Here is a 50,702-nt window from a genome sequence, read left to right as displayed (position 1 = left end):
GGCGATCATCATCGCGCCGCGACACTGACTCGCCATCCTGATCGCCGCGCTCTTCCGACCCAGATCGTCGCGCTATAATCATTCCCGTTGCGAGCGCGTGAGCAGCTTGGGGTTTTCCTTGTAACCCGACGAACTCCAGGTTTTCGATGCCAAAGTCGGTGAACGCCTGAACGCCATCTTCGCCGACGCCATAGACCCAGATCAAGCCGTCCTCGATCTGCATTTCGATGGCAATGTCGCTAACCCAGTCTTCGTCTTCACCAAGAGGCCTTCGCCGGTGAGATATACTTCGTCAAACGATAGGCAGCTTCACCGGCACCCACAATACAGTTTCACACCCATTCGTGAGGACCGGCACACGGCTCATCAAGCTGCTTGAGGCCAAAAGAAGAGGCCGTCAAGCGGCCTGCGTTGGTTCTACATGAATAGGGCAATAGCCATGATTGCGATGGGGCTCAGCCCGAGCGCCACGATGAGCGCACTAAAAGGTATATCACTGCCCATGACACAACCCTCGCGATTAAGGTTGAAATCCTATGCCCGGATGCTGGGTGGCCGCTAGTGCAATTTGTGCCACGGCAATTTCAAGACACGAAGCTTCTCCGGAGCGATAAGTGCTCGATGCAGCCGTGAGGCGCCGGAACTAAGTCGAAGTCTCGACTTGCGTCAGCGCCGAACCCCCTGGAGAGCGGCCAGCCTTTACCTTCGATATCGGGATTGAGCGAAATCCCTCGCCGGGATCAAAACGCCCGTCAGTGCCCCAAGGATCGCTCGGCGGATAGCAGTTGCCGATCCGCCTTGGCTAGATCCCTTGCTCCGATTGGCGAAAACGAACGCAAAAGGGCGGTACCGGTCGGAAGCAGATTGAGCGTCGGCTCGGAGCAGCAATGAAGAGGTCGCTAGGAATGATGCTCGCGCGTTGAGCGTTGGTCGTCGCTCATAAGAAGAGCGGCATCGGCGGATGAACGTGCCCCGGCTCTTGCTCCCAAAAGGGCTGGGGCGCATTCTGGCTCGTTGACAAGCGCTTTTCCATTACGTGGGCTAGAGCGCCCTGTTGATCTATCGAAAGATGGGTTAAAGGGTTTGTGAAGCTTTCGTCCTCGATGCTGCGGGCGTTTTTCGGGCTACTATGGGTTCACTAGCCAAGGTGATGACGAGGCAAAAAGGCGGGCTAATATCTGAATGTCCACGAGTTCATCGAGCGTTGGACTGACCATCGGCCAGTCGTTCGTATGAAACGCGGGTCCGAGTGAGCTAGCCAGCCGGAGGCCTGATTGGACTGGCCTTCCGTCCTTGGCGACGGCAATCCCATTTCCTGAGTTCACTTTCATGCGTAGCCGTTCGCTCGAACTCGTGCGCGCGCTGGATACTCGGCAACCATTTTCATCGGATGGCTCCGCAAACACCAAGTCCAGCGGGTGCTGTCTCTTACCTGTCGCCCTGGCTCTGCAAGATTTGCTTCATGAACTCAGCGCGCTCCTTTGTAAGTTTCTCAGCTCGATCACCATTCTGTAGCAGTGCTGGACCCTTGCGTTCTCGATCGTAGACCATCCAGCCCGTCCTTCCCATTCGAACAAGGAATCTGGATTGCGTAGGGTGTTCGGCGTAATTCACTGGCGCCCCCAATAGGCAGGTGCAATCCCACAATTGGGCTTTCCGCCAGCTAAGCGGTCATTGAACTATGTGAATTTTGGCAATCGACTTTAGACGAATAGGTTTACCAGGCACATTTCCATTAGGACCGTTGCTGTGGACGGGAAGAGCAGCAATTTTTCCGCCAAGGTTAGACTGAGAAACTTGGCTCCGAGCCGTACCGCGGCTTCGCTGCGGTTCATCTCAGCGGCACGGTCGACAGCGTAGCGGCCGATGATCTTTTGCAGAGCGCCGTAGCCCTCGACAAGAATGGCCCACGCAAAGCCAGCCCAAAGTACAAATGCCGTTTGCGCTAGCCCTAAACCGACACGGAATCTAGGCGGCTTCGAACGCTGGCGCGAGGGTATCTCGCTCAACCTATCACCCTACAACGGCTGCAACAACACCGCGAGCTGCTGGTTCGTGGCGAGCGGCTCTCCTCGAACGGCCCGCTCACATTGGGCTTCTCCACGCCTTGGTCAATATCGTCGGAACGGTTGCACACCTCGTTGCTGCACTACACTGCAAGTCGCGCGGGTCTCGTCAGATGCGAATGGTTTTCACGGAGCCAGCCCAGCCGCCGCAGAACGGACAATTGGAGTTGATCATGCCGCAAGCAGACGCTTGTAGCGGCGATAAGCGTCGATCGCATTGTTCGCAAGCATGAGCTGCCGATGCTCTCCAGCCCGCACCATGTCATCGATATTTCTGAGAAGAAAGCGGCTCACATCGCCAGGATCTGTGATCTCGCCGGAGCGTTCGAGCAAGTCCCAGGCGATCTGGATCGACCTCTCCACGAGGACTGGCAACGATTCACTCATACGAGACAAAACAGACGTCGATATCGATGGTTCCTGTTGTAAATGCCGGCGGATCGCGGCTCCAGCCGGACAACATAGCTTACCGTCGGGCAAGACGCCGCGAGGGGCGCCTCAGGACTATTGGCCCGCCGATGTCTGGACTGCCTATTCCCGCCTCTGCTGAACGTGCAATATTGGATCATGAAAGCACGAAATCGAAGTCTGCTCATCTTTCTTGTTGCCGTCGTGGGTATTGGTTGGCTAATTGGCGCAACCAACTTGCCTGGTGCATGGTATGCCGCACTGCAGAAGCCGACATTCAATCCTCCGAATTGGGTGTTCGCGCCAACTTGGACAATTCTGTATGTGATGATCGCAATCGCGGGCTGGCGCACCTACCTGCAGGAGGTCAATGGCCTGGCCTTGCAGGTTTGGCTCGGACAGATGGCGCTTAATTTTCTTTGGTCTCCTATTGTTTTCCGCTTGCACAACTTGGCCATGGGGCTCTCGGTCATCATTCTGCTGCTGGGCCTGATTCTGTTATTTATAGGCCTGCAATGGCGGGCCAATCGGCTTGCTGCGCTCTTATTTATCCCGTATGCGGGCTGGGTAGCGTTTGCATCGCTTTTAAACTTTGCTTTGTACCGCCTTAATTGAATTCCTGATGGACCTGCTAAACGCGAGTTAAGAGCCGCCGGCGGGCGGGCTCGGCGCTTTGAGCGATCCAGCCCGGCACCCGGCACGCCCGGTTGGGGGCGACGGCTTCGAAATTTTTCGGGTCCCTCTTGAAACCAAAATCCGCTTTGCTTTTTTGTCGCCTTCAAAGGATGGCGTCGAGGCTTGGTCAGGTGAGACGGGCACCGGTCCTGCCCGCTGCCGCTCGTAACCATCGTGCTCTTTGGAGGATTTGGCTTGCGCAGTCACAACTTTTCGTCTCTCCGGCGCTCGACCATCGGTTTCGATCTTGACCTCGCGGAAATGGCCAGCGGGCGGGCGAGGACAATTACCCGCCTTACAACATCGAGCGGATGACGACCGTTACCAGATTTCGCTGGCCGTGGCGGGCTTCGCGCCTGAGAACATCTCGATCACGCCGATCAGTCACCATCGAGGGCAGTAAGCCTGAAAAAGGCGAGCGCCAGTTCCTCCATCGCAGCATTTCAACCCGCAATTTCAAGCGCCAATTCAGCCTTGCGGACTATGTGCAGAAGCTCGAAGCCAAGGCGGCTTCTCGCATGTTGAGAGTCGGATGCATCAGCGATTGAATTCCCCAACTTCGGGTAGGCGTTCGTGATCAGCTTTCGATGACGACCACGACTTCCACCTCGCAGCCTTGCGCCATCGGCGCCCTGGTCATGCCTCCCTGCATCTGGGCCACCATCAGATTGATCAGGCGGGTTCCCAAACCGCTCTTCGCCTCGGTGGGGCATCCGATTCCATCGTCCCTCACCGTGATCACGACCTTTTCGTTTCTCTTCCGGACGTCGACTTCCACGACGCCCGGGCGCCCCTCCGGAAACGCGTACTTGAACGCGTTTGTCACCAGCTCGTTGACGATCAAACCGACGGATGCGGCCTGCGAGCTCTTGACGGCGATTTCGTCGCAGGACACCCGTATCGCGATCGGGCGCACTCCCCGGTGCAGATCCGAAAGGCTCCCGCACAACGCCTCAAGATAAGCGGGGAGGTCGACCGAGCTGTTGACCGGCGTGTCGCGCAGGCGATCATGAACCTTCGCGACAACCTCAATCCGCGCCAGCGCGGAGGTGATTGCCGCCTGCACGGCGGGATTAGGGTCCGATCGCGCCTGCAGACGGAGGATCGACATGATCGTCGCGAGGTCGTTCCTGGTCCGGTGCGCCAACTCCATCATGAGAACGTCCGCGTAGGCCTTTGCCTCCGAGTGCTTCTGGAGTGCCGTGCGCAGGGCTTCCGTTACCCCTGCAAGACATAGCCCGCTAGCGAGAAAGATCAGGAGGGGCGCGATAGCGGCGCTCGGAGGCGGAGGGATAAAGTATCGCGCCGCCAGCGCCGCGCTCGCGCCGGTGGCGAGAAAGCCTGAGCCGCGATCGAAGATGACTGAGGCCAGGAAAATGGCCGGGATGAACAGCATCAGCGGATCGGGTCTCAACTGATCGTCCAGCAGGAGCTTGGCGACAAATGCCAACCCGACAAGCCCGAGGCTCAAGAGGTACCGCACCCACAGGGGATATCTGGGCGTGACGGACATGAAGCGAAGGAGCCGGTCCATGGAAAGCAACGAACCGGCTTGTCGGCGTGTTCCTGTCGCTTGCCTCAAGCGCTTCGGCCGGCGCGCGGACTGCTGAGCCTAAACCAAAGTGGGGTGCTCTGGGCCTGTCTCTCTTCTGGTCCTGAGGAACGATTCAACAAAGCGTGAGTTCGTCCCGAAAGAACCGAACAAAAATCCAAGAGGGTAATTCCATGACGCGATCAGTGGAGGAGCTGAGGGGGGAGTGCGAGCGAAGCCGTGCCGAGTTCGCGGCGACGGTCGATAGGTTGAGGGAGCGGATATCGGATACCGCTGACGACCTCCGTCACAAGGTCTCGCCCCAACACATCAAGTCGGAAGTCTCCGATTACATCAGCAACAAGACCCAGAGTTGGGTCGAGGCGCTGAAGCAACAAGCCATGGACAATCCGATGCAGGCGGTCGCTGCGGGCACCGCGGTCGCAATCCCGCTGCTGCGCCTGGCGCGCGGTTTTCCACTACCACTTCTGATGATCGGGGCTGGCCTTGCCCTGACCTCGAAGACGGTGCGCGAGCAGGCCGCGGAAGCGGCCGCACCGGTGATGGAGAAGGCGGGAGAGATGCTGGATCAGCCCGCCGACCGAGTGGACGCGCCGAGCAGCGACATGAGAGATCGGCTGAATTTGGCTCAGAGTCAGGCCAGCGACATGGCCAGCGATGCGCAAGATGCCGCTGCGGGCCTGGCCGACGATCTTGGCAAGCGGGCGGCGCAGGCCGCCGGCACTGTCGGCGATACGCTCAAGAGCGGCATGGATGCCGTCAAGGGGAGAGCTGGCGCGGTCAAGGACGCGGCGGCCACGGCGCCTGCAAAGGCCCGGCAGGTCATCGGCGACAATGCCGCCTTGATCGCCGGCCTTGGGATCGCGATCGGCGCCATCCTTGCCGCGGCTCTTCCCGAAACAACCGCCGAAGCCAAGGCGATGGGCCCGGCGAGCGACAGCATGAAACGGGCGGCGGGGGAGGCTGCACAATCCGGTTTCGAAGCAGCCAAGGATGCGACGATGTCGGCGGCCGACGCGGCGGCAAGAAGCGTCGGCGAGGCCGATCTCGGTGGGCATGCCAGCCGCATGACCGAAAACGTGGCGGACAGACTCAAAGAGGCTGCCGACGACGTCGTCAGGGCGGCCTTCAGTCCTTCCCCAAACCCAAACACTTGAAAGAACGATCATGAGCGATGTGGACCTGACTAAAGAGACGAATTCCACGCAGAACCAGAATACCGGCCCTTCGCAGACCCTGAAGGAGCAGATGGCCGATGCCGGCGCAGAGGTGAAGCAGCGCGCCGGCGACGCCCTCCGAGCGTCGACCGATGTCGCCAGCGACAAGTTCAAGGAAGCGGCTGACGCCGCCAAAGACGTGGCTTCCGGGACAGTGGACCAGATCGAGGACCAGGCGCGCGACAAGCAGCGGTCGGGCGCGGACTTCATGGCGCGCCTTGCCGATAACATTCGTGAAGCGGCCCGCGCCTTCGAGAGCGATGCGCCGTTTGCTGCTCGTGGCATGACTTCTGCCGCCGAATATGTCGATGACGCGGCCGATAAAGTCCGCCACGGAAGTTTTCGCGACCTGGTCGACGGCGCCACCGATTTTGCGAAGCGGCAGCCGGCCGCGTTTCTAGGGATTTCGGTCCTTGCCGGGTTCGCGGCAGTCCGTTTTCTGAGGGCGTCGGGCGGGCGTTCCTCACCTTCGAAACACCGCGAACAATCGTCATCCTCGCAGCAAAGCAACGTGTCATGAGCATCCAAAACGATATCAGGACAAGTCAGAACGATCTTAGAACCATCTCGACGCTGCTCGGCGACGCGTTGTCGCAGTTCGCCAAGCTGTTCCAGAACGAGGTGGATCTCGCCAAAGCCGAGTTAGGCGAAAAGGTTCAGAAGGTCGGCAGCGCGCTGGTCTTCATCGCCGGCGGTGCCCTCCTGGTGATCCCAGCCTTGGTGATGGCGCTGTTCGCCCTATCGGCGGCGATGATCGGCGCAGGATGGTCACAGCCGCTCTCCTATTTGACGTCGGCGATCGTGGCCGCGGTGATCGCGGGTATACTGTTCGCGATCGGCATCAACCGGCTAGATGCCCGCGGTCTGGTGCCGCGGGAAACCATGCGGCAGCTCGATAACGACAAGGATACCGTGAAAGGGATGGTGCAATGAGCAGCACGCAGACGAGTTTCTTCGATAGTCTCGTAACGGCGGTGCGGGAAAACCCGCTCGCCGCAGCACTGATCGGAGGCGGTGTGTTCTGGCTGTTGGCAGGCGACGAGAAGCTCAAGAGCGCGACGCGATCGGCGACAGCGGCGGCTTCGCCGATCGTTGATCTCGGCGCGCGCAATGTTCGCGCGGCCGCGTCCGGACTCCAAAGGACCGCGGCGCCGCCGACCGCGCCAGAAATGGATCATGATGACGCCACGGAAACCACACGCGAGGCCGGTAGCGCGGCTTCGGACGCCATGTCGGAAGCGGCGGACAAGATCAAGGACCGGTTTGACGAAGGCCTCGCCTATGCGCGCGAGAACCTCAGCATGCCCGGAAAGGAGGCTTTCACGAAAGCGCAGTCATCGTTGGCCGGCATGTTTGACCGGCAGCCGCTCGTCCTCGGCGCCGTGGGCTTGACAATCGGAGCGGCAATCGCGGGTGCGTTCCGGGCTTCCGATCTCGAGAACGAATGGGTGGGCGAGCTCAGCGACGATGTCAAAGCCGACTTGAACACGCGCGCCGGCGCGGTATCGCAAAGCCTGCGCGAAGCCACCGATACGCTGAGCGCCGAAGTCGGCGACGTCGGCGCCGAAACCATCGATCGGGTGAAGCAGGCTGGCATCGATGCGGCGGATGCGGCACGGAAAAAGGTGAGGTCGCCATAAGCCTGAACCGAACCGGACAAGCTGCAATGTGGCGGACGGTCGGGAAAGAGGCGGCGACCAGTTGGTCGAGCCACAAGGATGCGCGGCAGAGCGCCGACCTTGCACACTACTCGGTGTTCTCCTTGGGTCCTATTATCGTGATGGCGATTGCGAGCGCGGGGCTGTTCTTCGGCTACGACGCCGTCACCTCACAAGTCACCTCCTCCTTGAAGGACATGCTCGGGGACACCGGAGCCAACGCAATCGATGCGATGCTGGCGGGAGCCAGCCGCCCCGCCGAGGGCATTCTGGCGACGGTTCTCGGCGTCGGCGCGCTGTTGTTCGCCGCGATCGAGTTTTACCTGCATGGCAGCGCTGTCGCGGTTCTGCGAATTCTGGATCAGGAAAACCATAAGGAAGGTGACAGGAAGTTCTCGTCGGATTGACACGTTCGACGACCTCGCCTCGCGACCGGCCGGATTAAGTGCCGGTGTGGTTCCTTCGCTCAGGGCGCGCTCTTGGAACGCCGTGCTTGCTCGCCTCTCTGACGCGCAGGCTGCGAGAGCGCTCGCACGTTCGTGCGATTGCTTTGCTCTCGACGATCGAGGCAGCCGCACCGTATGGATCGCCTGCTAGAACGCCTGTCGGAGCGGCGTCGGCCAGACTAAGAGGTCGCGCTTGACATCAGTCAGGCGTCTTCCTCTTCTTTCTCGGCTTCAACGTTGACAACCGACTTGGCGATGCCCGTCAGAGTCTTGTCAGTGTTCTTTTCTTCGGTCAGGGTCTCTTCAAGCAGCTGGACCGCTTCATCATAGCCGAGCTCTTCAGCCCATGTGGACAGCGTGCCATAGCGCGAAATCTCATAGTGCTCGACGGCCTGGGCGGCTGCGAGAAGACCCGCATCGAGCGCGGGCATTCCCTTGAAGTCCTTCATGATCTCGGAGCCTTCTTCGGCGATGCCGTTGATGGCCGCGCAGGTTTTGCCGCGCGCGGGCTTGCCGATGATCCTGAATACGCGGTCGAGTCGCTTAACCTGGGCCCTCGTCTCGCGCTCATGCTGCGTGAACGCCGCCTTGAGGTCGGGCGACTGCGCCGCCTTGGCCATCTTCGGGAGGGTTTTGAGGATCTTGTTTTCAGCGAAATAGATGTCCTTTAACGTCTCGTGGAAAAGGTCTTCCAGCTTCTTCGGCTTCCTAGCCATGCGCTGCTCCTCTTAAGTGGCGCACAACAACAATTGGCGGGAAACCCGGTTCCAATTAGGACAATGGCGGACCCTCGGCTGAGCGCGCGTCATGCGTTAGGGAGTCAGGAGCAAGAAGCTCTGGAAGGGGCTTCTCAGCATTCGGCGGCACTGACTGTGGCTGACTTGGTTGTCCGGCTGCACGAACAACGATTTCGAGGTCGGGTTTTTACCCGGGCGCCATTCACAAACGTGAGGCGGAAATTGTGGGTTTCGGAAAAGGGGCGCTTCTCTGGTTCATCGCATACCGCTTCCGATCATCATTATTCCTGCAATGCACCACTGAGGTGCGAATGTCTGGCCTAACTCAGAAGTTCTAGCCGGACCGCGTAGGATAAACATGCGTGACCCGGACGTACGGCATTGTCCGGTCAAGCATTGCAGGCAAGTCCAGAAGAGTTGCGGAAAGCGATAGAAGGAAAGCGATAGAAAAGGTCGGCAATTCAGCTGCCGCTGTTGGTAAGGAATTGTCGGCGTAGCCGAAGGCGCGCGGTATTCCGGCGATCTCAGGAGCGGGGCCCACGCGCTTTTTTTGGGTGCGATGCTTCTCCAGTGCAAGAACTACGTCTTCCGCGCGCTTATCTTCTCGCATCCCAAGATATAGACGAATTGCACATTTCGCGGGAGCCCGTCGATTCGGTGAACGTCGTCATGCCCACCCGGATCGGTTGCCTTGCTGGCGTCCTCAAGTATGGTCGCGACCGCTCCGATAGCCCGGACCACGTCGATATCTTTGCTAAGATCTGTCACGCAACGTCCACTTGCTACCGGGCCCGGCGAGTCGCTGGCTACAACCCTCGAGCACGCAGGAACTAACCGGGTCTCGCTCCGTTGGGGCTCGCTTTCCGGGATTTTGAGACAATGGCGAAGGACGATGAAGTTTGGTACGGGCCGCCCGGTGAGAGCGCGGTTCATATCTGCGTTGATATGCAGTAATGTTCGCTGAAGCCACCGACTGGAAGATGCCCTGGCTCCCGCGCGTCCTCCCGAATATCCTCGCCGCAACAGCTGCTCGTCCCGAGAAAACCTTGTTCACTCGCTTTATTCCTGCCCGCAAGCCGGGCCAGGGCGCGTGTACGTGGCGGCACTACTACGAACGCTGGGGATCGATGACAATCGACATCATCGGGCCAGATGGTGGAATTGGTACCCGACCTCGCGAAGTTCGCTCCCGCGGCCCGCAACTTCGACAAACATGTTTGTTCGCCGTGGACAGGCTGCGATCTTCACCAGCAGCTATGCAGCGATGGCATCGATACGGTCATCATCACTGGCAGAGAGACGGATGTGTGCGTGCTGGCGACCATGCTTGGCGCTATCGAGGGTGTCCAACGGGACCAGCGCATAACGCAACTCCACGCAAAACCAAGAGCCAAGTTTGGCTTGGGTACGTCAAGTCGAGTTGCTACAGCTTGCCGGCCCACCGTCACATAACCAATCCGCAGCGAGGCCCGTTGTGGGGTCCTACGGGGCCTCGCCTTGCACGGTAGGGGTTCTCAGCCTGGAGAGAGCTGAGACTCCAAGTGAAACTGTCTTCGGCAATCCCGTGAAGGGGCAGGAAAAAGCGGCACTTTCGCTCTCCAGAGTTCACATGGGTTATTCCGGAACCGGCGTCGTTTGCATTATCCGAGCAATAGAGCAGGCAATTTTTTATTCCGTATTCTTTCAGCCCTAAAACGACGACCGCTGCCTCCTCTCGGTGGACAGCGGTTCGGGCTGTCAAACGCCATCCGGAACTGCCCCCTTTGCGTCATGAAGAACTGCCCCCACCCTCGGGTTCATGATGTCGGTTCAGGGTTGGCTCCGCCGCTGACGGGACGGAGGGAGGCGGAGCCGACCGGAGGGCCGTCAGCGGCGGGCGGCTTGATGAGGCCGCTCTTTCGCTTGGCGCGGAGCCGGTAGCTGTCGCCGCGGATGGTCAGCACGTGGCTGTGGTGCAAGAGCCGGTCGAGGATCGCAGTGGCGACCACCGGATCGGCGAACACGGTGCCCCATTCGGCAACGCTGCGGTTCGACGTGATCAGCATGGCGCCGGTTTCGTAGCGGCGGCTGACCAACTGGAAGAACAGATGCGCCGCGTCGGGCTCCAGCGGCAGGTAGCCCAGTTCATCGATGATCAGCAGCTTTGGCTTCGCCAGCGCGAGCAGTTTCTCGTCCAGGCGTCGCTCGCCATGCGCCTTGGCCAGGCCAGCGACCAGGGTCGTCGCCGTGGTGAACTGCACCGTGTAACCGGCCAGGATCGCCTCTCGCCCGAGCGCGATCGATAAGTGCGTCTTACCGACGCCCGGCGGGCCGAGCAGCAGCACGTTCTCGCCGTTGGCGATCCAACGTGACGCGGCCAGGTCGCGGATCTGCTTCGGATCGATCGATGGCTGCGCCTCGAAGTCGAAGCCCGCAAGCTCCTTCACGGTCGGGAAGTGTGCGAGTTTCAGCCCCATCTCGATGCGGCGATGATCCTTGCGCGCGATCTCGCGCTCGCACAGCAGGATCAGCGTCTCACGCGCCGACAGGTTCGCGCGCGCCGCCTCGTCGAGCAGGTTGTCGAGCTGGTCGCGGATGCCGGAGAGCTGCAATCGCGCCAGCATGGCCTCGAGCCGATCGATTGGTGCTTCGGTAGCCTTCTTTGTGCGCGCCATCAGAAGCTCCCTCCGATCGCTGCTTCGTATTCGGCAAGAGGACGCAACAACGAGGGCAGTGGAGACGACCCCGGCACTGTCGGTTCGTTTGCCGGTCGGCAGACCGCGCCATCGCGACCGGCAACCCCGTCGAGGTGGGCGGAATCGACGATCCGCAGCCGGCGACCCTCCGATTGCTTGTGGACCGCAACCTCGCGCATGCCATGGCGGATGCGCACCTCGCCCGCCGCAACTGTCACCGCCACGCGCTCGCCGATCAGCCGCCACGGCACCGAGTAGCTGTTCGTGTCGATCTCGACGGCGCAATCGTTGCCGACGACACGGGCCAGTTCGCGCAACGATCCGAACGACGGCTGCCCGCCGAGCGGCTTCAACCGGTGTGCCTCGTCACGCGCAAAGCGAGCGATCGGCGCCTCGCCGGTCGTGCCGTGGATACGCACGTTCGCCACCTCACGCTCCCACTCGGCGAGATGCGCCTCGAATGCGTCCCAGCTCGCGAAGGAATGCCCCGCGATCGCGTTCTTCTTCACGTAGCCGACGCCATTCTCCGTCTTGCCCTTCGTGCGCGCCCGATACGGTGCGCAGGCGCGAGGACGGAAGCCCCAATGCTTCGCGAACGCGATGAGCTTGTCGTTAAACTGAACCGACCGGCTCACCGCGTCGTGGCGCACCACGAGCGCGCGTGGATTGTCCATCAGCACTTCCTCCGGCACGCCGCCGAAGGTCGTAAATGCGCTCTCGAGCCCGGCGAACCAGTGCTCTTGCTTCTCGGCCCGGAACGCACGCACATGCAGCCGCCGCGAATGCCCAAGCGTCGCCACGAACACGAATGCTTTGATCTTCACCCCGCCGATCTCGACCAGACGCTCCCCGAAGTCGATCTGCAGCTGTCGGCCGGGCGGCGTCTCGAACCGCGTCGTCGCCAGCGCCTCCGCCTTCAGCGCCTGGCGATAGGGCTGCACGGCGCGTTGCAGCGTCCGCCGGCTGACTGCCACGCCTTGCTCGGCCAACAGGTCCTGGCGCACTACATCCGCATTGCCGCGATGCCGAATGAACCTCTCGCGCAGCCAACCCTCGAGGCCATGGAGTCGTTTCGCCCGCTCAAGCGACTTGAACGGCTTCACCCCGCCCGCCGCCACGTAGTCCCTCACCGTGTGATGGCTGCACCCCAGCTGCCGCGCAATCCGCTTCAGACCCCACCCACACGCCCTCAGGCGCAACATCTCCGCCACGTCATCCGGCGTCTTCATCACCTGCCCCCGTGGATCAATCCACGACGAGCCTTCCGTGATTCGTTCCTCGTTCATTCGCTCTCTCCTCGGCTATCCAAGGAGGGGGCAATTCCTCGTGGCGCCGAGGGGGCAGTTTTCCATGGCGCGCGACAGGGCGATCCGGCCTGGCCCCAGCATGATCCGGATGCTGGGGCCTTTTTGTGAATAGGAACGAAGCGCATGCCGCGGCATTGGCCGCCTGTTCGGTGCCGCACCGCTACCGGCACTGAGACGCCCAGCCTCACACTGGCCCCAGCTTCGCAGTTGGGGCTCTTTCTTGTCGGCCAATAGGTCTTTGCCGACTTTGATGCTGTCTTGGGTACTGTTTTGATTCGCTTGGCGTCGGATCGGCCTCAGCTACCTTCTCGCTGGGGCCGTTTCTTTCCGGGAACAAGCAGTAGCGCGCGAAGTTATCTCTCCACGATGGAGTGGGACTACTTAACGGCTTCGGTGCTCCCCAGTGCGCCGGGGCCGTTCGTTTCTAAGGTGGGACCATGTCGGAAGAAGGCCGCGATTGGACCCTCATTATCGTTTTTCTCAGCATTGCCGGCGCAGTGCTGTTGCTTGACCTCATCTTCTAGCCCTCTGTTGTCCATTCGAGGACTAGCCAATACGTCTTTGCCGGCTTCGTGGACTTATAGTAGGTGCCGCTTACGCGCTTCTGAGCCGGTCATGATCGATCCCGGCCTTCCATTCAGCGGGTGCGCCGCTCGATAAAGGGGCGACCCGCTCGCCAGGTCGCGAACCAGGCGGGGCCCGCTTTAGTTGGAAGCAGTGCGCCTGTGAAGCCGGGCTTCATTAAACCCGCTCGCGCGCCTGCGGAGCAAGGCTCACTTGGGGAACCACCTGCACGAGATCAATACGATGGCTAGCGTATCCAGCTCCATATTAACGGCGGGCGCCGGAAAGCTTTTCTCGACTGGAGGAAGCGCAGAAGTCAAGCCGCTCGTTTCATTGCTCACAAGACGCCGAAACTGCAGCCGATGCTGATGGGCCAAAGGTTTGATCACCATTGTGGATTGCAAGAGTTTAGAGGGCTTCGTCATACAGCTGCTATAAAATCATCATGCGTGAGACGAGCAGCTTTTGGTCACTTGAGCTTGAGAACATGGCCGCGGGCCTGACCCGGACCACAAGCGCGGCTACGCGGAGAAGACCGCCGCAATTTTCGACCGTTAGGTAAAGGATATTGTTGGACCAGGTATTCCGCCGCACCAAGGCGTACTGAATATGCGGTCTGGACCGCGCGGCAAACAAGCTCCCTGAAGGAGACGCTGGGAAAGAGCGATGTTGACCTGCCGATCAAGGAGCTGCCGAAGGAAAGCCTCCGGTGGTCTGACGTCGCTCTCCCTCCCGAATAGGCGCCGCCGTTCTAGGCTTGCCAGATCGTCTTCGCGTCACGTCAGCATGGATCTCACCCTCTTTGGTCAACGGGTTACTTGAACTCGGCCCGGACGGTTCTAATTCAATGTATGGCCGAACCGAAGCTTCGGCTAATTGGAGCATAATAAGAGGCAAGCGCGTAAGCGCTTAAGAAGTTGAGGAAAGGGACATGAGAAAGCTTGCTTTTGCAGTCGTCGCGGCGGCAACGCTCCTCATTGGAACGGTTGCGCCGGCTTCGGCCCATTGGCGTCACCATGGTTGGGGCGGTCCGGGTATTGGCCCCGGGCTTGCTCTCGGGCTGTTCGCTGGAACATTAGCGGCCGCCACCGCACCCCCGGTCTATTATGGACCGGTCTACGGCCCGCCACCCTACTACTACGGCCGCCCGTATCGGGTCGTCCGCTACTATCGGCCGGTTTATCCCTACTGGTACGGCTGGTGACGAGGAGAAGGCGCGGCTCCGGCCGGGCCTTCTGTCAATTCCCGCGATACGTCGCTCGCTGCGCGAGAGGAAACTCTCGCGCGCGAATTCATTTGCTCCCGCAAAAAGCGTGCTTCGCGCGCTCGGGGAGTATGTCGAGGGCGACGGCATGTGCTGGGTCGGTATCCCGTCGCTGGCGGCGGATTGCGACCTATCGCAGGATACGGTCGCGGTTTGCCCTGGCTCGAGGAGATCGGCGCGATTGACCGCACTTAACGAGAACGGCCGCCGCAATGGCGATGGCCGCGGCAAGCGCACCACGGATCCGATCCAGCTGCCGGTCGATGCCGATATCGCGACGATCGAGGCGCGTGCTGCCGGTCGTGACGTCGACGAAAGCCAAGTAAACTCGATTGGCCCTAGCTGCTAGCAAGGGCTAAATTCCAGTCCCGAAACGATTAGGACTCCGCTAGCCCTCGGCCAACGCTCGCAGCTGTGCGACCACCTAATCTCTGAACCTGAACCGGAAGATCCACATAAATCCCATCGGGGCGATTTCCGGAGATCACAAAACGATCGAAGAAGGCGAGACGGTCGAGTTCGCAGCGGCATTCGAGAGCTATGTCGACCATCAGGTCATGCGGCGACTTTTGCAGCGAGGTAGAAAATGTTTCTGACCTGGTTCAGCGCCGGATATAAACGCGACTGTCGGGACGACGTTGCGGACCTTTTCGCTCGCCAGTTGTCCGACCGGCGTTAGGATGCAAACTCTGGTGAACATCATTGCGGGGAATCCCACGCAAAACACCTTTTAATGAACGCACGAAACCGGCCTTACCGACAGCGCACCTAGCTATTCTGTCGGCGGGAACGGTTTGGAAGCATCAACCACCACTTCCGGCAACGCAAATGATCTGCGCATTTGGATTGATACATCAGCGCAGATTGCCGCGCGATCATCCAATGCGAGCACGTCTTACCGCTGCTTTACCCGCGGATGGTTCGATCCGTTGGAGGGATAAAGCTGATGGGATTTGTAGAGCGAAACAGCGATGGTATCATCGTTGGATGGTTTGTCTGTGAGCAGCTGGCGCCGATGGTGACCGAGCAGATCGCCGACGACGACCCGGCGGTGATTGGATTTCTTAATCCGCCGGCGCCGGTGCCGTCCTCCTGCACCGAACTCGGCTTGAAACGGGCCTTTGACGAGCTCGGCACATGGGCCGCGGCTCAAGGTAGTGATCGCGGCGAATGCGAACGTCCAGGACGAGTCGGATCTCGCGACCGAAATCCGCCGCGCAGATCCTCTGGTCCAGCACATGATCGCGGTCGTCGGCCTCTCCGACGCACAAGTGGACCAGCTGCTATTAGTTCGGGCAAACGCCCTGTCTGACTGGGTCGCAGAACGAAAGCTAAAATGACTAATTTGAAGGTACAAGCTCGATTTACTCTCCGCGTCGATGTGATTGACTACCTAGTTCAGAAGCGCGAAGCTCGCTGTCAGGGCGCTCGCGGGATTGTTTTCAATCATGAAGATGCTTACGGAATACTTGGAACGCGCCGTTGAGTTCGAGAAGTTAGCGGTCACTGAGCAGAATGGAGCGTTCAAGGCAGAGCTGTTAAAGCAAGCCTCGGCATACCGACATCTGGCAGAGATGCGTGCGGCGAAATATGGTTTGCCGAAACCAAGCCCTCCAGAAATCAAGTGAGACTACCTACGCTGGAGCACATTAGAAAGGCTGGAAACGATGAAGCCGCCGACCATGCTGCGCTCGCCATAAAGGCGCTTCGCAAGGCAGCGACCGGACAGCCCGCCGTGCAGCTTGCGCGCCAGCTTTTACGCGGCCTGCCTCGTAACGCCGCTAGACTTCGCCAGCGCCTTCAGGACCCCGGCTCTTGCCCCCGAAGACCCGGGGCATATTCTCGATCAGTTTGGAGCGGTCCCGGCTGGCACCTCGCTGGGGCCGTTTCGCTTCGGGGAACAAGCAGCAGTCCAACGACGTTGAGTAACCACGTGGGACTACTTGCCGGCCTCAGCACTCTCCCCGGGAGCTGGGGTCTTTTTTGTCGCGAGTCGTAAACAGCTTCGCCAAAGTCTCAGCCTGCTCTTTTGTCAGCTTCTCGGCGAACGCGCCGTTCTTTTCTATCTGCGCCGGTCCTTTGAGTTCGCTATCGTAGACCATCCATCCGTTGCCACCCTGCCGAACGAGGAAACGTCCCCGCATCGGGCGTCCAGTAAATTCCATCTGCATCCACCATCTGCGAAATACGAGCGCGTCGATTAGTTCGAAGGATGGAGCGCGCGGCATTGAACTATGTGAATCGTGACGATCAACTTTGGACAAGCACCACTCGGCTTTCGCGGCGAACTGAAAACGGCCCCCACCGGGGGCCGCTAACCCGAACGATACGGGTTTTCCTCTGGCAGTCGGGGGCACCTTGGCTGACCAGAAGCGCCAATTAGACGCTGATCTCCTCGCGATGGTTCCTAGCCTGACGCGTGGCAATTGGACAGGAGCGTACTAAAACTAGCTTCGTCGGATCGCGCGGGAAAAACTAGCAACTTCTGACAGCCGTGTTAGCTTCCACGCCTCGGGTCACGTCCCGATTCATCACGGTGACAGGCCTCAGCACCGGCCTCTAGGCCCCCAAAGCTGAGTCACCCTCGCTGACGTGCTTATCTGCGGGAATGGCGCTGCCGGCGATCCATGTCCAGCTTCGATCGCATAGATTGGTGTTGAATAGGGCTTTTCTCAGCTTCGCTGGAATGTCGTTTGTGGCGCTCATCGTCAGCGTAAGTTGGCTGCTGATCGGCTGAGCGTCCTACCTCTCGTGATGACATGACGACTTGGCCTCAGCGCAGCCCGATTGAGCCAACGACGACGTCGCTATAGAGGATGTTCCATTTCTGCCCGGCTGCGGCTCTGTCGCGCCGACGCGTGAGCTCGGTCACGTCGCATCTCCGGTCGGGCAGCGCCGCCACAGCTGCAGCAGCTCCGCGGCCGGCCGCTTGCCCGCCGTACTGCACTTCACGCAGCGCAGGCGACCGGCGAGATCGCGCACGTTGGTGGTCGGAACGTGGCGCAGCGCGGCTAGGCGCGACCGCGAGCGGTGTCTTGCACCGCGAGCAATTGATTTCGAGCCACGGATAGCCGGCTTGATGGCCTGGTCGATCGACGGCGATGCGTCGACCGGGCCCGCCGTCGGCGCAGATCTTTTTGTTCCAGCTCTGGCAGAGCAGATCGTCGGCCTCGCGGATGAGCGCCTCGCCGGCGGCGCAATCCATTTAAACTTAGCCGTGCCGCACCGCTACCCGACTTCGATAGGTATACGTCTCGGCCAAGGTTCGGAATGTCCCAAGTCTACGAGGTGTTTGAACCCTTGACGGACTGAGCACTCGGAAGCCGCCTGAGGCGTCGGGCTCCTCCTCCGCCTCATCGGGCAGCGGCAGTATGGCTTCCGACGAATTGGCTAGCTGATACGAGGAACAACCTGTTGGTTTCGTAGTTCTTTTGGCGCCGCCGGCCCGAGTGTCGCTGGGCGCCTCATGGCCCAGCTAAGCCAGGCGACACGGCGGCTCGTACCATTTTGCTCCGTGGAGGATTTGGATATGAAAACGACCCGTATTGTCGCTTGGCAGCCGATCAGCCTTACTCGCCTCGGCGGGGTCTCGCAGCTGCATCTTCCGTCTGGCCGCTCGTTAGAACTCAAGAGCGGCGACGGCTTATGAAGGAGGGCAAGTCATGTCAATCAAGTCAGCCCTCACCGCTATCCATTCGGAAGCCGGGTTGTCCCGGTACCTGCACGAGATCCGTAGCTTCCCGCTGCTAGATGCCTCCGAAGAAGTGATGTATGCAAGGCGTCTTCGGGATGCCGGGGATAGCGAAGCTGCCTACCGTCTGGTGACGAGCCATCTACGACTGGCTGCCAAGATCGCGCTGAAATATCGGCGCTATGGATTGCCCATCGCCGACCTCATCTCGGAAGCCAACGTCGGATTGATGCTGGCCGTCAGGCGGTTCGACCCTGAGAAGGGATTTCGCCTGGCGACTTATGCCGCTTGGTGGATCAAGGCGTCCGTACAGGAATTCGTCCTGCGATCATGGTCGCTCGTCAAGCTCGGCACAACCGCGGCGCAAAAAAAGCTGTTCTTTAACCTTCAAAAGTTGAAGAGACGCCTTGGAACGCCGGACGATGGCGAGCTTTCGCCGGAGCAGGTGAAGCAGATCTCTGACCATCTTCAGGTCAAGCAAACCGACGTCGTCGAGATGAACGGGCGGATCCGTGGCGACATGACGCTGAATGTTCAACTCAGTGACGAGGAAGGCGAACAGTGGCAGGACAGGGTCGCAGATTCATCTCCTGATCCTGAAACCCTGCTCGTGGAGGCCGGAGACCGAGAACGGCAGAAGGCCGCACTCTCGGAGGCGCTGTGTGCGCTTTCTCCGCGAGAACGCACCATTGTCGAAGCCCGTTACATGGCAGATGAGCAAAGAACGCTTGACGATCTTGCCAATACCTTCGGTATTTCGCGTGAGCGTATCCGCCAGATCGAGCAGCGTGCGTTGCAGCGTATCAAGTCGACGCTGTGCGCACGCCTTCCGGAGCTTGCGGCTGCTTCAGCGAGCGCATAGTAGAAGCAGAACATAGAAACTGCTGGCCGGCTGCTGATCGATGAATCAGCAGCCGGTGCAGATATCAAGCACGATGGCTCCCGCCGAGAAATCACGGTCCTTGCGGCCGCCGGACTTTGTTCTTGCCCGGGGGCTGGCCGCTTTGATCACTGACAAGCTGCTTAACGGTGGCCTCGGAGCTTCGCACTGCTCGCGACGAATCCGCTTCTTTCGCCTGCAGCGAGATCACCATCCCGATTGGAGCAGCAAGTACCATTAAGCTCCACATCTCTGGTTACCCTCCTTTCGACGATGCTCCAATTTGCCGCGCAGAGTTGTTCTGAAGCCGAGACAACGTCTCGGTTTGACGGTTTCAATTCTCAAGGTGCGCTGAGCGTTTCCGGACGCAGGAGAATGCTCTCCGGTTACGAGCCGCGAGCAATATCGACGATCCGGCTTTCGCCGCAAAAATTTTCTTCCAACCTCTTGAAAGTAGAACCCTCGCTCCTAGGTGGATTTTTGCCCGGGGGCCGTTATGGACCCGGTTTTGGACATCGCTGAACCTACCCAAGGAGGATGTGCATGCATTTCCGTCCCTTGCACGATCGCGTGCTCGTGCGACGTCTCGACGCCGAAGAGAAAACCGCCGGCGGTATCATCATTCCAGACACAGCAAAGGAGAAGCCGCAGCAGGGCGAGATTGTCGCCACTGGCCCCGGCGCACGCAACGAACAGGGCCAGCTCATTCAACTCGACGTCAAGCCCGGTGACCGTGTCCTGTTCGGCAAGTGGTCTGGTACCGAGGTCAAGATCGACGGCGAGAAATTCCTGATCATGAAGGAAAGCGACCTTCTGGGTGTTGTCGACAAGACAGCGACCGTCAAGAAGGCAGCTTAGCGCGCTGACAGTCATAGAGGAAAGGAGAGATCAAAATGGCTGCCAAGGACGTGAAGTTCGCAACCGAGGCCCGAGAGCGCATGCTGCGGGGCGTCGACACACTGGCAAACGCGGTGAAGGTCACACTCGGTCCGAAGGGGCGTAACGTCGTGATCGAGAAATCGTTCGGTGCGCCGCGCATCACCAAAGATGGCGTAACCGTCGCCAAAGAGGTCGAACTGGAGGACAAGTTCGAGAACATGGGCGCGCAGATGGTGCGCGAGGTCGCCTCGAAGACCAACGATCTGGCGGGCGACGGCACCACGACCGCGACCGTGCTCGCTCAGGCCATCTTCAAGGAGGGCAGCAAATCCGTCGCCGCCGGCATGAACCCAATGGATCTGAAGCGGGGGATTGACCTGGCTGTCGACGCCGTCGTTTCCGACCTCAAATCACACGCCAGGAAAATCACCTCCAATGACGAGATCGCCCAGGTCGGCACAATCTCCGCCAATGGTGATACCGAGATCGGCCGCTTCCTGGCCGACGCCATGAACAAGGTCGGTAATGAAGGCGTGATCACCGTCGAGGAGGCCAAGAGCCTGCACACCGAGCTCGAAGTGGTCGAGGGCATGCAGTTCGACCGCGGCTACATCTCGCCCTACTTCGTCACGAACCCCGAGAAGATGCGTGTCGAACTCGAGGATCCCTACGTTCTGATTCACGAGAAGAAGCTGTCCGGCTTGCAGACCATGCTGCCGCTGTTGGAGCAGGTCGTTCAGTCCGGTAAGCCGCTCCTGATCATCGCGGAGGACATCGAAGGTGAAGCGCTTGCGACATTGGTCGTCAATAGACTGCGCGGCGGATTGAAGGTCGCGGCCGTCAAGGCACCTGGCTTCGGCGATCGTCGCAAGGCCATGCTGGAGGACATCGCGATCCTGACCGGCGGCAATGTCATCAGCGAGGACCTCGGCATCAAGCTGGAAAACGTCACAGTGAAGATGCTCGGGCGCGCCAAGAAGGTCGTCATTGACAAGGACAACACCACCATTGTTGAGGGCGCGGGCGCCAAGAAGGATATCGAGGCGCGCGCCCAGCAAATCAGGCTCCAGATCGAGGAGACGACCTCCGACTATGATCGCGAAAAGCTGCAAGAGCGCCTCGCCAAGCTTGCCGGAGGCGTCGCAGTGATCCGTGTGGGTGGTGCGACGGAGGTCGAAGTCAAGGAACGCAAAGACCGTGTCGACGACGCGATGCATGCGACTCGAGCGGCGGTGGAGGAGGGGATTCTCCCCGGAGGCGGGGTTGCCCTCCTGCGTGCCCTCGAAGCGCTCGACGGCATCAAGACCGCGAACGCCGACCAGAAGGCCGGCATCGACATCGTTCGTCGCGCCATCCGGATGCCGGCTCGGCAGATCGTGCAGAACGCCGGCGAAGACGGCTCACTGGTTGTCGGCAAGCTTCTGGAGCACCAGAGTTACAACTGGGGCTTCAACGCGGCAACTGGCGAGTACGAGGATCTTGTGAAAGCCGGTGTGATCGATCCCGCCAAGGTCGTGCGCACCGCCTTGCAGGACGCTGCGTCGGTGGCCTCGCTGCTGATCACCACCGAGGCACTCGTGGCCGAAAAGCCGAAGAAGGCTGAATCCGCTTCGGCAGCTCCCGCCATGGACTTCTGAACAACCGAGCCCGGCCGATCAAGGCCGGGCTCCACCGATGAGAGGAGAGAAGACCGCTTCCAAAGATGGAGTGTCCCATGAACAAGCCTAATCGTCGTCGGCTCAGGATGAGGCAGGACACGATCCATTGGTTCATGTTCTCCCTGAGTTTTGTCACCATTGCCTGGATCTGTTTTCGAACGATGGGAGGAGTATAGATGCTGAGTTATCACCATACGTTGTCCGACCGGACGGAGACCAACCGCAATCTGCGGCGAAGCCTGCTTGCTTTAGTAGTAGCCGGCGCAATGTCTCTGGCGGCCTTCGGTGCTTACGGCGTGGAAAGCCCGCGGGGAGCCGAGGCCACACAGGGTACCTTCACTGGACTGCCACTGCCGCCAATCCCGTATCTCGACACGATGCCGTGGCTGAAATGGCAGCCCGCGGCGGCAACGATGAAGATCGACATCTTGCTGCCGCCGACCTCCGCGCCGACCGGCATCTGGCCGCAACCGTCGCCCCATCCCGCGGGACTGGCGGCAACAAGCTGAACCTCAGAGAGCGGCCCGCGAAGGCCGCTCCCTACCTTACGCAATCTCGTCAAGAGCGAGCGGCACTCATGTCCGGGCTGAGTTCGGCGAGGCATTCCGTGCGCGGGAACTCTGATGCAACCTCAAGCAACAGTTGAGCTTGCCGTCCGCGACTTCCTCATCCGAGGTTGTCTGAAGGTGATCGGTCACTACGAGCGCCTGCTCTCAACTGCCAGGAGCGAGCAAGGCGGCAGCTCTATCAAGCCCGGATTGAGCGAGAGCAGCGAGTGATGGATGTCCTACGCCAGGGTGCTTACCCGGATCGCTTGGCCGCGTAGTCGCTGACCCGCCAGGCGAGGTTCGGTCAGAAAAAAGCGCACGGCCTCTTGAATTCACGAGTGTCAGTTCTAATTCGTTTCTCGACCGCGACTGCGGTATGTCGAGCGCCAGGCCGGGCTCGACGAGGCTGGACCGGGGGTGTTCGACGATAATCGAAACTCCGATCCTGCCTTGCTTCGTATCCATATTGCTCTTTGGAGGACTTGGCTATGAGGACACTTGATTTTACGCCACTGTGGCGCACCAGCGTCGGCTTCGATCACTTGGCTGGCCTCATCGACGGCATGTCGCGCCGGCCGAATGAGGATAGCTATCCGCCATACAATATCGAGCGGTCCGGTGAGGATCACTATCGAATCACGCTGGCCGTAGCAGGTTTCGGCGCTAGTGACATCTCCGTGACGGCGGAGCAAAATGCGCTCACGATCGAAGGCAAGACGTCCGACGGGGATGCGCGGCGGTATCTCTACCAAGGTATTCCGGCGCGACCGTTCCGGAGAGTCTTCAGTCTGGCCGAGTACGTCCGGGTCAAGCAGGCATCCTTCCGGGACGGTCTCTTGACCATTGATCTCGTTCGAGAGATTCCGGAGACGATGAAGCCGCGCAAGATCCAGATCGGTGCAACGGCTGCTTCGTCGCAAATTGAGCGGAAGAAGGCAGCTTAGGTAGCTTCGATCCGTGGACCGGCGATGTCATCGGACGTTCCTGACCGATCTCATCTCAACGTGGGTGGCGCATCGACTACGCCGCCACCCAAATCACGAGCACCATCCCCTGGAAAGGAGTGAACAGGGAGGCGAGCCATGACTAACGTAAAAATCGACGGCGGCGATCTGCACCCATTCTTCCACCCCGCCGCTCGCTACATTTCTCCGGCGGAAGTCCTGAATGACATTGAGCTCTCGACGCCTGAGAAGCGAATCATCCTGTCCTCGTGGGCGTCGGATATGTACGCCGTGGAATCCTGTCCCGGCATGCGGGAGGTCCCCGGAATGGGCCACGCTGTGAAGTTGGCCGACATACTGGCAGCGTTGCGGCAACTCGACAGAGACGACGATGATGATCCGCCCAGTGGCGGTGGCGTCCCCATGCGGCTGCGGCGGCCCTGGGCCGCCGCACAGCGGAGGGCGCTGTGATGGTCACGGAAGCCGTTCTAGCGATCGTGCTGCTTGGCCATGCCGCAGCAGCCTGGGCAATTCCGCTCCTAGCATTGGAAGGAACGCGTCTGCCTCAGATTGACGATCCCACAAGCACGCAAGGGTGATCGGAATGTTGGGTCAGCGAACAATATTGGCATGGCTTCTGGTTGTGGCGCTGTTCGGGACTTCACCGGCTATATCCCAAGTGCCGGACCTGAAGACGGGTGGTTCTGTGCCAACATTGGCGCCGGTAGTTCGACAGGTGACACCCGCGGTTGTTAATATTTCCGTGCACGGCCGTGTCCGTGAGGACAATCCGCTTTACCGCGACCCGTTCTTTCGTGAGTTTTTCGACATTCCCAAGCAGGTCGAGAAGGAAATCAATTCGACCGGTTCGGGAGTCATCGTCGATGCCAGGCGCGGCTATGTGTTGACCAACAATCATGTTGTCGAAGGCGCCTCGGTCGTTCGGATCACGACCAAGGACGGCCGGCAGTTAACTGCGAAGGTAATCGGGCGCGATGCGCCAACTGACGTTGCAGTGCTGCAGATCCAAGACCCTGCCGGCCTTCAGGCGCTTCCTTTCGGCGACAGTGATGCGCTTGAGGTCGGAGATTTCGTGCTCGCGATCGGCAATCCCTTTGGACTCGGCCAGACCGTCACGTCCGGCCTGGTCAGTGCGCTGGGTCGCACTGGCTTGAGCAAGGAAGGCTTTGAGGACTTCATCCAGACCGACGCTGCGATCAATCCGGGAAATTCCGGCGGCGCATTGGTGAATCTCCGCGGCGAATTGGTCGGCATCAACTCCGCGATCATTTCGCCGGGCGGAGGGAATGTCGGGATCGGTTTTGCAATTCCCGCGAATATGGCCCGGATCGTTATGGAGCAGATTGTAGATAAGGGACACGTTGAGCGAGGCCGCATTGGCGTTTCACTGCGCGAACTCCAACCGTCGACCAAACAAGGGCGCAACGAAGGCGCGGTGATCGCAGAGGTCGCGGCAGACTCTCCGGCTGCAAGGGCCGGCTTGCGGAAGGACGATATTGTTGTCATGGCAGACGACCGTCGGATCCGCAGCGCGTCGCAACTTCGTAACAAGATCGGCCTGGCGCGTGTCGGTCAAGATGTGAAGCTCACCATCGTGCGGGGCGGTCAAACCAGTTCCGCCGTCGTGAAAGTTGCTCCGCCTGTCCAGGCAAGCAGCACATCCACTCGCCTGCTGCATTGATGCAAAAGGTTCAAGACAATCTGGCCGGTCGACTGCCAAATTCATGCTCTGGCAGACGTATTGGCTCAAAAGCCCAGCCCCTCTGCTTTTAGGGCAGCCATCTTACTTGCTCAACTTTGTAACTCTTGTCACCGCCTGGCGTCTGGACGGCTACGACTGACCCTTTGGACCTGCCTATCAACGCCCGTGCGAGCGGGGAACTGAACGAGATCTTGCCTTTTGCCGGGTCGGCTTCCGGCTCGCCAACGATTTGGCAAATTCGCTCCTCGCCCGTATCCTGGTCCGTCAGTGTGACCGTCGCGCCGAATTTGATGGTCTCGCCGGAGAGCTTTGACACTTCGATGATTTCTGCACGTGCAAGCTTGCTTTCTAACTCGGCTATGCGAGCTTCGTTGAGCCTTTGCTCGCCCAACGCAGCCTGATATTCCGAATTCTCAATAAGGTTGGGCTCGTCGGCAATCGCTTGCTGAATGCGCTCGGCAAGATGAGGCCGCTTGATTCTAGTGCGGTCGGCCAGTTCGTCGTTAAGGGCGGCATGACCGGCCGCAGTCATGGGGAGGGTTGGCATCAATTCGGACCGCCTTGTGAGAGCACCGCGAGCGGCCGCGGTCGCCTGCCGGGCCTACCTATCTCGGTACTATGGGCTGGCAACTATGCTGGCCTTTACCTGTTCCAAGGACCGCCCGGTCCAAGGAGCCCGACAAGGGAACGGAACTTGGGTTGTCGCAGGTCTACGGGTTTGCCGTGCGAATATCGACCAGTGCAGTTGTATGAGCCAATTGGGCACTCCTTGCATGGGCGCACGGGAGTACATCCTTGCTGTGGACGACGACGCGAGCGTCCGCGAAACGTCACGGAACATGCTTGACGATCTCGGATACCAGGCGATTGCGGCTGATAATCTGGATGCCGCGCTGTCGACCCTTTCTCATCAAGCAATCGATGTGGCGATTATTGATCTGGCGATGCCCGACGTTTCTGGACTCAACGTCGGACTTGAGCTTCAACGGCAGCAGCCGGGCTTGCCGATCGTGTACTGCAGTGGCTATCCAGATCTCATCGAAAAGCCTAGCAAACACATGAACGACAGTCTGCTCCTCAGCAAGCCGTTTTTCTCCCAGGAACTCTCAGCCAAGCTGGAAGCGATGCTACGCACCAGCCGTCTGCTTGACTCGGACGCAGCGCCAAATCCGCGCGGACTCAATCAATACCGGTCCGCACCATAGCGCGCGCCAGCTCGAGTTCGCTGATAGCCTGGCGCAGCGAACGGCGGGCCGCGCTCTTATCTCCATTCGCACAGGCGACTTTCAGTTCCTCGATGTGTTGAGCCGCGATCTTTGCATGCGCAACAACATCCGCAGCGCCTGCAAAACTGGATTTCCGCTTTGTGTCCATGGTCGGGCACACCCCCGCCCGCTCTTATTGGAAATAGGACGGGAGCGGAGACCGCTCCCATCGATTTGTGTCATTTCGAGTTGATCGCAATACGCTTCACCTTGGATTCTGCTTGCGGCAGCTTTGGCATGGTGACAGTCAGAACTCCGTTCTTGAACGCAGCAGAGATCTTGTCCTGGTCCACGTCTTCGATCGGGATGCGCCGTTCAAACCTGCCGTAGTACCGCTCGCTGAACCTGCGATCCTTGTCTTCCGTCTCAGTCTTCTTCTCTCCCTTGATCGAGAGAACGCCATTGGCGAGCTCGATCTGGACGTCTTTCTCGTCGAGACCTGGCAACTCCGCCGTGACTTTCACGTCCTGGTTACTCTCGTTGACCTCGATGCTCGGCCAATTCATCGACTGCTCGAGAAAGCTGCCGCCAAATGGCGCGACATCGAAGCCGCGGAAGGCGTCATCGAATAGCCGGTTCATCTCCCGGTGCAGGGTTAGAACCGGATTGTAGTTTTCGGAGCGACGGGTGGTCAGATCACGACCGCGGCCCCAGGGGGGCAGATCGGTGATAGCCATGGATTTTCTCCTTCTTTGTTCCAAAATTCGCGACGCGATAAAGCCTCGCCGCAAAATTCAATTGTGAGCAGGCGGTGTTACGCCGCATGCTTGTTCTCATCTTTCTGGTGATCAGCACCTGTGTTGATCGCAATCTGGCGCGGTTTCATCGCCTCGGGAACCTCCCGAACCAGATCGATCTTGAGCATGCCATTCTCGAACCAGGCGCCCTTCACTTGCACGTACTCGGCCAGATTGAAGATCTGTCGGAACGGGCGCGCAGAGATGCCTTGATAGAGATATTGATGGCCGCTTTTGTCGGCCTTGCGACCCTCAACGGTCAGTGTGTTCTGCCCGGCCGTGATGGAGACCGTGTCAGGCGGGAAGCCGGCAAGAGCCAGCGTGATTTGGTAGTGGTCCTCACCGACACGTTCGATGTCGTAGGGCGGGTAATTGTCCGCGCCGGTCCATCGGCCGGAGTCCGCGAGAAGGTCGAACAGACGATCGAATCCAACCGTCGATCGCCACAGGGGAGCGAGATCAAGCGTGGTCATAGCCATATCCTCCTTTTGAGCAACATGGATAAGAGCACCCAGGACGCTTGCCGGGTGCCTGCACGCGCCCCGTAGCAGGCGCCCGATTGTGCCGTGCAATTACTGCGTGGCTACCCATAAAATTAGAAGGGGGGCGTATCGTTTCAAGGCCTTCCAGGCACTTGCGAAAGCGGCAGTGCCGCACCCATGTTTTTGTCGGATCCGGCTGAGGCGAATGTGGAAGGACTTCCTGCCGTCCTGCTGCGTCTCAGCCGGTTCCTCCAAAGGTACTCGCCAACGAAAGTGACCATGGCAGCAGTCCAAAACGACGTGATCGACACGGCGCTTCTGGAATCATTTTTCGGGAGTGACCCGCCGTGCTTCGCCGCGCTCGGCGTCACCATCGGATCTCCTGGCCGGTTTGGTATGTCGCGCGCGCAGCTCCTGGAGATGAAACTCCCACCTTCGGTCGCGGCTGAGCGGAAGACCGCGACAAATAGCCCTGGTGTCGGACAGTCACGAGAGCCGCGCATCGTGAGATCTCGGAACGAAGGCTCCTGCCGGGGGGCATAGCGCTGCGCCGGCGGAGCCATGTCGGTCGAGCCGGCAGAAATCTAAGAGTAATAGGCGATCATCAACCGGTTCTGTCATCGCGCCGTTCGGTTTGACAGCAACTTAAAAGGCTAGCGATCACCGATGCCGGAAAGGCGACAATCAATAATGCGCCAAGCATGATGCCGACGTTCGGCGCAACATCGAGAGCATCGTGCGCGCCGATCGCTAATGCTGCTGCTGCGCCCACGGTATTGAATACTTAAGATGCATCGGACGTCCACTCCGTTCTCCATCACAACGCGTTTCCGTGAGCAACTGTGAGTGGCTGGTCTATGAGCGGCTTGCTTTAGCGATTCTAAAGCTCTCCACGGATCATGCCGATAATCTCCACAGCGTTTCGCCGGGCCCGATCTCGGCAGACCCGCGGCGAATGGAAAGTCGCGCGAGCGGCTTGGGGGACCACCCGCGCTAGTCTGGGTGGAAGCTTGGCCATCTCTGGGGGGCGCGATACATGAGGGCCAAGCCGTATTCCTCCGAGCAACTCGCGTGCCAGACGGGCGCGCGCAGCCTCCTCACGGGGCAAACATAAGCTCATGAAGCGCGGCGCCAGGTCGAAGCCATGAAAAACGTGCGGGCGGCGGGAGATCCGCCCGCACGAGTTGCGCTACGAAGCGGCTTGGGCCTCAGGAGGTCGTGATTGAGCAACCAAGCCGTGCATCACTCAGCAACCGGCGTGCCAGACCGTGAAGAACCGACGAGAGACCAAAAAGTTGTGCTTTTTCACGCCGCGCCAGCCAACTCCTCGGGCGGCTTCCGAACATGAATGTCGGTAACCTGACGCGGTCGTACGAGATCGGAGGGCAGTACCCAATGCTATCGTGCACAACGATCGCATCGGGTCACCGTTCAGCCTTTGCAACTGCTCCTCTTCGATCGGGCAGTTGAGCATTGCGGCCGTTGCGCTGCTATTGATCAGGGTTAGTTTCATGGCTTCCGTCGGGCGGCCACGGCAAACGCGCGAGTTAAATGGCTGAACCTTCGTCCTTGTCGTATTCCTTGAAGATCGACGACCGTCACAGTTCATCTTGGTGCGGCTGAACCTCCGGCCAGCGGGTGCGAGTGGAGGGTTACCCGGACACGGCCTCGCGTCAGTCGCTTCCCACCCACCGGTGTGCTGCTGGTTGCGGATCAATCAGTCTCCTTGTCCGGTGCGTTGCCGCCGGCTGCACTCTTCGCGCCCTTGGTCGATTTCCTGCCCACTTTCCCGCCCGCGGTCCTGAGTTTGGGCAAAGAATCGTCATCATCACTCATGCCGCTCTGTACGCTCCTGTCTTGCATGCCTTTGCGAGCCCTGGCGTCGGTGGCGAGGCTTTGCACAATGACGGAGTATGCGAGGAAAGCGGAAATGCCGCATGCGATTACAGAGGTCTTCGCTAATTTCATCCATGTCTCCTGGATCGAATTGCTTGCGAGGGAGCGATTTTGGCTTAATGCGGCTGCGCCGTTCGCTTCGCGTTGAGGGGTACGAACGGCGCAATACTCACGATGACGCCGAACCAGCTCTGTCATTTGGTTGTGTGACGTCCCGATCCGATGCTTCGCGTCATCAGGATCTGCCGACGGTTTCCAGGCTACGCCCTGACGTGGCGTGAGGTTCAAGCGATTTCTGCAGTTTGACTATCAGTCCGCCGTTCCCGGGGCCGTTTTTTATGTGGTATCAGGCTGCTCTTCCGGGATCGTGCAGGTCTGGGCCTGTCGCTCAAGCGGCTTGACGAAAGCGTCTTTCAGCGCGCTGGCTAATAGGCCTAATTTCTCTGGCAACGTGGATTTTCGTTGGTCTGGGCAATGGCGAGCTGCTCATGCTCGGAATTCGAAACCGTCCAACGGAAGATGGCCATCGAGAGGCAGATGTTTTGCCTGCCCCAGATCGCAATGCTTGCCGGGCTGCCTTCGCTTGCCTCGGCGCGTTTCGTGTTGGCGGCAGGACGCGGACGCGCTTGACTGTGCTTGCTTGCGGTGAGCCGTCCGTTCGAGCCGGCTAGACTTGGCGGAGCCGTCTCAACCATTCTCACGGCCGCCACACGCGAGGGATGATCATTCGTCTCCTTCCTCGTCGAACAAGTTCGGGTAGATCGGTTCGTTGAATGCGGGGTCAAGATGACGAGAACGAGAAGCAAATCCGCCTCTTCGGTGCGCTTCGACCAGGCTGCAGCAATCTCGGCCTAGCCCACTCGTCGCGGTGGCGGATTGCGCGCTCTCGATGTTCGTTCACGGACGATACCGCCCTTTGCAGCAGATCGTTTCTATTTCTTCGCTGAATCGTTCCAACATCTTGTGCAGCTGAACCGAAATTGGCCAATCTTCTCCTTGAAATTGCGCTTCAGCACGCGGACGCACGTGGCCTCTTTGATGGCTTGATCTGGCCGAAGACCGGCTTCGCCTCGATCGTCTGAGCCGCAACGCCGTTGATGCGACTTTCTTCCCCTGGGCTTCGCCCATTCCTCGCGAGACAAGAAAGTCGCCTCAACGCCGTCCTCCGCTGCGCTCCGGCCCGAACGGGTGCGTCGCCGATCGTCCTCGGCCTTTAGATCGCCATCGAGGCCGCGGTGGTCGCGGGCTCGAAACACAACAGGAGAAGTGACATGGCTAACATCGGTTCTTTCAAGAAGCTGGGCAACGATTTCCAGGGCGAGATTGTCACCCTGAGCCTGCAGGCAAAGGGCGTCCGCATCGTCGCCGAGACCAACCGCTCCAACGACAACGCTCCGAGCCACCGAATCTATGTAGGCCGGGCCGAGATCGGCGCAGCCTGGTCGAAGCGCTCCGAAGAGGGCCGCGATTACCTCTCGCTCAAGCTCGACGACCCCTCGTTCAACGCACCGATCTACGCGAACCTGTTCGACGACGAAGGCGGCGAGGGCTACACGCTGCTGTGGTCGCGCCCGCGCAAGAACGGCGAGTGAGCCTCGATCCTTCAGAGCCCCGCTCAGACTATTGGGCGGGGTTCGTTTTTCTGCGCGAGCCAGCGAGAATATCTCGCTGTTGGATAGGTTGCACGGATCGATCTGGGCCGGCTCCTCCGGCGCCGGCGCCCCGCCCAGGTTTTGCGCGCGTCTTAGCGGCCTCAAACACGGGGGCGTTCGTCGCCGCCTGTGCGCGCATAAGCGCGGCCTTCTGCGAGGCGGAGCGAGTCGGCGAAGGCGGGCCTGGCTTTGGGCAAGAACCTTCTCGTCCTCGAATTGCAAAAGCGCAAACAGCCGGCCGCTCGCGCTCGACTGTGAGAAGATGGCGCATCTACACGCCGCGTCATGCGCCTGCCGCGACCCTTGAGAGAAATCTGACTTTTGCGCTCAAGAACGAAGCAATAGAGCTCGCCATCCTGAAGCGGCTTTTCCTCGCCGTGCGGGAGGAGATTGCGGAGCTTGTGAAGCAGACGCCGATCGGGCTCTACACGCGTCGCATCTGGTTTCTCTATAAATGGCTGTTGGGACCCGAACTCAATCTGCCCACGGCGGACAAAATCTCCTATGTCGATGCCGTCGATACCGAACTCCAGTTCGCGAACTCCGGGCAGAATTCGATACGGCATCGCGTCCGCAACAATCTGCCAGGGACGTCAGACTTTTGGCCACTCGTGTTCAAAATGTCTTGTCAAGCGTTGGCTGAGTTATTGCCGCCTCCCTGCGGGACCGGGCTGTCGGCTGGCGCTGAAACCCCGGCTTGCGCCGGGTTTTCACCCTTCGGGCTTCCATCCCTGACGGAAGCTGCGACGCGGCGGATGCCGCCGTCGCGGGTCTTGGTCAAGGGTCTTGGTCAAGGGTCTTGGTAGAAGGCCTTGGTCGCGCGTCTTGGACGTTGCCGTTGGCGACCGATGATACAGGAGAGGCAGAGGGGAGCGGCCTTGGCCATGACGGGTTGAGGGTCGGAGGAGAGTCTTCCGGCGCCCGTCATGGAGATTGCTCCCATGAATACGCAGATTGTTGATGCCAGCCGCAACGCCAGTTTCGGTTACAGAGTGGATGTGAGCCGCGGCGAGCGCATTGGTCGGGTGTCCTCGGAGTGGTTCTGTCGTCCGGCGGATGAGCGCTATCTGTCGCTCAACGAACTGGCCTGCACGGTGCGCGATCGCGCGGACCGCAGCCGGACGCGCGTGGTCGAAAGCGCGCTCATCCATGTCGAGGCAAACCGTGCCGATCCTGAGCGCCTGGCCTTGATGCTGCCCGGCTTGGACACGCCGCTCGCCCCGACCCACTGGAGCTTCGGCCAGCTTGCAAGCCAGGTTGGCGCTCCGGCCACCTACCTGCGGCAGCTCCCCGCGGCACTCGCAGCAATCAACCTGCAATATGGCCTGACCGACAATCGGGTCGAGCAGATCAAAACGCTCGAGACCGAGGGTAGCCGCATCGAGCTTCGCGCTGTCACCGGTCCCGACTATGGCCGGATCTACGACCACGAGCTGGTTGAGGCCGTACAACGCATCGCTGGCAATGGCACAGGCGATACACGGTGGAAGGTGCCTGGTGCGCTCGACTGGTCAAGTGGCATCTACAATCCCCGCGTCGACATTTCCAAGGACACGACGACCCTCTACGCGTCGGACAGGGACGTTTTCCTGTTTCTGGTCGATGATCTGAATCCCATCGAGGCCGGTCGTCTCCGGGACGGCTCGCCCGACCTCTATTTCCGAGGCTTCTATTGCTGGAACTCGGAAGTTGGCGCGAAGACGCTCGGCATGGCGAGCTTCTATCTTCGTGCGGTTTGTCAGAATCGCAATCTGTGGGGCGTGGAAGATTTCGAGGAGATGACCATCCGCCATTCCAAATACGCAGCCTCCCGCTTTGCTCACGAGGCAGCCCCGGCACTGTTGAACTTCGCCGACTCCTCACCCATGCCCTTTGTCAACGGCATCAAGGCCGCCCGCGAGCGGATCGTGGCACGCAGCGACGAGGATCGCACCGAGTTTCTGCGCCGCCGCGGCTTCTCCAAGGCCGAGACAGGCAAGGTGATTGAGGCGGTGCTGGCGGAGGAAGGCCGCCCGCCTGAAAGCATCTTCGATTTCGTGCAGGGCATCACCGCCGTCGCGCGCGACAGGCCGCATCAGGATGTCCGCCTGGACATGGAGGCCAAGGCCAAGAAGTTGCTCGACCGCGTGGCGTAATTGCGGCCAAGCCGGGGATTCCGTTCTCCGGCTTGGCTTGTCTGCGCTCTTCCGGCTCACCAGTTCGGGGATGGCGCTGCCTCTCGGGGAGACGTTGATGTCCGTCGCGGGCCGGCAATTCCGCGGCGGCTCGGAGACCGTAGCGCCGTCGCCAAAACCGGCGCGGCACCGAAAGATGCACGCCAAGTGTCGCGATACTCGCTTGCAGCTTCGACCCACGTGACCTCGACTTCTGAAACGAGAGGTGAACTGGATCGCATCCGAGCTCGGGCAACTCAGTTTTCCGATAGCGCGGCAGCCGCCAACCACCGCCATTGCGCCAGCAAGAAAGCGAGAGCGAGAGAGGGGCAGGCATGTTCGTGAACGGGTTGGAGGCCGAGAGAGAGGCTCCCGGCCGCCCGTTTCGGAGAAACTGACATGGCAAAGGCCGTTCAGAAGATCAAGCTGTCGTCGTCGCGCGACATTCCCTTCAGCAAACTCATCTTGAGCCAGAATAATGTGCGGCGCCTCAAAGCCGGCATCTCGATCGAGGATCTTGCCGAGGACATCGCCCGGCGCTCCCTGCTGCAAAGTCTCAACGTCCGGCCTGTCCTCGACGACGAAGGCCGGGAAACCGGCATGTTCGAGGTGCCGGCCGGAGGTCGCCGCTATCGCGCACTTGAGCTCCTGGTCAAGCAGAAGCGTCTGGCGAAGACCGCGCCGGTCCCATGCATCGTCAGTGACATGGCTGACGTGATCACCGCGGAAGAAGACTCGCTCGCCGAGAACGTGCACCGCATCGCGCTTCATCCCCTGGACCAGTTTCGCGCATTCCAGACCCTGCGCGAGCAAGGGCGGTCCGAAGAAGATGTCGCGGCCATCTTCTTTGTATCCGTCAACGTGGTGAAGCAGCGGCTGCGGCTTGCGGCGGTGTCCCCGAAGCTGCTCGAGGTTTACGCCGACGACGGCATGTCGCTCGAACAGTTGATGGCGTTCTCGGTTACCGCCGATCACGGCCGGCAGGAACAGGTCTGGGAGACCGTCAACAAGTCGGGTTATGAAGAGCCGTATCAGATCAGGCGCCTCCTGACCGAGCGTGCGGTGCGGGTCTCCGACAGGCGCGCCCGATTTGTCGGCCTCGCCGCTTATGAAGCGGCCGGCGGCGGCGTGCTGCGCGATCTCTTCGAAGAAGATGGCGGCGGCTGGCTCGAGGACGTTGCGCTGCTGGAGCGTCTCGTGGCTGAGAAGTTGCGGGCAGAAGCTGAGGCGATCGCCGCCGAAGGCTGGAAGTGGATAGAGGTGACCGCCGCCAGCTTTCCCTACGGCCATGACCACGGGCTCCGCCGGCTCGAGGCAGATCCGGCGGCTCTCACCGCCGAAGAGCAGGCGCGCTTCGATACTCTCCAGGTTGAATACGACGCGCTTGAGGCAAGATTTGAAGGCGCTGACGAACTGCCCGGTGAGGTGGACGCGCGGCTCGGCGAACTCGAGCAGGCGCTCGAAGCGTTCAACAACCGGCCGGACATCTTCGAGCCGGACCAGATGGCCAGAGCCGGCGTCTTCGTCAGCATCGATTGCGAAGGACGGCTTTCTGTCAATCGGGGTTATGTCCGACCGGAGGACGAGGAGCCTGCGGCCGGTGTCGAAGGCGAGCGAGGCACCGATGTAGCGGTGACTGAAGGGCAGGAGCCCGGTGCTTCGGTCCAGCGCACGGCGATTTCGCTCGCCGGTGCATCGACCGAGCCGGAGGAGCATGATGAGGATGCGGCAAGGCCGTTGCCGGATCGACTCATCACCGAAAGGCGCATCGTACGTTGGCATTACGGGACGCGCTGGCAGAACATCCGGCAATCGCGTTCCAGGCGGTGCTGCACAATTTCGTGCTGACGGCCTTTTACCGGTACGGATCGTCCAACACATGTCTGGAGATCGGACTTCGTACGCCGACCTTTCCCGCTCAAGCCCCCGGGCTCAGGGAAAGCGCATCTGCCAAGGCAGTTGAGGCCCGGCACGAGTCCTGGAAGGCCCGGCTGCCCAAGAGCGAGAACGATCTCTGGGATGCGCTCACGGCCCTTGACGGTGCCGCACAGGCATCCCTGTTCGCTCACTGTGCGTCATTTGCGGTCAACGCCGTCCATGAGCCGGCCAACCGTTACAATCAGGGCCGTGTCTATGCTCACGGCGTCTGCTCTCGGTTCGATCAGGCCGATGTGCTGGCGCGTGCTGTCGGCCTCGACATGGTTCAGTCCGGCTGGCGACCGACTGTTGACAATTATCTCGGCCGCGTCACCAAGCCGCGTATCCTGGAGGCGGTGCGGGAGGCGCGAGGTGAATCGTCCGCGCAATTGATCGATCACCTGAAGAAGTCCGAGATGGCCAGCGAGGCCGAGCGTCTTCTCGAGGGTTCGGGCTGGTTGCCGGAGCTGCTGCGCCCGGTCGACGCCACCGCCTCGCCAGTCGAACAGGAAGGGGAGGCTGGCTCGCTCCCCGAATTCCTCGCCAACGAAGGGCAGGAGGAGGGTGGCGACGAGGCTGAACCACAGCTCGATGCCGCCGAATGACGCCTCATCGCGGGACGGCTCCGGCCGTCCCGTACGCCTTCCTTCGCACGTCTCGTCCCGCGCCCGTCCACGCCGTGTCCGGCAGTGATTTCGTCTTGTCGCCCGGCCGAATGTGGTGGCGCGGCGTGAGGGCGCGCGGCTGCCTCCTGAGAGGCAGAGAGTGCGGCCGAGACGGGTTTGAGCCGGCACGGTCCAGAGAGAGCGCCAGCCGGCTCGACCCGTTCCCGCTCTCCGAAAGACATCCTGCCATGACCGAATCTCTCACCGGCGGCGCTGCCGCCGCGCCGCTCTCGATGCGTGCCGCTGCAAGTCTAACCTCTGCGGCTCTCCGCGCTGCACAGCAGCTCTTGATTGAGCTCGAACGCGGTCGTCGCATCGATGCCGCTGTCCTGCGTAGCGCCATGGAGGCTGCCTTCGCCGGCTCGGACGCGGCCGGTGCCTGGAATTGGAAGACCGCCTATGACGCCTGCGAGGCGGCGACCGTTCTATTCCTTCGCAAGTTCGGCCCGACCATGCGCGCCAAGGCGGGTTCGACGGCTGCCATGCTGCCGATGCTCGCAAGGATCGCAAGCTGTCTGCCGACCCATACGCGGCGTTCCGAGGATGGCCAGGCACTTCAACAATTCTCGACGCCGATTCCGCTCGGCCTTGTTGCATCTGTGGCGGCGGGCGTTACGCCTGCCGATCGCGTTCTCGAGCCCTCGGCAGGGACAGGCTTGCTTGCGATCTTTGCCGAGCTTTCGGGCGGCGCCCTGGTGTTGAACGAGTTGGCCGAGCCGCGCGCGACATTGCTCGATCAGCTGTTCACCAACGTTAAGGTCACCCGCTTTGACGCCGCCCAGATCGATGATCACCTTGAGGCGAGGGTTGCCCCGAGCGTCGTCTTGATGAACCCGCCGTTCTCGGCTGTGGCGAATGTCGAACGACCGATGCCGGACGCAGCTCTCCGGCACATCACCTCAGCCTTGGCGCGCCTTTGCGACGGCGGCCGTCTTGTCGTCATCGTCGGCAAGAGCCTTGCGCCGGATAATCCGGCATGGACGGAAGCCTTTGTTCGTCTCCAGGAACGCGGGCGGGTTGCGTTTTCTGCCGCCATTGACGGCGCCGTCTACGCCAAGCACGGGACACAAACGGACACAAGGCTGCTTGTGATCGACAAGCTGCCTGCGCCTGATCCGAAAATCTTTCCCGCTTCACCGGGCATGGCGAGCGATGTCGCCACCTTATTTGGCTGGGTGGCCCGGCATGTGCCGTCGAGGCTACCCGTCGTCACTACGCCGGTTGGGCGCGACCTTATTCGTTGTGGTCCAGCGAAGGCGAGATCGACCGCCGCCGCTGTACCGTGTCTACCGTCCACGTCGGGACGTGTGGCGCCAAGAGGCGTAGAGCTCAACTACGAGACAGTCGATTGGTCTCCGCCGGAAAGCGCCCGACTGACCGATGCGCTTTATGAGGAGTACGAATTGCAGTCGATCCGGATTTCCGGATCGCATCCACATCCGACCAAACTCGTGCAGTCCGCGGCAATGGCATCCGTCGCGCCACCGAAGCCGACCTACCGTCCGCATCTGCCGCCACGTGTGGTGACAGATGGACTTCTGTCGGACGCTCAGCTCGAGAGCGTCATTTATGCCGGCGGAGCACATTCCGAATTCCTGGCAGGCTCCTGGACCGTCGATCCGACCTTTGATGTTGTGGCCGCCGCGTGCGAGGACGCTCAGAATGCCATCCGCTTTCGCCGTGGCTGGTTCTTGGGCGATGGCACCGGCGCGGGCAAGGGACGTCAGGTCGGTGGAATCCTGCTCGACAATTGGCTCAAGGGCCGCCGCCGTGCGGTCTGGATCAGCAAATCCGACAAGCTGATCGAAGATGCCCAGCGCGACTGGTCGGCGCTCGGCATGGAGCGCCTGCTGGTGACGCCGCTGTCCCGGTTTCGCCAGGGGACGGCGATCCGGCTTTCGGAAGGCATCCTATTTACAACCTATGCCACGCTACGCACCGACGAGCGCGGCGAGAAGCTTTCGCGTGTCAGCCAGATCGTTGAATGGTTGGGCTCCGACTTCGAAGGAGTGATCATCTTCGACGAGAGCCACGCCATGCAGAATGCGGTCGGGGGCAAGGGCGAGCGCGGCGACCGGGCGGCCTCTCAGCAGGGGCGCGCGGGCCTGAGGCTCCAGCACGCCTTGCCGAATGCTCGGGTGGTCTATGTGTCGGCGACGGGCGCCACCACAGTGCACAACCTCGCTTATGCGCAACGCCTCGGGCTCTGGGGCGGCGCGGACTTCCCGTTCGCCACGCGCGCCGAGTTCGTCGAGGCGATCGAGGAGGGTGGGGTGGCGGCCATGGAGGTCCTGGCTCGTGACCTAAAGGCGCTCGGTCTCTATGCCGCCCGCTCGCTGTCTTATGAGGGCGTCGAGTACGAGCTCGTCGAGCACCAGCTTACGTCCGAGCAGGTTCGCATCTACGACGCCTATGCTGACGCGTTCAGCATCATCCATAACAATCTCGACGCCGCGATGCGGGCCGCCAACATCACCGGCGAAACCGGAACGCTGAACGGACAGGCCAGATCGGCGGCGCGATCCGCCTTCGAAAGCGCCAAGCAGCGCTTCTTCGGGCATCTGTTGACCTCGATGAAGACGCCTTCGCTGATCCGATCGATCGAGCGTGATCTCGACGCCGGCCATGCCGCGGTGATTCAGATCGTCTCAACGGGCGAGGCGCTGATGGAGCGTCGGCTGGCCGAAATTCCGACCGAAGACTGGGGCGACGTCCAGGTCGACATTACGCCCCGCGAGTATGTCCTCGACTATCTCGCTTTTTCCTTCCCGGTGCAGCTCTACGAGCCCTTCACTGATTCAGAGGGTAATCCTTGCTCGCGGCCTGTCTATCGCGACGGCCAACCGGTCGAGAGCCGGGAGGCTGTCTTGCGCCGCGATCGCTTGATCGAAAAGCTCGCCTCGCTGCCGCCTGTTCCTGGGGCGTTGGACCAGGTCATCCAGCGTTTCGGCACCGACATGGTCGCCGAAGTGACCGGCCGTTCGCGCCGCATCGTTCGCAAGCATGGCCGATTGGTGGTCGAGAGCCGAGCGGGCTCGGCGAACCTCGCGGAAACCTCGGCCTTCATGGATGACGTCAAGCGCGTCCTCGTGTTCTCCGACGCGGGCGGCACGGGACGGAGCTACCATGCCGAACTGTCGGCCCGAAATCGCCGGTTGCGGGTCCATTACCTGCTCGAGCCCGGCTGGAAGGCCGATGCCGCGATCCAGGGGCTTGGCCGGACCAACCGGACCAATCAGGCGCAGCCGCCGCTGTTTCGTCCCATCGCGACGGATGTGAAGGCCGAAAAACGCTTTCTCAGCACCATTGCGCGGCGGCTCGACACGCTGGGCGCGATCACACGCGGTCAGCGCCAGACTGGAGGGCAGGGCCTGTTTCGGCCGGAGGACAATCTCGAAAGCCGGTACGGGCGTGATGCCTTGCGTCAACTCTACACATTGCTCGTTCGCGGCAGGATCGACGGCTGCTCGCTCGAGAGGTTCGAGGATGCGACCGGCCTGCAACTGACCGATGCCAATGGGCTGAGGGATGAGCTGCCGCCGATCACGACCTTCCTCAATCGTTTGCTGGCGCTCACCATCGACTTACAGAACGTCCTGTTCACCGTCTTCGAACAGCTCTTGATGGCTCGGATCGAGGGCGCGGTTGCTTCCGGCACCTATGACATTGGGCTGGAAACGCTCCGCGCCGAGAGCTTTGTCGTCTGCGACCGGCGGACGGTCTACACCCATCCGGGCACGGGGGCGCAGACCCGCCTGCTTACGCTGACCCAGCGCTGGCGCAATCATCCCTTAAGTCTCGATGAGGCTCTGGCTCGGCTTTCCGATCATCGCGCGATTCCGTTGTTCAATGAACGCTCGGCCCGTGCGGCCGTGCAGCTCCCGGCGCCAAGTTTCATGCTCGACGACGGCGAGATCGAGCGGCGCATCCGCTTGATACGGCCGATGGAGCAGCACAGCGTCTCCCTCAACATGATGGCGGAAAGCCATTGGGCCGAATCGGATCGCGAACGCTTTGCCGCCGCCTGGCTGGCGGAACTCGCAGAGCTACCCGAGTTCTCGGAGAGTACGATCCACGTCGTGGCCGGCTTGCTGTTACCCATCTGGAAGCGGCTGCCGAACGAATCAAGCCGAGTTTATCGGCTCCAGACCGACGCGGGCGAACGCATCATCGGCCGCAAGGTCTCCGCCGCCTGGGTCGCGAACGTCCTTGCCGCGGATGCGCCCACGTTGACGCCGGACGCTGCCTTTGCCGCGCTGATGGAGGGACAGATCGTCCTCGATCTTGCCGAAGACCTCCAGCTTCGCCGTGTCCGATTGATGGGCGCAACCCGCATCGAACTGTCGGGACTCAACGACACGATGCGCGATCGCCTGCGGGCTTATGGTCTGTTCGGGGAGATCATCTCCTGGAAGCTCCGCATGTTCGTGCCCACGGACGCAAGCGGTGTGGAGGTCCTGGCGAAGGTGCTCGACAGCTATCCGGTCGCGCGCGTCGGTGGACGGGAGGCCGCGTGATGCCCCGCGACGCCTCCGAATTGGCACGCCGCCTCGCGCGCGAGGCCGAGGCGGTATGCAGGCACTATCTCTCCAATGGTAAGCGGGCCGGACGGTACTGGGTGGTCGGCGACGTCCGCAACACGCCGGGCCGTTCGTTGTTCGTACGGCTCCAGGAATCGCCGAAGGGACCCGCCGGCAAATGGACCGATGCCGCGACCGGAGAACATGGTGACCTCCTCGACGTCATCCGCGAAAGTCTGGCCTTGCGAGACTTTCGCGAGGTGGCCGAGGAGGCGAGACGCTTTCTGAAGCTACCTCGTTCCGAGCGGCAACCTACCCCGGAACGGGTGGGTCCAGCCGTGCTGGCCGGATCGCAGCAAGCCGCCCGTCGCCTTTTTGCCATGTCCAGCCCAATCGACGGGACTGTGGTCGAAGCTTATTTGCAACGTCGCGGAATAGCCCGCATCCACCATGGTGGCAGCTTGCGCTTCCACCCACGTTGCTACTATCGACCGGACGATCATTTGCCGACCGAAACATGGCCAGCGATGATCGCCTGCGTCACGAACCTCGCCGGGCGGATCTCCGGCGTGCATCGCACCTGGCTCGATCCTGACGGATTTGATCGCGTCCGGCTCGGCAAGGCCCCTGTCGACACGCCACGACGGGCCATGGGTGACCTGCTCGGCAATGCCGTTCGTTTCGGCCTGGCGGACGACGTGCTCGCTGCCGGCGAGGGTATCGAGACCATGCTGTCGCTGCGTTACCTCCTGCCGAGCCTGCCGATGACAGCGGCGCTGTCGGCCAATCACCTCTCGGCCATGTTGCTGCCGTCTGGGCTACGTCGGCTCTATATCGCCCGCGACGCCGATGCCGCCGGAGATGCCGTACAAGCTAACCTTACCCAGCGCGCGGAAGATGCCGGCGTTGAAGCGATCGCGTTGTCGCCTCGGCTGGGCGACTTCAATGAAGATCTGCACATCTTAGGCCCTGAAGCGCTCCGAGCAGCGTTGCGGCTTCAACTCGTACCAGAAGATGTCGTTCGCTTCTTGCATTCGCTCCCGCCGGCCGCGGAAAAAGCCGACATCGTTCGATCGATCGCGATGGATCGGTGGTAGATTGGGCCAATGCCGGAAGGGCACGCGACCACGGCCTTCTAGAGGGCGATCGGACGCCAAGCGGTTCGGGCCGGCAATGGCTGCGTCCGGCTATTTTCCGCCGCGCGCAGGCGATGAGAAGGCACGCCAGCGATCCGACCGGCGCGCTTTGCATCGCGAAGCAAAATAGCCGGCCTTCGCCATCCTCCGCTGCCGCTTCGGCCCTCCGCTTCCGCCTGCGCCCTAGCGGGCTTCGGCGGACAAGCCGCTCCGGGTTCTGGCCCGTTCCGCCCGCCGTCTGAGTGATCGCCACGAAGGCCGCGATGGGCGCGGCCAATCCGGCAAAGGACCTCTTCCCATGACCGACCACGACGACATCGAACCGGCGCAGGCGGCGTCTCCAACCGACCACGTCCTGAGCGAATTGCAGCTCTTCGGCTATCGTCCCTTCGACGACCAGCCAGATCCAAGACCCCTTCCCGAGGCGAAAACGATCGCCGGTGCCATCGTCGATATGTTCGACGCCCTGGTCGCCACGCTGAGCGATACGCGGCTAGAGCCGGACCTCGACGAACTCCTTTGGTCGACGGTCAACCTGTTCCATCGTGCCGTCGACCGCATTGAACGTCAGCTCGACGACAATGAACAAGCTCAGCACAAGAGCCAACGGGAGCAGAACGGGTCGGAGGTGCGATCGGTCGAGCTTGAGCGCCTGATGGCCGAGGGCATCACGCTGATCGAGCGCCGAAATTGCTTGGAAATCTTTCGCGATCAGGCGATCGAACGATTTGAGGTCCACACCGGCTCGTCGTGGCGTCCTCGGTCGGGCTCGCTGGTCAACCACCGCACGCTCACCGCAGCGATGATCGACTCCCGCGACTTTATCGCCGCCAAGCGTCGTACCGAGAGCGAGGACATGTTGCCGCCGGGAGTGAAGATCGCACTCACCGGCGGGCTGGACTTCAACGACCACCGCCTCATCTGGGATCGCCTCGACAAGGTTCGCGCCAAGCATCCCGACATGGTCCTGCTCCATGGCGGCTCGCCCAAAGGCGCCGAATTGATCGCCTCCAAATGGGCGACCACCCGCAAGGTACCCCAGATCGTCTTCAAGCCCGACTGGACAAAGCATGCCAAGGCGGCTCCCTTCAAGCGCAATGACGCCATGCTCGAACTGCTGCCGATCGGCGTCATGCACTTTCCGGGTACAGGGATCCAGGACAACCTCGCCGACAAGGCGAGGCGTTTCGGCATCCCCGTTTGGAGATTCGGCGGCGCGTGAGCGCCGTCGTCTCGCCTCCAAACCATCAAAGCGGAGTTGTACGCGCCGCAACTCCGCCTCGTTCAGACCTTATATCCGAAGTCGCGCCGTGGTGGTGGTGGAAGGCGCGACTTGCAAATCCATGCAATTGGAGCCGCCACCATGCCCGCCCTTGGGCTTGTTCTCAACGCACTCGGCATCGGTTTGTTCTGCTGGGCGGTTTTCGCGCTGGCAGTGTATGCCTTGCCGTTTTTCGTCGCACTTAATTTCGGGATGATAGCGTTCCATGGTGGCGCCAGCGTCATCGGCGCGCTGCTCGTCGCAATTGCCGCTGGCGTGCTGACATTTGCCGTCGGTGAGATCACCTTCGCTGGTAGCCGATCCGTGGCCCGGCGCGTCATGATCGCGACCATATTCGCTGTCCCAGCTGCCATCGCCGGCTACAATGTGGTGCTCGCGCTGTCGCAGATCGCAGTGCCGTCGCTGGCCTGGCGTGAGGCCTTCGCTTACCTCGGCGCGCTTTGCGTAGGCGGCACGACGTGGACGCGCTTGACTGTGCTTGCTCGCGGTGACCCTTCACTTCGAGCCGGCTAGAGCATGATGTATTTACACGGAAGCATAGCCTGGGTTTTTGAAGTAGTTGGTGCACTCCTCCTGGGAGAAGATCGAGGAGTTCACCAACCTTCCGCCAGGTTGCCTCCACGTCACGAGGCTCTGCGGCTCGCACGAGATGTTTGAGTTTGGCGAAGACGTGCTCGATCGGGTTGCGGTCAGGGCTGTAGGGCGGCAAGAAGATACGGTGGTCTGGCGCGTACGAGGGGCTCTGTAGCGCCTCTGCGATCGACCGAACCATCTCGCCCGCGTCAGCGCGAGCCAAGGCGCGTTCACGGATGTCTTTCGAATAGGGGCGCATCATCCGTGCTGGCCTCCGCACTCCAGCATGGAGCTTGAATCAGAAATCGCCCGCTCCGGGAACCCCGATTCCAGTCAAAAACAACATGCTCTCTAAGTCCAAACGGCACTCCAGAGACGATCACAGCCAAGTCGGAATTCTAAGCGCGTCAGCTTGTCGACAGCTGATCCCAATAAAGGGAGAACCAGAGAGTGAACCTGCTTAGGATTGCGAACCGACTCAAACGGAGGGGATATGGACCCATTTAACAGCATCAACCCGTTCGACCGGGATTTCGCTGCTTACAACGCTGCGGTGACACAACCGCAACAGCAGCAAGCGGAGTTTGAGCCGTACCTGGATGAAGTGCCGCAGCTTGATACCACTGCCGTCGCAGGGGTTCCTGTTTCTCCAGATCGCTACTATCCTCATCTGCCTGGCGAAGACCGTAGACTCACCGAGGCGTTGGAACTTGGGGCCGGCGGTCCTCATCCCGAAGACGCAGTCACCAGAAGCGTCGGGCACGTCGCTGCGCAGCACAGCGCGCGGGGAGCTTCGAGTTGGCCGAGCGGGCTGACTGCGGAAGGTCACGATCAGGATTCGCCGCGAGGGATGATCGGCGAAGCCGTCCTAGCATCGTCTCTCAAGCCAACCGCGCACGATCACCAAACACCGGATCCCGGACTAGCCGTTCGTCACTTCAATTGGAGCGACGGATACCAGCCGGCTCCGAACGAGCTGACCGGGAGCGCCCCCCCTTCAAGTCACGCGGCCCTCATGGGTGAGGATTACAGCGGGCACCTGAGGCCTGCGAAGAGGCAGAGGACGCTAAGCCATGCGGAACTGGATGCCATTGAGCGCCAGCTGAGCGAGCCGGGCACTTCAATGGCTCGTGTGCTGATGGAAAGCGCCGGAGCACCGTCGCCTCTCGGGCCAGCGGTCGGCTCGCCATTGGTCCTTCCTGAGGAAGGTTACGATCAGGATCAGCTGTGGGCGATGGTGGAAGACGCCGGCCCATCATCGTCTCTCGAGCCAACCGCGCGCCATCAGCAGACCCCGAATTTAGGAGCGGTCGTTCGTCGCTTCAACTTCCGGCACGGCGACCAGCACGCGTCGGCGGCGCTTGACGGTAGCAGCATCCCGCCGAGCCAGGACAGCCGACCCAACAGCTTTATCGTTCACAATGACCGCTACACGGCGCTATTCGTGCCCGCGGCGGCGATGAGGCGAAGCACCCCACTCAATGCGCCAGGCGCTGCCATTCCTCTCGGATCTCGACCGGAACACGTTCCGCAGCCCAGCGCGCAGCCTGCGAATCGAGCCTCACTAGCGCTGCTTGGACGTTCGATGGAGCATGCCGCTCCGGCGTCCTCCAGGGCTGAGAGGACGCCCCCCGCGGCCCGCGAGATTTATGCTGCATCATTCGCCGTTCCCGAGAATTTTTCGCACGGCACCCAACCCGCGCCGGACACGATGCTCTCGAAGCTCGGCCGCTGGGGCCTCTTGCCGGACGAGACGCAGCCGGTAAAAGAATACGACCTTCGAGGCGAGCGTTACACCGCCCGCTTGGGGCCTGGAGGCCCCAATGACGTTTGGCTCATTCATCACCCGGGAATGTAGATGCCGAGAGACAATCGCACGCTAGGAGCCCGTCCACACAGCTCCGGTATTGGACTTGTTAATGGACCATAGCTTGCTCCAGCGACTCTTGCGAGCTTGGCGCGGCTCCGGGCGGTGCAGGTGAGCGCTACCGGCCCGATTAACTTGCGCGCGTCGTCGCCATGCGGCTCCTCGTTGAGCCGCACGGCCACCGCCCTTTGATCGTTCCGAAGAGCCGGCGGCCAAAGCTGCGAAGAACACCTACGGTGTTATTGCCGTTGCGTTTTACAGCACTGCCATTAATCGGGGCCTCCTCAAGCCCCGAGACAGGGGAAGCATCCTGGGAGTAAAGAGGCTGCTTCCGGCGCCCCATTGAACACGCGTCGGCTGAGCTTAGAGAGCATGTTGTTTTTGACTGGAATCGGCGGCGGGGCGCGTCGCGGCTGGCGAGAGGCGGCGTACGAAGCCGCGGCGCCTTTCGAGCCGATCTCCCGGTTCGATCCCAATGCTCAGCAAATTGTCCGAGCATGGCGACGCTTGCTGAGACATCGCCGCGGTTTGATGGCGCCGTCGTAACGGGCGCATAAACTCGCTCGCTCGGCCAGATCCTCCTGTCATTTGTAATCGTGGCGTTTCCGACGCAGATTTAAAGTCACATATTGCCCTTACGTCGAAATCGCCATCAAGCGTCAAATTCGGCGTTGCATATGACCAGCCGTTAAGCAAACGGCCATCATCGCAAGGCTTCGATCACCAGCGGTGCCAACGGTTGAGCGAACGGGTCGCCCCGACGGCAATACTCGTCAGCTGATCGACAGGTAGGCCTGCAAAGGACGGAACGCTCCCACGTTAGGGGTCCTGCACTCGATCTATTGGCCGCTGTGGGATTCGCGTGACGCTGTACCACCTCGACCAGGAGTGGGCGCTGCAGCGCACGTGGCACTCGCCCGAATAATTATTGCGTTGGCGCGCAGCGACCTCCTTCGGAGCCTGACGAAGTGGCAGGCGTACTCTTTAGTTTCTAAAGGCGGAGAAAGTTGATGGATACAGGACAGACACAGCGGAGCACACGTTCAGATCCGGACACTTTTGAAGAAGAGGAGCAGGAAAGCTACCTCGCCGGCTTCAACCGTGCCGTGGCAAATTTGTTCGAAGTCTTGACGGGGTATCGGACCCCCGCCTCCGTGCGCGCGGGGATCCTGGACAACTGGGTTGCCGAAGAGGGGCAGGGCGATGCCGAGAACCGACGACAGGGGCGCATGCGAATTAGGGCTTCGGACAACACGAGCTCGCATTCGCTAGATTTGTCGTCTCTGTCCCTGACCGCCTTGCCCACTGCCCTGCCGCCAAGGTTGCAGGAACTGTACGCCAGGCACAACGAGCTAAGCAGCCTGCCCGCTATGCTCCCACCCGGTCTCCAGCATCTTCTCATTAGCCATAACCGGTTGACGGGTTTGCCGGACGCTCTTCCGGCAACCCTCTCCTGGCTAGAGGTGGCCGATAACAGCTTGACCAGTCTGCCCGCCAACCTTCCGGCTGGGCTCGAGATGCTGAATGCAAACGACAACCGACTCAGTAGCCTGCCCGACGCTCTCCCGAGCCGTCTCACCTCGCTCGCGGTTAGTGGAAATCAGCTGACCGAGCTCCCCGAATCTCTCCCATGGGGTCTCATTGAACTCGATGTCAGCCGCAATCAATTGGCGAACCTGCCGGCGACCCTTCCCAGCACGCTTCAATCGCTCAATCTTAGCGGTAACCAGCTGACCAGCCTGCCTGAGGGTCTCGTCGAGAGTGCACCGCATCTTGGTCTCAATTACCCGCATTTGGAGACCCTCGAGTTGGAGGATAACCCACTGCCGGACGATGTCCTCGCTAATCTGGCGGCGGTCGGAACGCCACCGCAGCTTGCTCAGCAGTCTTTGTATGAGGCTGCCGCGCACTGGCTCGCCGAGGACCCGGCGACGCTGGCCGAATGGCAGCACTTTGCGGATGAGGCAGGCGCCCAGGACTACGCACGGTTCCTGGGGAGGCTGCGAGGGAACGTGAACTACGGCAATGACGAGTTTCGGCAGGCAGTGGCTGATGATCTGCGGCAGGCGGCGGCCAATCCGAGATTGCGCGAGCAGTTTTTTGCACAGGCTTCCGAGGCCAACGAGACTTGCGACGATCGTGTTACCTTGCACTGGAACGGCATGCAGACTGCGCGCCTCAACGCTGACGTCGAGGAGGGAGTATATGACGATCGGCTTGGCGAACTGATTCAGCGCGGCCGTATTGCGTTCCGCTTGGAGGCGCTGGACGAGATCGCGCGCGATAGGGTCAACCTGCTCGCCGGCGACCATCCGAATGTGGACGACGTCGAAGTCTACCTGGCCTACCAACATCTGCTGCGCGAGCCGCTGGAGCTCAGTCACGTCGCGCCCGACATGAGCTTCCTGGCGGTCTCTGACGTAAGCCAGGACGATGCGGCGCGGGCGCTAGACCTGGTCCGGGAGCAGGAAGCGGACCAGCTCAACGACTACATGGCAGCCCGCTGGCAACCCTGGGAGACGGTGCTGAGGCGCATCGCTCCGGACCGATATGAAGCGATGCAAGACCGGTTGATCGAAGCCATGGGCGAGGAGTTTGAGAGCCGGCTCGATCAGCGATTGGCCGAGCATGGTCTGCTAGGCGATGCGGATGCCGAGCGCGTGCTCGGCGCCCAGGTTCGAAACGAGGTCGCCGGCGAGATCAAACGCGAGGTCATGCACAATGTGCTCGCAGAACGTGGCCTTGAACTGTGAGACTTGCGAAACCGCCGCAACATCTTGCGTTCCCTCCGCCAGCGATCGCGCTGCTCACTTCCTTTTCGCATTGTCTTCCGATGCCGGCTCCGGCTCGTTGTCGCGGAGCCAGATCTTGGGGATCGCCAGGCCGATGACGAAAATCGCTGTTCTCGACGGCCGCCGCCGGAGATATCGCCGCTGCCGAATTTCCAGCTGGGGGCAACACGGTCCTGTCTGTCTCAACGCCGCGCTGGCCTTCACGAGTGAGCTGCGCAAGTTGCCAGACGACACCGTCAAGCTCCTTGGCGAGATCCTTCCTGTAGGCCGACGCATATTAGACGGTCCGGTCAACGTTCCAATGCTCCCGTTCCGGCTCAACTAGCTTGAAGTGGTCCGATGCAAAACTGCTTCGGGCCATACCGGCGCCTCGGAACTCGTTGCCGATTTGCTTGATCGTCATCCGGCTGCGGTCTTGGACCCAGACCTTGATCGACTCAAGCTGTTCCTTCGCCCGCCGGATGTCGAGGAATTCTTTCTGGTTGAATTCGACGCTGATCTGCTTCTTGGTCGAGACGCCGGATAGCTATGCGATGTCGCGATATGCGATCTGCTCGCAGACATTTCGAGGCTGATTGTGCATCTCGTCGCAAGCTTCTGCGGTCCGAGCGCGAGAACCAATACGTCTTCCGTGAGGGTATCGAAAATGACCCCGTCATCTTCGGCATCCCCATAATCACTGCTGCTCCGCGATTGTGGCCGTCGATGCGCGGCGAACCTAGCTCGCGCTCCAGACGATCACGGAGCTTTTCAGATGTCCGACCTGAACACGGATAAACCGCCGCGGTACCTTCGCACGTCCGAAGCCGCGCGCTTTCTGAGTTTGTCCGGCCGCACGTTGGAAAAACATCGAACGTACGGAACCGGTCCCGAATACCACAAGATCGGCGGGCGTGTGGTCTACTCAGTAGCCGACCTGACAGCCTGGGCCAAACTGGGCAGAAAGAAATCGACCTCCGATCCCGGTGCCGGCACCGTACTGCCCGCAAAGCGGCATGCGCCAATTCCCTATGCGGGTAAAGAGCGGCGCTAAGCCATGCCCGTCAGCAAATCCCCAGCGCACTACGGCCGCTCCGAGCGTGAGCCGCGCGACCTGTTTCGCACGCTTCCTGGCGATCTTGCGCCGCGCCGGATGGCCAGTTCTGCTCTCCTTCGGACGCGCTTCACCCAGCCGAAAGCATACGATCCTCGGTTCGAGATTCAAGGAGCGGCGGCATGAGCGATCTCACCGAAGTGGAAGTGCTGTGGCTCGAAAAGCGTATTGAAAACCGCGTTCGTTTCGGTCGCATTGTCAAGGAACGGAAGCTTGATCGCCACCGGCGCATCCTGTCATTCGCAGCCGGCGGCATCTTTGCCTTCGTCCGTTGGACTTCCAACGACTTTGGCACGGTCATTTCGCGGATCGACATCTTGCGCGCGGTCGCAGCAGGACAGCGCTGCTCGACAGTGCCCTATGTAAAGCCCGGCGGAGAGATTTTGCTGCGGCTCTCCGGCTGGCCTAAAGTCGAACGGGCGCTGCAGATGATCGACGCGATCGATGCGCTGAGCATCGATCCGGCTGATGTAGCGCCCGATCATTGGCATCACGTTCACAATCGCCTGTCCGTCAACGAAAACCCGCGTCCCTACACGAAGGGCCGCCACCAGGCTTGGCTACATCGTCAAAGGGTGATGCGATGACGGACCGTCTATGGACGCTGACCACGACGTTTGCCGTAGCTTCCGCTGTCGTCGCGACGATCGCCCTGGAGCCGCTGCCGATCTACATTTGGAATGCATCGGCAAGCGTGCCGATCGGTCTCTATGGCTTGCGACCAGCGAAGCGCTTCCTTGTCACGGAGCTGGTCGCCGTTCAGCCGCCGGAACCGCTTGCGACCTTTCTCGACTTCAACGGCTATCTGCCGCTCGGCGTCCCTATGCTTAAGCGAGTCTTGGCTCTGCCCGGGCAGACGGTCTGCAGAAGCGGACCCGCAATTTCGGTCGACGACATTGCAGTGGGCGAGGCGCGGGATCGCGACGGACGCGGCCGGCCGCTGCCGAAATGGCAGGGTTGCCGCGTCGTCAGAGACGGCGAGCTGTTTGTCATGAATTGGCAGTCGGTCGACTCCCTCGACGGTCGATATTTTGGGCTTCTTCCGGCCTCGGCCGTGATCGGCCGTGCCATCCCGGTGTGGACATGGGAGGACTGATCTTGCGGGGTTCACGGCGCCACGCCATTCCTCTGATCGATCGATTGGCGGACCATTCCTCCCTGCCGGTCAATCTCCGCAAAGCCGATGGGTGCGGGAGTCAAGGGCGGTCCAACGGCCGCCGCGAAGCAGCTTTACACTGGACGGAAGCGAACATGGCATCTTTGATTCGACTGGGGATGCGCGTTTGGGCTGTCGTGCCACTGCTGCTCATTTTGACTGCGTCGCATAGTGTTGGTCAGACCGAGAATGGATCGACTGCGGTTCGAGCGGTCTCTCGGACGAGCAACCCGTTTGCAGCTTTCGTCTACGAAGCGTCAAAACGCTTTGCAGTTCCGGAGAACTTGATCAGTTCAGTCATTAGCATCGAAAGCGCTGGTGACGTACACGCGAAGTCCCCAAAGGGCGCAATCGGCCTGATGCAGATTATGCCGGCGACCTGGGCGGAACTTCGCGAACGCTATCATCTCGGAAGCGATCCCTACGATCCGCGCAACAACATTCTGGCCGGCACGGCGTATCTCGGCGAACTGCTTGACCGCTATGGTTCGCCCGGGGCGTTCGCCGCGTACAACGCGGGCCCAACTTGCTACGACGGGCATCTCGCGGGCGGTCCTTTGTCAGACGAAACGCGAGTATACGTGGCCAAGCTTGCAAATCTGCTCGGCATCGAACTGCCAGCGA

At 60.9% G+C, this 50,702-nt stretch carries 44 protein-coding genes and 4 pseudogenes (1 of these 48 cut by a window edge); 31 read left to right on the top strand and 17 right to left on the bottom strand.

Features of this window, described 5'->3' with window-relative positions:
• Window positions 1-223 (bottom strand): annotated as a pseudogene (locus tag IF803_RS23855) (hypothetical protein); the annotation flags it as partial.
• 2,014 nt (window positions 224-2,237) lie between these two features.
• A complete protein-coding gene (locus IF803_RS23850) occupies window positions 2,238-2,441 on the bottom strand; it encodes a hypothetical protein (protein WP_307724583.1) in 204 nt (67 codons plus the stop codon).
• Window positions 2,442-2,633: 192 nt separating this feature from the next.
• On the opposite strand from IF803_RS23850, the gene IF803_RS23845 reads away from it, so the two are divergent.
• A complete protein-coding gene (locus IF803_RS23845; RefSeq protein WP_050999403.1) occupies window positions 2,634-3,089 on the top strand; it encodes a TspO/MBR family protein in 456 nt (151 codons plus the stop codon).
• A 637-nt stretch (window positions 3,090-3,726) separates the two neighbouring features.
• Here the strand turns inward: IF803_RS23845 and IF803_RS23840 are convergent.
• A complete protein-coding gene (locus tag IF803_RS23840; RefSeq protein WP_461193630.1) occupies window positions 3,727-4,620 on the bottom strand; it encodes a sensor histidine kinase in 894 nt (297 codons plus the stop codon).
• Between the two features lie 254 nt (window positions 4,621-4,874).
• On the opposite strand from IF803_RS23840, the gene IF803_RS23835 reads away from it, so the two are divergent.
• Genes IF803_RS23835 through IF803_RS23820 form a run of 4 tightly spaced genes read left to right on the top strand, consistent with a single transcriptional unit; the run spans window position 4,875 to window position 7,558 of the window.
• Window positions 4,875-5,858 carry a hypothetical protein gene (locus IF803_RS23835; protein WP_038376411.1) on the top strand — a complete coding sequence of 328 codons (984 nt, stop codon included), beginning with the start codon at window positions 4,875-4,877 and terminating at the stop codon, window positions 5,856-5,858.
• A gap of 10 nt (window positions 5,859-5,868) precedes the next feature.
• Complete coding sequence (locus IF803_RS23830) at window positions 5,869-6,438, top strand: hypothetical protein (RefSeq protein WP_016846832.1); 570 nt, start codon at window positions 5,869-5,871, stop codon at window positions 6,436-6,438.
• The gene (locus IF803_RS23825) at window positions 6,435-6,851 is read left to right on the top strand and encodes a phage holin family protein (RefSeq protein WP_038379332.1); all 417 of its coding nucleotides are present in this window, start codon (window positions 6,435-6,437) and stop codon (window positions 6,849-6,851) included. Before IF803_RS23830 ends, IF803_RS23825 begins: the two co-directional genes overlap by 4 nt.
• Window positions 6,848-7,558, top strand: coding sequence for a hypothetical protein (locus tag IF803_RS23820; protein WP_028344472.1), 711 nt, complete (start codon window positions 6,848-6,850; stop codon window positions 7,556-7,558). Before IF803_RS23825 ends, IF803_RS23820 begins: the two co-directional genes overlap by 4 nt.
• 305 nt (window positions 7,559-7,863) lie before the next feature.
• Here IF803_RS23820 and IF803_RS23815 read toward each other — a convergent pair.
• Both IF803_RS23815 and IF803_RS23810 read right to left on the bottom strand, forming a co-directional pair.
• Window positions 7,864-7,962: pseudogene (locus tag IF803_RS23815) on the bottom strand (low affinity iron permease family protein); the annotation flags it as partial.
• 263 nt (window positions 7,963-8,225) lie between these two features.
• Window positions 8,226-8,738, bottom strand: a complete 513-nt coding sequence (locus IF803_RS23810) for a YciE/YciF ferroxidase family protein (protein WP_038379334.1) — start codon at window positions 8,736-8,738, stop codon at window positions 8,226-8,228.
• Between the two features lie 1,173 nt (window positions 8,739-9,911).
• On the opposite strand from IF803_RS23810, the gene IF803_RS23805 reads away from it, so the two are divergent.
• Window positions 9,912-10,211 (top strand): cysteine hydrolase family protein, encoded by a 300-nt coding sequence (locus IF803_RS23805; protein ID WP_028344470.1) that lies wholly within the window; start codon window positions 9,912-9,914, stop codon window positions 10,209-10,211.
• A 344-nt stretch (window positions 10,212-10,555) separates the two neighbouring features.
• Here the strand turns inward: IF803_RS23805 and istB are convergent, their stop codons facing one another.
• Together istB and istA are read right to left on the bottom strand one after the other, a co-directional pair.
• A complete protein-coding gene (istB, locus tag IF803_RS23800) occupies window positions 10,556-11,413 on the bottom strand; it encodes an IS21-like element helper ATPase IstB (protein WP_018269000.1) in 858 nt (285 codons plus the stop codon).
• On the bottom strand, window positions 11,413-12,720 hold the full coding sequence (gene istA, locus IF803_RS23795; RefSeq protein ID WP_050999401.1) for an IS21 family transposase: 1,308 nt from the start codon (window positions 12,718-12,720) through the stop codon (window positions 11,413-11,415). The genes istB and istA overlap by 1 nt, the downstream gene beginning before the upstream one ends.
• Before the next feature lie 1,516 nt (window positions 12,721-14,236).
• On the opposite strand from istA, the gene IF803_RS23790 reads away from it, so the two are divergent.
• The 3 genes from IF803_RS23790 (at window position 14,237) to IF803_RS23780 (ending at window position 16,197) form a co-directional block, all read left to right on the top strand.
• A complete protein-coding gene (locus IF803_RS23790) occupies window positions 14,237-14,509 on the top strand; it encodes a hypothetical protein (protein WP_075969288.1) in 273 nt (90 codons plus the stop codon).
• A gap of 241 nt (window positions 14,510-14,750) precedes the next feature.
• Entirely contained in the window at window positions 14,751-14,918 is a 168-nt protein-coding gene (locus IF803_RS23785) for a hypothetical protein (protein WP_016843161.1), read from the top strand.
• 1,099 nt (window positions 14,919-16,017) lie between these two features.
• Window positions 16,018-16,197: a hypothetical protein gene (locus IF803_RS23780; RefSeq protein WP_016843164.1), complete on the top strand. Its 180-nt coding sequence runs from the start codon at window positions 16,018-16,020 to the stop codon at window positions 16,195-16,197.
• Between the two features lie 324 nt (window positions 16,198-16,521).
• Here the strand turns inward: IF803_RS23780 and IF803_RS23775 are convergent, their stop codons facing one another.
• A complete protein-coding gene (locus IF803_RS23775; protein WP_051448167.1) occupies window positions 16,522-16,740 on the bottom strand; it encodes a hypothetical protein in 219 nt (72 codons plus the stop codon).
• 602 nt (window positions 16,741-17,342) lie between these two features.
• Window positions 17,343-17,774 (bottom strand): hypothetical protein, encoded by a 432-nt coding sequence (locus IF803_RS23770; protein ID WP_050999402.1) that lies wholly within the window; start codon window positions 17,772-17,774, stop codon window positions 17,343-17,345.
• 457 nt (window positions 17,775-18,231) lie between these two features.
• Between IF803_RS23770 and rpoH the strand changes: the two genes are divergently transcribed.
• The 7 genes from rpoH (at window position 18,232) to IF803_RS23735 (ending at window position 24,871) form a co-directional block, all read left to right on the top strand.
• Window positions 18,232-19,122, top strand: a complete 891-nt coding sequence (gene rpoH, locus IF803_RS23765) for an RNA polymerase sigma factor RpoH (protein ID WP_016843170.1) — start codon at window positions 18,232-18,234, stop codon at window positions 19,120-19,122.
• 561 nt (window positions 19,123-19,683) lie between these two features.
• Window positions 19,684-19,998: a co-chaperone GroES gene (groES, locus tag IF803_RS23760; protein WP_038375291.1), complete on the top strand. Its 315-nt coding sequence runs from the start codon at window positions 19,684-19,686 to the stop codon at window positions 19,996-19,998.
• Window positions 19,999-20,033: 35 nt separating this feature from the next.
• Entirely contained in the window at window positions 20,034-21,656 is a 1,623-nt protein-coding gene (gene groL, locus IF803_RS23755; RefSeq protein WP_016843172.1) for a chaperonin GroEL, read from the top strand.
• Window positions 21,657-21,853: 197 nt separating this feature from the next.
• Window positions 21,854-22,186: a hypothetical protein gene (locus IF803_RS23750; RefSeq protein ID WP_129964896.1), complete on the top strand. Its 333-nt coding sequence runs from the start codon at window positions 21,854-21,856 to the stop codon at window positions 22,184-22,186.
• A gap of 527 nt (window positions 22,187-22,713) precedes the next feature.
• Window positions 22,714-23,169 carry an Hsp20 family protein gene (locus tag IF803_RS23745; RefSeq protein WP_038375292.1) on the top strand — a complete coding sequence of 152 codons (456 nt, stop codon included), beginning with the start codon at window positions 22,714-22,716 and terminating at the stop codon, window positions 23,167-23,169.
• A gap of 138 nt (window positions 23,170-23,307) precedes the next feature.
• Window positions 23,308-23,640: a hypothetical protein gene (locus tag IF803_RS23740; protein ID WP_016843176.1), complete on the top strand. Its 333-nt coding sequence runs from the start codon at window positions 23,308-23,310 to the stop codon at window positions 23,638-23,640.
• Between the two features lie 133 nt (window positions 23,641-23,773).
• The gene (locus IF803_RS23735) at window positions 23,774-24,871 is read left to right on the top strand and encodes a trypsin-like peptidase domain-containing protein (protein ID WP_461193627.1); all 1,098 of its coding nucleotides are present in this window, start codon (window positions 23,774-23,776) and stop codon (window positions 24,869-24,871) included.
• An 88-nt stretch (window positions 24,872-24,959) separates the two neighbouring features.
• On the opposite strand, the gene greA is transcribed toward IF803_RS23735, so the two are convergent.
• On the bottom strand, window positions 24,960-25,439 hold the full coding sequence (gene greA, locus IF803_RS23730) for a transcription elongation factor GreA (protein ID WP_028343859.1): 480 nt from the start codon (window positions 25,437-25,439) through the stop codon (window positions 24,960-24,962).
• A 226-nt stretch (window positions 25,440-25,665) separates the two neighbouring features.
• On the opposite strand from greA, the gene IF803_RS23725 reads away from it, so the two are divergent.
• Window positions 25,666-26,097, top strand: a complete 432-nt coding sequence (locus IF803_RS23725) for a response regulator (RefSeq protein ID WP_016843179.1) — start codon at window positions 25,666-25,668, stop codon at window positions 26,095-26,097.
• On the opposite strand, the gene IF803_RS23720 is transcribed toward IF803_RS23725, so the two are convergent.
• From IF803_RS23720 to IF803_RS23695, 6 genes are all read right to left on the bottom strand, one after another.
• Entirely contained in the window at window positions 26,072-26,266 is a 195-nt protein-coding gene (locus tag IF803_RS23720; protein WP_035633041.1) for a hypothetical protein, read from the bottom strand. The genes IF803_RS23725 and IF803_RS23720 overlap by 26 nt on opposite strands.
• A 70-nt stretch (window positions 26,267-26,336) precedes the next feature.
• Window positions 26,337-26,834 (bottom strand): Hsp20/alpha crystallin family protein, encoded by a 498-nt coding sequence (locus IF803_RS23715; RefSeq protein WP_016843180.1) that lies wholly within the window; start codon window positions 26,832-26,834, stop codon window positions 26,337-26,339.
• 77 nt (window positions 26,835-26,911) lie between these two features.
• A complete protein-coding gene (locus IF803_RS23710; RefSeq protein WP_016843181.1) occupies window positions 26,912-27,367 on the bottom strand; it encodes an Hsp20 family protein in 456 nt (151 codons plus the stop codon).
• Window positions 27,368-27,980: 613 nt separating this feature from the next.
• Window positions 27,981-28,148 (bottom strand): hypothetical protein, encoded by a 168-nt coding sequence (locus tag IF803_RS23705; RefSeq protein WP_155258730.1) that lies wholly within the window; start codon window positions 28,146-28,148, stop codon window positions 27,981-27,983.
• A 941-nt stretch (window positions 28,149-29,089) separates the two neighbouring features.
• Complete coding sequence (locus IF803_RS23700) at window positions 29,090-29,344, bottom strand: hypothetical protein (protein WP_016843182.1); 255 nt, start codon at window positions 29,342-29,344, stop codon at window positions 29,090-29,092.
• A 362-nt stretch (window positions 29,345-29,706) separates the two neighbouring features.
• Entirely contained in the window at window positions 29,707-29,967 is a 261-nt protein-coding gene (locus IF803_RS23695) for a hypothetical protein (RefSeq protein ID WP_155258731.1), read from the bottom strand.
• A gap of 576 nt (window positions 29,968-30,543) precedes the next feature.
• On the opposite strand from IF803_RS23695, the gene IF803_RS23690 reads away from it, so the two are divergent.
• The 8 genes and pseudogenes from IF803_RS23690 to IF803_RS23655 all read left to right on the top strand — a co-directional run bounded on the left by IF803_RS23690 (window position 30,544) and on the right by IF803_RS23655 (window position 43,110).
• Complete coding sequence (locus tag IF803_RS23690) at window positions 30,544-30,864, top strand: DUF736 domain-containing protein (protein ID WP_018270286.1); 321 nt, start codon at window positions 30,544-30,546, stop codon at window positions 30,862-30,864.
• A 314-nt stretch (window positions 30,865-31,178) separates the two neighbouring features.
• On the top strand, window positions 31,179-31,730 hold the full coding sequence (locus tag IF803_RS23685; protein ID WP_016841709.1) for a hypothetical protein: 552 nt from the start codon (window positions 31,179-31,181) through the stop codon (window positions 31,728-31,730).
• A 135-nt stretch (window positions 31,731-31,865) separates the two neighbouring features.
• The gene (locus tag IF803_RS23680; RefSeq protein WP_028343862.1) at window positions 31,866-33,059 is read left to right on the top strand and encodes a hypothetical protein; all 1,194 of its coding nucleotides are present in this window, start codon (window positions 31,866-31,868) and stop codon (window positions 33,057-33,059) included.
• Window positions 33,060-33,476: 417 nt separating this feature from the next.
• A pseudogene (locus IF803_RS23675) lies at window positions 33,477-35,599 on the top strand (ParB/RepB/Spo0J family partition protein).
• Between the two features lie 248 nt (window positions 35,600-35,847).
• Window positions 35,848-40,176, top strand: coding sequence for a strawberry notch-like NTP hydrolase domain-containing protein (locus IF803_RS23670; protein ID WP_028343863.1), 4,329 nt, complete (start codon window positions 35,848-35,850; stop codon window positions 40,174-40,176).
• The gene (locus IF803_RS23665) at window positions 40,176-41,276 is read left to right on the top strand and encodes a DUF7146 domain-containing protein (protein WP_035633030.1); all 1,101 of its coding nucleotides are present in this window, start codon (window positions 40,176-40,178) and stop codon (window positions 41,274-41,276) included. Before IF803_RS23670 ends, IF803_RS23665 begins: the two co-directional genes overlap by 1 nt.
• Window positions 41,277-41,613: 337 nt before the next feature.
• Complete coding sequence (locus IF803_RS23660; RefSeq protein WP_028343864.1) at window positions 41,614-42,537, top strand: DUF2493 domain-containing protein; 924 nt, start codon at window positions 41,614-41,616, stop codon at window positions 42,535-42,537.
• 141 nt (window positions 42,538-42,678) lie between these two features.
• Window positions 42,679-43,110 (top strand): hypothetical protein, encoded by a 432-nt coding sequence (locus IF803_RS23655; RefSeq protein WP_018270293.1) that lies wholly within the window; start codon window positions 42,679-42,681, stop codon window positions 43,108-43,110.
• Between the two features lie 12 nt (window positions 43,111-43,122).
• Here IF803_RS23655 and IF803_RS23650 read toward each other — a convergent pair.
• Window positions 43,123-43,309: pseudogene (locus tag IF803_RS23650) on the bottom strand (IS630 family transposase); the annotation flags it as partial.
• Window positions 43,310-43,663: 354 nt separating this feature from the next.
• Here IF803_RS23650 and IF803_RS23645 point away from each other — a divergent pair.
• The 6 genes from IF803_RS23645 to IF803_RS23620 form a co-directional block, all read left to right on the top strand.
• On the top strand, window positions 43,664-45,028 hold the full coding sequence (locus IF803_RS23645) for a hypothetical protein (protein ID WP_016841760.1): 1,365 nt from the start codon (window positions 43,664-43,666) through the stop codon (window positions 45,026-45,028).
• 1,019 nt (window positions 45,029-46,047) lie between these two features.
• Window positions 46,048-47,790 carry a T3SS effector NEL-type E3 ubiquitin ligase NopM gene (nopM, locus tag IF803_RS23640; protein ID WP_028343865.1) on the top strand — a complete coding sequence of 581 codons (1,743 nt, stop codon included), beginning with the start codon at window positions 46,048-46,050 and terminating at the stop codon, window positions 47,788-47,790.
• 793 nt (window positions 47,791-48,583) lie between these two features.
• Window positions 48,584-48,862, top strand: coding sequence for a helix-turn-helix transcriptional regulator (locus IF803_RS23635; RefSeq protein ID WP_075968518.1), 279 nt, complete (start codon window positions 48,584-48,586; stop codon window positions 48,860-48,862).
• Between the two features lie 182 nt (window positions 48,863-49,044).
• Window positions 49,045-49,509: a DUF2840 domain-containing protein gene (locus IF803_RS23630; protein WP_016845862.1), complete on the top strand. Its 465-nt coding sequence runs from the start codon at window positions 49,045-49,047 to the stop codon at window positions 49,507-49,509.
• On the top strand, window positions 49,506-50,018 hold the full coding sequence (locus IF803_RS23625) for a S26 family signal peptidase (protein WP_016845863.1): 513 nt from the start codon (window positions 49,506-49,508) through the stop codon (window positions 50,016-50,018). The genes IF803_RS23630 and IF803_RS23625 overlap by 4 nt, the downstream gene beginning before the upstream one ends.
• A 155-nt stretch (window positions 50,019-50,173) precedes the next feature.
• Window positions 50,174-50,702 carry the 5' portion of a lytic transglycosylase domain-containing protein gene (locus IF803_RS23620; RefSeq protein ID WP_210262968.1) on the top strand. It continues 203 nt past the right edge of the window, so 529 of the gene's 732 nt are visible here — the first part of the coding sequence; its start codon is at window positions 50,174-50,176; its stop codon lies off the right edge, out of view.

This window comes from Bradyrhizobium sp. UFLA06-06, assembly GCF_054820065.1.
Note: the sequence above shows the minus strand (reverse complement) of the source record. Positions and strands in the feature narration are given on the sequence as shown.

Bases quoted from the DNA above. Each gene is read 5' to 3' on its own strand.
- IF803_RS23845 (WP_050999403.1), top strand. From the start codon at position 2,634: ATGAAAGCACGAAATCGAAGTCTGCTCATCTTTCTTGTTGCCGTCGTG.
- IF803_RS23835 (WP_038376411.1), top strand. From the start codon at position 4,875: ATGACGCGATCAGTGGAGGAGCTGAGGGGGGAGTGCGAGCGAAGCCGT.
- IF803_RS23830 (WP_016846832.1), top strand. From the start codon at position 5,869: ATGAGCGATGTGGACCTGACTAAAGAGACGAATTCCACGCAGAACCAG.
- IF803_RS23825 (WP_038379332.1), top strand. From the start codon at position 6,435: ATGAGCATCCAAAACGATATCAGGACAAGTCAGAACGATCTTAGAACC.
- IF803_RS23820 (WP_028344472.1), top strand. From the start codon at position 6,848: ATGAGCAGCACGCAGACGAGTTTCTTCGATAGTCTCGTAACGGCGGTG.
- IF803_RS23810 (WP_038379334.1), bottom strand. From the start codon at position 8,738: ATGGCTAGGAAGCCGAAGAAGCTGGAAGACCTTTTCCACGAGACGTTA.
- IF803_RS23805 (WP_028344470.1), top strand. From the start codon at position 9,912: ATGGTGGAATTGGTACCCGACCTCGCGAAGTTCGCTCCCGCGGCCCGC.
- istB (WP_018269000.1), bottom strand. From the start codon at position 11,413: ATGGCGCGCACAAAGAAGGCTACCGAAGCACCAATCGATCGGCTCGAG.
- istA (WP_050999401.1), bottom strand. From the start codon at position 12,720: ATGAACGAGGAACGAATCACGGAAGGCTCGTCGTGGATTGATCCACGG.
- IF803_RS23790 (WP_075969288.1), top strand. From the start codon at position 14,237: ATGAGAAAGCTTGCTTTTGCAGTCGTCGCGGCGGCAACGCTCCTCATT.
- IF803_RS23780 (WP_016843164.1), top strand. From the start codon at position 16,018: ATGAAGATGCTTACGGAATACTTGGAACGCGCCGTTGAGTTCGAGAAG.
- IF803_RS23775 (WP_051448167.1), bottom strand. From the start codon at position 16,740: ATGCAGATGGAATTTACTGGACGCCCGATGCGGGGACGTTTCCTCGTT.
- IF803_RS23770 (WP_050999402.1), bottom strand. From the start codon at position 17,774: ATGGATTGCGCCGCCGGCGAGGCGCTCATCCGCGAGGCCGACGATCTG.
- rpoH (WP_016843170.1), top strand. From the start codon at position 18,232: ATGTCAATCAAGTCAGCCCTCACCGCTATCCATTCGGAAGCCGGGTTG.
- groES (WP_038375291.1), top strand. From the start codon at position 19,684: ATGCATTTCCGTCCCTTGCACGATCGCGTGCTCGTGCGACGTCTCGAC.
- groL (WP_016843172.1), top strand. From the start codon at position 20,034: ATGGCTGCCAAGGACGTGAAGTTCGCAACCGAGGCCCGAGAGCGCATG.
- IF803_RS23750 (WP_129964896.1), top strand. From the start codon at position 21,854: ATGCTGAGTTATCACCATACGTTGTCCGACCGGACGGAGACCAACCGC.
- IF803_RS23745 (WP_038375292.1), top strand. From the start codon at position 22,714: ATGAGGACACTTGATTTTACGCCACTGTGGCGCACCAGCGTCGGCTTC.
- IF803_RS23740 (WP_016843176.1), top strand. From the start codon at position 23,308: ATGACTAACGTAAAAATCGACGGCGGCGATCTGCACCCATTCTTCCAC.
- IF803_RS23735 (WP_461193627.1), top strand. From the start codon at position 23,774: ATGTTGGGTCAGCGAACAATATTGGCATGGCTTCTGGTTGTGGCGCTG.
- greA (WP_028343859.1), bottom strand. From the start codon at position 25,439: ATGCCAACCCTCCCCATGACTGCGGCCGGTCATGCCGCCCTTAACGAC.
- IF803_RS23725 (WP_016843179.1), top strand. From the start codon at position 25,666: ATGGGCGCACGGGAGTACATCCTTGCTGTGGACGACGACGCGAGCGTC.
- IF803_RS23720 (WP_035633041.1), bottom strand. From the start codon at position 26,266: ATGGACACAAAGCGGAAATCCAGTTTTGCAGGCGCTGCGGATGTTGTT.
- IF803_RS23715 (WP_016843180.1), bottom strand. From the start codon at position 26,834: ATGGCTATCACCGATCTGCCCCCCTGGGGCCGCGGTCGTGATCTGACC.
- IF803_RS23710 (WP_016843181.1), bottom strand. From the start codon at position 27,367: ATGACCACGCTTGATCTCGCTCCCCTGTGGCGATCGACGGTTGGATTC.
- IF803_RS23700 (WP_016843182.1), bottom strand. From the start codon at position 29,344: ATGAAATTAGCGAAGACCTCTGTAATCGCATGCGGCATTTCCGCTTTC.
- IF803_RS23695 (WP_155258731.1), bottom strand. From the start codon at position 29,967: ATGGTTGAGACGGCTCCGCCAAGTCTAGCCGGCTCGAACGGACGGCTC.
- IF803_RS23690 (WP_018270286.1), top strand. From the start codon at position 30,544: ATGGCTAACATCGGTTCTTTCAAGAAGCTGGGCAACGATTTCCAGGGC.
- IF803_RS23680 (WP_028343862.1), top strand. From the start codon at position 31,866: ATGAATACGCAGATTGTTGATGCCAGCCGCAACGCCAGTTTCGGTTAC.
- IF803_RS23670 (WP_028343863.1), top strand. From the start codon at position 35,848: ATGACCGAATCTCTCACCGGCGGCGCTGCCGCCGCGCCGCTCTCGATG.
- IF803_RS23665 (WP_035633030.1), top strand. From the start codon at position 40,176: ATGCCCCGCGACGCCTCCGAATTGGCACGCCGCCTCGCGCGCGAGGCC.
- IF803_RS23660 (WP_028343864.1), top strand. From the start codon at position 41,614: ATGACCGACCACGACGACATCGAACCGGCGCAGGCGGCGTCTCCAACC.
- IF803_RS23655 (WP_018270293.1), top strand. From the start codon at position 42,679: ATGCCCGCCCTTGGGCTTGTTCTCAACGCACTCGGCATCGGTTTGTTC.
- IF803_RS23645 (WP_016841760.1), top strand. From the start codon at position 43,664: ATGGACCCATTTAACAGCATCAACCCGTTCGACCGGGATTTCGCTGCT.
- nopM (WP_028343865.1), top strand. From the start codon at position 46,048: ATGGATACAGGACAGACACAGCGGAGCACACGTTCAGATCCGGACACT.
- IF803_RS23635 (WP_075968518.1), top strand. From the start codon at position 48,584: ATGTCCGACCTGAACACGGATAAACCGCCGCGGTACCTTCGCACGTCC.
- IF803_RS23630 (WP_016845862.1), top strand. From the start codon at position 49,045: ATGAGCGATCTCACCGAAGTGGAAGTGCTGTGGCTCGAAAAGCGTATT.
- IF803_RS23625 (WP_016845863.1), top strand. From the start codon at position 49,506: ATGACGGACCGTCTATGGACGCTGACCACGACGTTTGCCGTAGCTTCC.